The 42,247-nt window shown below is 37.4% G+C and carries 41 protein-coding genes; all 41 read left to right on the top strand.

The window, feature by feature from the left end:
- A partial coding sequence (locus Q7P05_RS09245) for an AIR synthase-related protein (protein WP_303931797.1) occupies nucleotides 1-599 on the top strand: 599 nt, incomplete at its 5' end.
- Between the two features lie 254 nt (nucleotides 600-853).
- Nucleotides 854-1,300 (top strand): hypothetical protein, encoded by a 447-nt coding sequence (locus tag Q7P05_RS09240; protein ID WP_005387067.1) that lies wholly within the window; start codon nucleotides 854-856, stop codon nucleotides 1,298-1,300.
- Nucleotides 1,301-1,408: 108 nt separating this feature from the next.
- Nucleotides 1,409-2,527: a hypothetical protein gene (locus Q7P05_RS09235; protein ID WP_303931795.1), complete on the top strand. Its 1,119-nt coding sequence runs from the start codon at nucleotides 1,409-1,411 to the stop codon at nucleotides 2,525-2,527.
- A 37-nt stretch (nucleotides 2,528-2,564) separates the two neighbouring features.
- Nucleotides 2,565-4,118: an LptA/OstA family protein gene (locus Q7P05_RS09230; protein ID WP_005387063.1), complete on the top strand. Its 1,554-nt coding sequence runs from the start codon at nucleotides 2,565-2,567 to the stop codon at nucleotides 4,116-4,118.
- 13 nt (nucleotides 4,119-4,131) lie between these two features.
- The gene (gene galU, locus Q7P05_RS09225; RefSeq protein ID WP_005387062.1) at nucleotides 4,132-4,995 is read left to right on the top strand and encodes a UTP--glucose-1-phosphate uridylyltransferase GalU; all 864 of its coding nucleotides are present in this window, start codon (nucleotides 4,132-4,134) and stop codon (nucleotides 4,993-4,995) included.
- Between the two features lie 237 nt (nucleotides 4,996-5,232).
- Nucleotides 5,233-5,730, top strand: a complete 498-nt coding sequence (locus tag Q7P05_RS09220) for a hypothetical protein (RefSeq protein ID WP_295824512.1) — start codon at nucleotides 5,233-5,235, stop codon at nucleotides 5,728-5,730.
- 8 nt (nucleotides 5,731-5,738) lie between these two features.
- Nucleotides 5,739-6,251 (top strand): biotin transporter BioY, encoded by a 513-nt coding sequence (locus Q7P05_RS09215; RefSeq protein WP_005387058.1) that lies wholly within the window; start codon nucleotides 5,739-5,741, stop codon nucleotides 6,249-6,251.
- Nucleotides 6,252-6,317: 66 nt separating this feature from the next.
- Nucleotides 6,318-7,424, top strand: a complete 1,107-nt coding sequence (locus Q7P05_RS09210; RefSeq protein ID WP_119206289.1) for a thiolase family protein — start codon at nucleotides 6,318-6,320, stop codon at nucleotides 7,422-7,424.
- A gap of 1 nt (nucleotide 7,425) precedes the next feature.
- Nucleotides 7,426-8,721 (top strand): AMP-binding protein, encoded by a 1,296-nt coding sequence (locus tag Q7P05_RS09205; RefSeq protein ID WP_303931793.1) that lies wholly within the window; start codon nucleotides 7,426-7,428, stop codon nucleotides 8,719-8,721.
- Between the two features lie 27 nt (nucleotides 8,722-8,748).
- Nucleotides 8,749-9,747 carry a nucleoid-associated protein gene (locus Q7P05_RS09200; RefSeq protein WP_303931792.1) on the top strand — a complete coding sequence of 333 codons (999 nt, stop codon included), beginning with the start codon at nucleotides 8,749-8,751 and terminating at the stop codon, nucleotides 9,745-9,747.
- 80 nt (nucleotides 9,748-9,827) lie between these two features.
- Entirely contained in the window at nucleotides 9,828-10,319 is a 492-nt protein-coding gene (gene ybaK, locus Q7P05_RS09195; protein ID WP_303931790.1) for a Cys-tRNA(Pro) deacylase, read from the top strand.
- A 9-nt stretch (nucleotides 10,320-10,328) separates the two neighbouring features.
- Nucleotides 10,329-11,054: a viroplasmin family protein gene (locus Q7P05_RS09190; protein ID WP_105088995.1), complete on the top strand. Its 726-nt coding sequence runs from the start codon at nucleotides 10,329-10,331 to the stop codon at nucleotides 11,052-11,054.
- A 22-nt stretch (nucleotides 11,055-11,076) separates the two neighbouring features.
- Nucleotides 11,077-12,000 carry an NAD-dependent epimerase/dehydratase family protein gene (locus tag Q7P05_RS09185; RefSeq protein ID WP_105088996.1) on the top strand — a complete coding sequence of 308 codons (924 nt, stop codon included), beginning with the start codon at nucleotides 11,077-11,079 and terminating at the stop codon, nucleotides 11,998-12,000.
- A 20-nt stretch (nucleotides 12,001-12,020) separates the two neighbouring features.
- Nucleotides 12,021-12,299 (top strand): DUF1294 domain-containing protein, encoded by a 279-nt coding sequence (locus Q7P05_RS09180; RefSeq protein WP_105088997.1) that lies wholly within the window; start codon nucleotides 12,021-12,023, stop codon nucleotides 12,297-12,299.
- A gap of 84 nt (nucleotides 12,300-12,383) precedes the next feature.
- Nucleotides 12,384-13,820, top strand: coding sequence for a glucose-6-phosphate isomerase (locus tag Q7P05_RS09175; RefSeq protein ID WP_295824499.1), 1,437 nt, complete (start codon nucleotides 12,384-12,386; stop codon nucleotides 13,818-13,820).
- A 9-nt stretch (nucleotides 13,821-13,829) separates the two neighbouring features.
- The gene (gene galE, locus Q7P05_RS09170) at nucleotides 13,830-14,819 is read left to right on the top strand and encodes a UDP-glucose 4-epimerase GalE (RefSeq protein ID WP_303931787.1); all 990 of its coding nucleotides are present in this window, start codon (nucleotides 13,830-13,832) and stop codon (nucleotides 14,817-14,819) included.
- 129 nt (nucleotides 14,820-14,948) lie between these two features.
- The gene (locus tag Q7P05_RS09165; protein ID WP_303931785.1) at nucleotides 14,949-15,764 is read left to right on the top strand and encodes a hypothetical protein; all 816 of its coding nucleotides are present in this window, start codon (nucleotides 14,949-14,951) and stop codon (nucleotides 15,762-15,764) included.
- A gap of 89 nt (nucleotides 15,765-15,853) precedes the next feature.
- Nucleotides 15,854-17,134: a type II secretion system protein GspD gene (locus tag Q7P05_RS09160; protein ID WP_303931783.1), complete on the top strand. Its 1,281-nt coding sequence runs from the start codon at nucleotides 15,854-15,856 to the stop codon at nucleotides 17,132-17,134.
- A gap of 27 nt (nucleotides 17,135-17,161) precedes the next feature.
- The gene (locus Q7P05_RS09155; protein ID WP_303931781.1) at nucleotides 17,162-19,081 is read left to right on the top strand and encodes an ABC-F family ATP-binding cassette domain-containing protein; all 1,920 of its coding nucleotides are present in this window, start codon (nucleotides 17,162-17,164) and stop codon (nucleotides 19,079-19,081) included.
- 109 nt (nucleotides 19,082-19,190) lie between these two features.
- The gene (locus Q7P05_RS09150; RefSeq protein ID WP_005387036.1) at nucleotides 19,191-20,339 is read left to right on the top strand and encodes an ABC transporter substrate-binding protein; all 1,149 of its coding nucleotides are present in this window, start codon (nucleotides 19,191-19,193) and stop codon (nucleotides 20,337-20,339) included.
- Nucleotides 20,340-20,355: 16 nt separating this feature from the next.
- Nucleotides 20,356-21,237 carry a branched-chain amino acid ABC transporter permease gene (locus Q7P05_RS09145; protein WP_005387034.1) on the top strand — a complete coding sequence of 294 codons (882 nt, stop codon included), beginning with the start codon at nucleotides 20,356-20,358 and terminating at the stop codon, nucleotides 21,235-21,237.
- Nucleotides 21,237-22,250, top strand: a complete 1,014-nt coding sequence (locus Q7P05_RS09140; protein ID WP_005387032.1) for a branched-chain amino acid ABC transporter permease — start codon at nucleotides 21,237-21,239, stop codon at nucleotides 22,248-22,250. The genes Q7P05_RS09145 and Q7P05_RS09140 overlap by 1 nt, the downstream gene beginning before the upstream one ends.
- Before the next feature lie 11 nt (nucleotides 22,251-22,261).
- Nucleotides 22,262-23,023, top strand: coding sequence for an ABC transporter ATP-binding protein (locus Q7P05_RS09135; RefSeq protein WP_105089003.1), 762 nt, complete (start codon nucleotides 22,262-22,264; stop codon nucleotides 23,021-23,023).
- A 1-nt stretch (nucleotide 23,024) separates the two neighbouring features.
- Nucleotides 23,025-23,735, top strand: a complete 711-nt coding sequence (locus Q7P05_RS09130; protein WP_119206281.1) for an ABC transporter ATP-binding protein — start codon at nucleotides 23,025-23,027, stop codon at nucleotides 23,733-23,735.
- A 418-nt stretch (nucleotides 23,736-24,153) separates the two neighbouring features.
- Nucleotides 24,154-24,897 (top strand): polysaccharide biosynthesis/export family protein, encoded by a 744-nt coding sequence (locus tag Q7P05_RS09125; RefSeq protein WP_303931778.1) that lies wholly within the window; start codon nucleotides 24,154-24,156, stop codon nucleotides 24,895-24,897.
- Nucleotides 24,898-24,933: 36 nt separating this feature from the next.
- Nucleotides 24,934-26,760, top strand: a complete 1,827-nt coding sequence (locus Q7P05_RS09120) for a nucleoside-diphosphate sugar epimerase/dehydratase (protein ID WP_303931777.1) — start codon at nucleotides 24,934-24,936, stop codon at nucleotides 26,758-26,760.
- 120 nt (nucleotides 26,761-26,880) lie between these two features.
- Nucleotides 26,881-28,326 (top strand): GumC family protein, encoded by a 1,446-nt coding sequence (locus Q7P05_RS09115; RefSeq protein ID WP_303931775.1) that lies wholly within the window; start codon nucleotides 26,881-26,883, stop codon nucleotides 28,324-28,326.
- Nucleotide 28,327: 1 nt separating this feature from the next.
- A complete protein-coding gene (locus Q7P05_RS09110) occupies nucleotides 28,328-28,939 on the top strand; it encodes a CpsD/CapB family tyrosine-protein kinase (RefSeq protein WP_303931773.1) in 612 nt (203 codons plus the stop codon).
- Between the two features lie 77 nt (nucleotides 28,940-29,016).
- Complete coding sequence (locus tag Q7P05_RS09105; protein WP_303931771.1) at nucleotides 29,017-30,216, top strand: DegT/DnrJ/EryC1/StrS aminotransferase family protein; 1,200 nt, start codon at nucleotides 29,017-29,019, stop codon at nucleotides 30,214-30,216.
- Nucleotides 30,210-30,896, top strand: a complete 687-nt coding sequence (locus Q7P05_RS09100) for a sugar transferase (protein WP_303931769.1) — start codon at nucleotides 30,210-30,212, stop codon at nucleotides 30,894-30,896. The genes Q7P05_RS09105 and Q7P05_RS09100 overlap by 7 nt, the downstream gene beginning before the upstream one ends.
- Nucleotides 30,897-30,907: 11 nt before the next feature.
- Nucleotides 30,908-31,768, top strand: coding sequence for a phosphorylcholine transferase LicD (locus Q7P05_RS09095; protein ID WP_105089011.1), 861 nt, complete (start codon nucleotides 30,908-30,910; stop codon nucleotides 31,766-31,768).
- Nucleotides 31,769-31,783: 15 nt separating this feature from the next.
- The gene (locus Q7P05_RS09090) at nucleotides 31,784-32,506 is read left to right on the top strand and encodes a 2-C-methyl-D-erythritol 4-phosphate cytidylyltransferase (protein ID WP_295220291.1); all 723 of its coding nucleotides are present in this window, start codon (nucleotides 31,784-31,786) and stop codon (nucleotides 32,504-32,506) included.
- The gene (locus tag Q7P05_RS09085; protein WP_105089013.1) at nucleotides 32,499-33,548 is read left to right on the top strand and encodes an NAD(P)-dependent oxidoreductase; all 1,050 of its coding nucleotides are present in this window, start codon (nucleotides 32,499-32,501) and stop codon (nucleotides 33,546-33,548) included. The genes Q7P05_RS09090 and Q7P05_RS09085 overlap by 8 nt, the downstream gene beginning before the upstream one ends.
- Complete coding sequence (locus tag Q7P05_RS09080) at nucleotides 33,545-34,612, top strand: glycosyltransferase (RefSeq protein ID WP_105089014.1); 1,068 nt, start codon at nucleotides 33,545-33,547, stop codon at nucleotides 34,610-34,612. The genes Q7P05_RS09085 and Q7P05_RS09080 overlap by 4 nt, the downstream gene beginning before the upstream one ends.
- 19 nt (nucleotides 34,613-34,631) lie before the next feature.
- Nucleotides 34,632-35,873, top strand: coding sequence for an O-antigen ligase (locus Q7P05_RS09075; RefSeq protein ID WP_105089015.1), 1,242 nt, complete (start codon nucleotides 34,632-34,634; stop codon nucleotides 35,871-35,873).
- Entirely contained in the window at nucleotides 35,851-36,783 is a 933-nt protein-coding gene (locus tag Q7P05_RS09070) for an ATP-grasp fold amidoligase family protein (protein ID WP_303931764.1), read from the top strand. The genes Q7P05_RS09075 and Q7P05_RS09070 overlap by 23 nt, the downstream gene beginning before the upstream one ends.
- Nucleotides 36,761-37,900 carry a CapA family protein gene (locus Q7P05_RS09065; protein WP_303931762.1) on the top strand — a complete coding sequence of 380 codons (1,140 nt, stop codon included), beginning with the start codon at nucleotides 36,761-36,763 and terminating at the stop codon, nucleotides 37,898-37,900. The genes Q7P05_RS09070 and Q7P05_RS09065 overlap by 23 nt, the downstream gene beginning before the upstream one ends.
- On the top strand, nucleotides 37,900-39,351 hold the full coding sequence (locus Q7P05_RS09060) for a lipopolysaccharide biosynthesis protein (RefSeq protein WP_303931760.1): 1,452 nt from the start codon (nucleotides 37,900-37,902) through the stop codon (nucleotides 39,349-39,351). The genes Q7P05_RS09065 and Q7P05_RS09060 overlap by 1 nt, the downstream gene beginning before the upstream one ends.
- Before the next feature lie 26 nt (nucleotides 39,352-39,377).
- Nucleotides 39,378-40,475, top strand: a complete 1,098-nt coding sequence (locus tag Q7P05_RS09055) for an NAD-dependent epimerase/dehydratase family protein (RefSeq protein WP_303931758.1) — start codon at nucleotides 39,378-39,380, stop codon at nucleotides 40,473-40,475.
- Complete coding sequence (locus Q7P05_RS09050) at nucleotides 40,476-41,642, top strand: nucleotide sugar dehydrogenase (RefSeq protein WP_303931757.1); 1,167 nt, start codon at nucleotides 40,476-40,478, stop codon at nucleotides 41,640-41,642.
- Nucleotides 41,643-41,676: 34 nt separating this feature from the next.
- Complete coding sequence (locus Q7P05_RS09045; RefSeq protein ID WP_298633046.1) at nucleotides 41,677-42,123, top strand: VanZ family protein; 447 nt, start codon at nucleotides 41,677-41,679, stop codon at nucleotides 42,121-42,123.
- Nucleotides 42,124-42,247: the final 124 nt, after the last annotated feature.

Genomic DNA, 42,247 nt, shown 5'->3' with positions numbered 1-42,247 from the left:
AAATCTACATAAATACTGCGGGGATTGGTATGATTCCAACAGGGATAGATATTGGTCCACATCGCGTAAAGCCGGGAATGGATGTTATCTTATCTGGTGCTATAGGGGATCACTCTATTGCTGTTATGGGACAACGATTTGGATTGGATCTATCTGATGCGTTAAAAACTGACTGTGCTCCTTTAAATAACATGGTTCATGCTGTACTTGATAAAGTGGGACCTCAAGTGGCTCTATTGCGAGATCCTACACGGGGTGGCTTAGGGACTGTTTTAAAAGAAATTGCAGATCAAAGCCAAGTGGGTATTAAGGTAGAAGAAGCGGCTATACCAATTCACGCCGAAGTACAATCTGTTTGTGATATTTTGGGATATGATCCGTTATATTTAGCAAATGAAGGAAAGGTTGTACTCGTAGTAGATCCATCCGTTACAGATGAAGTTCTATCTATTCTTCACAGCTTTGAAGAAGGTAAAGAATCGGTGCTAATTGGCAAAACATTAGATAAGAATATTGGTAAGGTTGGTTTGCAAACTGCTATTGGTGGTGTTCGCTTAATCGATTTGTTAGGTGAAGATCAAGTTCCTCGTATCTGCTAATTATATAATTGAGTTTCTCTAAGTCGTAAAGATATGTAAAGATAAGAACTATTTTAGGCCTATAGAGTATGAGTTAGACTTGATATTGACACTAATTCTTTATGATGGTAGCATTAAATTAAGTTGTGTAAAATTCATTGATTGTTCATCGGACTTTTATACAATGCTAGTATCTTTATGTGTAAGTTCTTATACTTTCACTAGAATCTATGTATAGAATTTGTTAAAATATAAGTATCTATAGGAGGCTTATTATGAAAAAGAAGATTATTACAGCTGTTCTAGGGATTTGTTTAACTACAACTGCATTTGGCGGTATCTTGACTACTCAAGCTGGCGGCCTTAGCAGTATTCTTGGCGGTGCAGCTAAAATTGGTGGTATCGGTATTGTTATCAACAAATTCGGTCCACAAATTGACTCTTTCTTGAATAAATTATTGAAACAAAATAACTTAAGCACAGAATATACAACTAAAGTTGTACCTATCATCAGTATTGGTACAAAAGGTTATATCGGTGCTGCTCAAGTTACTGGTCCTGCATCTAGCATTGAACAAGTTAAAGCCGTTGCCCAAGTAGAAGGTAGCTTTAACGGTATGGTTCGTGTTAAAGGTTTAGTACCTGTTGATAGCACAAACCCAGTTGGTGCATCTCGTGTTCAAGGCGTAGGTGTATCTGCGATTATCGATTTGAAAATTTAATGGCCACTGAGCATATAAAATAGTAGACTCAGGGAATAAGCACGGTCTTAGGCCCGTGCTTATTCTGTTGTATAACAGTTATACATTAGATACGTTGTGGAGGAATTTATGAAGAAGCAAGTACTTACACTTTTAATGGCATCCTTGATTTCAGGCACTGCATTTGCTGCTCCTGGCACAGTTACAGAGAAAACAAATGTTTTGGAAACTACTGTATATGGTGCAGTACAAGATGGTGCTGTAGTGGACCGCATTAATCAACTTGATGAAACCGTGTATGGTACTGGTTTCAATGGCAATTCTGCTACATTGAGCAAACGTGTTGATTCCCTCTATAACTCCGTAGAAGGTAGTGGCACAAACATTTCTTTGCGCGAAGAAATGGATGCGCTTGAATATACATATCAAAATAGCATTAACGCAGGTTCTCTTGTAGATCGCGTAGAAAAGATGGAACGTAGCGTTAATGGTCGTATTGGTAGCGGCTCTTTACAAAAACGTATCATTTCTTTGAAAACAAAAGTATATGGTAGCAATGTAACGCTTACTAACCAAGTTGGTACATTAGCTGGTAACCAAGTCTTCAAAGTTACCTTGAATGACGCTGTTTCTTCTAAAACTAGCCATGAAGGCGACACTGTTGCTTTCACAGTAGCTGAAAATGTAATGGATGGCAATGTGTTATTGGTACCTGCAGGTACAGTAGGATCTGGTACAATTACATCCTTGAAAAAGGCTCGTTCCTTTGGTCGTAATGGTGCATTAGATATTACATTCGATACTATTCCTGCTATCGATGGTACAGAGTTTACTGCCGTACAAGGCAAAGAAGCTAAAGACAAAACTCGTAATGAAGTAAAAGCGGCAGGTGCATCCGTAGCTGGTGCTGTTTTACTTGGACCAGTAGGCCTAGTAGGTGGTGCCTTTGTTAAGGGTAAAAATATTGAATACCCTGCTGGTGCAACTATTTATGTACAACCTCAAGATTCTGTTACAATTCAAGGTCTTGTAATTGGTGGTGATGGTTTGGCTCACAGTGATGATGAATTGGCTGAAGCAGTAACTGTACCTAATACGGCCGATGAATCTGAAGAGACTGTAGACACTAATGAAGCGGCTGTTGATGAAAATGAAACAACAACAGAGGAACCAGCAGCAGTAGAAGAACAAGAAGAACCGGTAGAAAATGTTTCTCAACCTATCGTAGTTGTAAAGCGTAATCAATAATTAACAAATTCTTAAAGCAAGAGGAGTTCTAGTAACCATGAGGAAACGTAAAGTACAATGGCTGGCAGCGGCTTGTGTTTTTTGTTTAGCACAACCAGTATGGGCCGCTACGGAGTCAACCACGGTATATCAAGATCAATTGGATAGCGTTGATCAATCCTATCTTGGAGAAATCTCTAAAGCATCTACACCTGAAAATAGTAATATCCGTGTTGTACGTCGTGGTGAAAAGGCAAAGTCTGATCAACCTACAGAACAATTGCCGACTCGTATTGATGCAGATAAAATGTCCTATACTGGGTCCACTGGTGATGTATATGCACAAGGTGATGTAGTAGTGACTCAAGGTAATCAAACCTTGATGGCACCACGTATAGAAGGTAATACAAAAACTACAGAATACCGTACTGTTGGTGGGTATCGCTTTTTGGAAAATGGCGGTAAAACAAAGGATATTACAGGTCAAAATATGACATATCGGACTAGTGACCGTCATTTTACAGCTGACCAAGCGTTTGGTTGGAATGATCCTTACTATGTGAAGGGGCAAAATGCTACATTTGATGGTGAAACTGGTCATATGGATAAAGGCATGGTTACCACAAAACATGCGATGGCCTTTAAACATACACCAGATTATCGTGTAGAAGGTCAAGATATCAAGGTGTATCCTGGCGATAAAGTCATTATTAAAAAACCGTCTTTCTACATTAAAAACTTTAAGGTTTTATCTTTACCTTCTTATACAGCATCCTTGCGCCATGATAAAGAAGGAAAATTCAGTATATTCTCATTAGTTCCAAAGCCTACATATAGTAGTGATGATGGACTTGGCTTGCATGGTAGTACTGATTATCCAATTGGTAAGCATGGTGAAGCTTATATCGATTATCGCTGGTATTCAAAATCAGGCTTTAAACCAAAAGTTGGTTATAGACACTACTTGCCTTGGGCTACTGCGTCAATTGGGTACAGTAAAGAATCTAATGAATATAATGATGAAACGGTATGGGTTGAAAAGATTGGTGAGGCACGTTTAGATACTCATACGTATCATGTGGGTAAATCACCAGTAACTGTACGCGGTGGCGTTAATGCCGGTTATTGGAAAGAAGGTTCTGTAAAAGGTTCCCATAAGGAATACTATACAGAAATATCTCATGATCCAATTAAGCTTGGTAAAAATGCTGATTTACGCTTCTTGGGCGGTTACCAACGCGACTACTATGGTTACGATGGCACGATTCGTAGCATGCCTTACTGGGGCGCTAGATTCCGCTCTAAAGTGGGAAATCGTGCTAATGTATGGGTTAGTTATAATCAACGTAATATTTCTTATAATAACTCTCCATATCGATTTGATACTACAGAGCTTCCTAAAGAGCTCATCTATGGCGGTAACTATAAATTGACTCGCTTAGATGATGTGTCTGTAAGTGTTAAAACAAATATGATGAGTGGTCAGATAGACTCTGTATATTATACATGGCATCGTGATTTACATTCCTTTGACTTGTACTTAACTTATAAGGATGCACATAGAAGCAATAATGATCAATGGAAAATCAAATTTGTTGGCAAAGACTTTTAATTAGGAGATAACTATGCAACGTATTAGAAAAGCCGTTATTCCAGCAGCTGGCTTTGGTACACGCTTCTTACCAGCTACTAAAGCACAACCAAAGGAAATGCTTCCTATCGTGGATACACCTGCTATCCAATATATTGTAAAAGAAGCATTAGATTCTGGTATTGAAGAGATCCTAATCATTACAGGCCGTAATAAACGCGCTATTGAAGATCATTTTGATAGCAGTGTGGAACTAGAATTGCTTTTACAAAGCCAAGGTAAAAATAAACAATTGGCTATGATTAAAGACTTAGCAGATATTAAAGTTCACTTTATTCGTCAAAAAGCTCCTCGTGGTCTTGGCGATGCTGTACTATGTGCAAAAGCCTTTATTGGTGATGAACCATTTGCTGTATTACTTGGTGATGATATTGTATATAATCCTGAAAATCCATGCCTTAAACAGTTAATTGAGTGTTACGATGAACATCCTGGTATTATCTTAGGGGCTCAATTTGTACCTGAAGATAAAGTTAGCTCTTATGGCATTGTATCTGGTGAAGCATTAGCGGATAATTTATATCGCGTTCATAATTTGGTGGAAAAACCAAAAAAAGAGGATGCACCATCTAGACTTGCAGTATTAGGTCGTTACATTTTAACGCCAGATATTTTCAATATTTTAGAAAATACAAAACCAGGCGTAGGTAATGAAGTTCAATTAACTGATGCTCTAGCAGCATCTAAAACCGATACGTATGCATTAGCTTATGAAGGTATTCGTTACGATACAGGCGATAAATTAGGTTACTTGAAAGCTACTGTTGAGTATGCCCTTCGTAATGAAGAGTTAGGTGAGAACTTCAAAGCATATTTGAAAGAACTAGACCTTAAATAGTGAAGCTATATATGTATATAAGAAAGAACCTGTGGATGTTACCATGGGTTCTTTTATTTAATGGCGATATTTTTGTATTATTGTCAACAAAACTAAGGTGATTTTGTTGACTAATAAAATAATGTTGATTATAATCAATTTATTGAATAAATAAAGGACTGTGATTATATGAGATCGCTCTTTACAACATTGTGTAATAATGATTTTGGATTACCAGGGCATAGTGTTATTAAGCATATGCATTATGATGCTTCGGGTAGTGATCAATCTATCTGTGGCATTTTATATCAAGTTGCTAAAACTACTACAATTGGTATTCTAGACAAATCAGGTTTTTTAATAGTTGATTTACGACCGGTACCGAGAAAATTTCGTATTCGTTCAATAATTCATGAAGAAGAGAATGATCGGACGATATCTTTCTCTAAGGAGGATATCATACGATTTGTAAATGATATTAACGATACCAATGAAATTCATCGTGAATCGCCCTATGTAGTGCCTGGTTGTATGATTTTAGAAAATTTATGGAATTATTGGAATATTAGTAAATCTGCACAGCAGATGGCTATTTATTTTCATGCACCCGTTATTGCAGATGATCAGGTAACTTTGGTGGAAAACTCTGAAGATGCTCATGTAGAAGGTTATGTAGGTGACACATTGGCATTTTCTGCTACGTTTTTTGGTGAAAATGAAGATTTAACATCTTTAAAACAAAGATGTATTAGTTAGAGGTAATTATGGAAGCAAGACGTTTAACAAAAATGGCTTTATTAACAGCCTTATTATGTATTTCAGCATATATTTCGTTCCCATTGCCATTTAGTCCGGCTATGGTAACTGCATTGACTTTGGTGGCTACATTAACAGGTCTATTATTGCAACCAAAGGATGCATTTATTGTATTTATCATTTACGTTTTACTTGGTGCTGTAGGTTTACCAGTATTCGTTGGTGGCACAGCAGGTCTTGGCAAATTATTAGGACCAACAGGGGGCTTTATCTTCTCTTGGCCAATAGCTTATACATTATTAAGCGTATTCAAAGGTTCTAAGAAGAGCTTTTTCTCTTATGCATGGCGTTCTCTTGTAATTACTATTCCTGTAGTATATCTATTTGGCGTTGCAGGCTTTATGATTGTAACAAAAACTGAACTTTGGGCGGCATTGCCTGTAGTAATGTTCCCATTCATTCCTGGGGATATTGTAAAATGTCTCGTTGCTTCTTGGTTAGCAACTAAAATTAAAATTTAGAATGTAATAATGAAAAGAGGCATTCCTTGGGATGCCTCTTTTCTGCATTTTCTTATAGGAGCTAATATGTCAGTATATATTCATGGTGGGCTTAGAATCCCTATAGGCGTATTACATGGACAATATAGAAATATGAGACCTGAAATGTTAGGAGCTCAACTCATTAATGAATTAATCAATCGTTATGATATTTCACAAGTGGATGGGATCTTTTGTGGTAATGCAGTTGGTACAGGTGGGAATATTGGTCGCCTTATGGGGCTCATGACTAATTTACCGAATTCTGTTCCTGGGATTACCGTAGATATGCAATGTGCATCAGCCTTGATGAGTATTGAGATGGCCTATACACATATTGCATCAGGTGTTATGGATTCGGCTATTGCTGGTGGTATTGAAAGTTCTTCATTACAGCCCGATAGGATGTATGCAGCTGGTGATAATCGTGAAGGCCTATATAAGGTTGCTCAGTTTAGCCCTAACGATTGTTCTCCTCTAGCTATGTTAGAAGGGGCAGAGAGGACGATTCAAAAGCATAATGTACTCAAGGAAGATTTATATCCATACATTATTGGCAGTCACCAACGGGCCATTGAGGCCTTAGATAATCCATATTTGCAATCTTATATTATGCCTATTACCATCGATGGAAAAGCATGTGTAGATGAATGTATTCGCCCTAAGATGAATGAGAAACTATTATCACGTATGAAGCCTTTATTAGGACCTAATTCCATTACAAATGCAGGCAATGCTTGTTTAACTCATGATGGCGCGGCTTTTGTATACGTATCTAATGAAAAAGGGCCCTTTAGAATTCATAGTATTATGCCTTGGGCGGGAAATCCTCAGTTTAGTCCAGAAGGAGCTTTAGAAAGCACAGAAGCGATTTTAAAACGCACTGGTCTAACGATGGATGATATTGATGTAGTAGAGTGGAACGAAGCCTTTGCTATCATTGATGTTCTCTTCAATAAGGCCTATCCTAAGCATTTAGAAAAATATAATAAATTGGGTGGTGCCTTAGCGTATGGACATCCTTATGGCTGTTCTGGTGCTATATTAGCTCTTCATTGTATGGCTGCTTTAGAATCTTGTAATGGTCGCTATGGTTTGTGTGCTATTGCCGGTGCAGGCGGTACAGGAACTGCTTTGATTATGGAACGAATGTAAAATGACAATTATTGAACGGTTACGACAATATAAAGACTTAAAGCCTCATAAGGTTGCTCTTATTGTAGATGATACACAGTATACATATGGTGAATTGTATGATGCTATTCTTTCAATAGATCTTGATGATACTAGTGGTATCGTACATCTTACTCAAGTTAAAGAAACATTAAAAAATAAAGTTCTTTTAATTCAGAGTCAATCCTTTTTAGAACAACTTGTACAATGGTTAGGTGCATTGTATAGATGTTACATTCCTATGGTATGCCATAATGAAATGGATACTGAGTATATAGACGAATTAGCTCATATTATAGCTGATGAAGGCGTGTTACCATTAACTGATTTTGGTGTACTTACATCAGGTACTACGGGGCGTCCTAAACCGTTGTGGAGAAAAGAGGAATCGTGGCGAGAGTTTTTTGATATTCAAAATAATATCTTTCATATAAATGAAGATACAAAAATCTTTTTGCAAGGCAGCTTTAGTTTTACTGGTGTTAGTAATATGGTTGTTGCTGTCTTATGGGCAGGGGGGACTATTGTTACTACCAGTTCCTTGCGTCCTACTCGATGGATTGAGCTGCTTGAAAGATATGAAGTAGATCATATCTATGCTCTTCCTACAAAACTTAGATTGCTCATAAGGCATTGTAAATGTAAATTATCTGCGATTAACTATATTATTGCTGGCTCACAAGTGCTTGATCGTCATTTGATGGAGCAGTTGCAACAGCTATGTCCTAATATGGAGTTTATTCTGTATTATGGTGCTTCTGAGCTTAACTATATAACCTATTGCACAGGTAAAGAGTGGCTAGACCGAGAAGGCACTGTGGGCAGGCCATTCCCAACGGTCCGAATTAAAGCAGATGATGGGGTTATATATGTAACTACAAAATATCATATTGAAGGTATTTCCGATACATATACCGTTAATGATTGTGGTTATATAGATACACAGGGGTATCTTATGTTTACTGGGCGACAAGGCGATGTGGTAAACAAGGGGGGCTATAAAATATCTATTCCCTCCATGGAAACTTATTTGCAATCTATAGATGGTGTCTCAGAAGTAGCTATTATCGATATCATAGATGATGTAAAAGGGGAAGATTTTGTAGCGTATATGGTGTTGGAGGATAATGTTCTAGTAGCCGATGTTATGGAAACAATTCGGCATCATAGACCTTCCATAGAATGGCCAAAATCTATCTACTCTATTCCTATGTTACCTCTTACAGAATGCTCAAAAGTTGATAAAAGAAAGCTAAAAGAGTGGTATAATAAAGGGTAATCGTTTTTACTGTTATAAGGAGGCATCATGCAGATTAATAAGGCGGCGCTAGAGATTTTCGATTTTACGTCTTCTTTAGCTGTATACTCTGAACATGAATTAAAGGTTGGCGATCAAGCTATTCATGATTATATTGCAAATCATGTAGTTAAGTCGTTCAAAGACCCCGGTGCTAGAACAGGTACCTTGCATGATGCAAGTCCATTTGGTAAACAATTAGTCGATTATAAAAATGGAGACCTCAAGTTTATAGAGTTATCTAAGAATTTAGGTGAAAGCTTGTTTACCTATATGAAACAAGCGACGGACTCCGTTGTTATCGATACGATTATTTGTGAAGCTGTTACGGATGCATCTTATATCTGCATTCTTCTGTGCCAAGCTCATGATGCTTTTACTCATCAACTATTTAGTGAAGATGATGGCAGTTTAGCTACAGAACTTGTTTCTCATAAGGCTGTGTTGCCTATGCCTTCACAAAAGTTACGCGCCTTTGCATCGATTAATTTGCATGATTTTAGCGTTCGAATTTTTGAACCAAAAGGTGAATTTGATGGTGAAGTATCCTATATCTTAGCAGATAAGGTATTGCAATTAGGCACTAACCAATCTTCTAGAGATACGGTGAAAAAGGTGAAAGCTATCGTAGATAAGGTGGCTCAAGCCCATGAGTCAGATGGTGTCGTTGAATTGACGATTGCAAAGTCTATGATTGCGAAAAATGCAGAAGTATCTGATACAGTAGATCCTGTTCGCATTGTGGAAGAGGTATTTAAAGCCAATCCTGTTCAACAAGAGGCGGCTAAGAAAGAATTAGCTGATGCGGATATGATGAGGCCTCTACCTGTTAATCGAGAGTTTGCTACGAAGGTTGGCGAACATCATAAGATTAAAACCGATACGGGCATTGAAATTTCTTTTCCTGTAGAGTATATGAAAAATCGCGAGTTCATTGAAATCAAAACTAATGATGATGGAACCTTGCGTATTGAACTAAAAAATATTAATAAAATCGTAAATAAATAGTAATGAAAAATATATTTATCGATAGAAATATATTATGGTATGATTAAATTTATTTGTTATGCTAGTATATGGAGGTTATAGTGGGTAAAGAGAAACATAAAAAAACAAATGCATTACGTATTTTAGATACTCATAAGATACCTTATAGTATTAGCGAATATGAGTGGTCTGAAGAGCGTGCTGCAGGCCTTCATGTAGTAGAAGCTTTAGGACTCGATGAAAAACAAGTCTTTAAAACACTAGTTGGTAAGGGCGATAAAACAGGGTTTGTAGTATTCTGTATTCCAGTGGCTGAAGAGCTAGATATGAAACAAGCGGCTCGTGTCAGTCATAATAAGTCTGTAGAACTGGTTCATGTTAAGGACTTACTAGGTATTACCGGATACTTACGGGGCGGATGTTCTCCAGTGGGGATGAAAAAATCGTTTCCTACCTATTTTGATGCCACAATGAAACCTCAAGAGTTTGTATATGTAAGCGCTGGTCTACGAGGCATGCAGATGAAGGTAAATCCAAAGGATTTGGCCTCTGTTGTAAGTGCTGAATTTGTAGTACTTACAATGGATCATTAAGAGGTACGTATGGCAAAGAAGTTTTATGCAGTTCGTCAAGGCCGTGTACCAGGAGTTTATACTACCTGGGCTGACTGTGAGAAACAGGTAAAGGGTTTTGGCGGTGCTATCTACAAATCTTTCTCTACAGAAGCAGAAGCACGTGCCTTTGTAGATGATTCAGGATTATCCTTGAGTGATTTTATGAGTGCTAAACGGAGCGAACCTAAATCGCCACAAGCAGTTAAGTCTAAATCTATGAATTCTAGACCTATAGGATTTAGTTCTAAAGTTCAAAATAAGGTATCTCCAAATGTGGTGAAACCAGATTTTACTAAGGCCGACCATATTATTGCTTATATTGATGGTAGTTATAATAAAGGTACCAATACAGTTGGTGCTGGTGGCGTTATCTTCTTGAATGGGTCTAAGAAGACTTTTTCATTTCCTTCTAATGATGAACGATATACATCATTTTGGAATGTAGCTGGTGAGCTACTAGCTGCTATGTATGTTATGAAATATGCCGTTGATCATGGTATTCCAGAATGTTCCCTATATTATGATTATATGGGGATTGAAATGTGGGCTACTAAACGATGGAAACGCAATAATGCACTGACTCAATATTATGCTGCGTTTTATGACTCTATAAAAGACCGTGTGCGCGTACACTTTCACAAGGTGGCTGCTCATACGGGCGATACATATAATGAAATGGCTGATGTACTAGCCAAACAAGGTGCGGGAATTTAACTTTCTCAGAAAGGAGGGTGTTATGAATATATGTGTTACAGGCGGAGCCGGTTTCATTGGTTCCCATCTAGTTGATCGATTAATTGAATTGGGGCACAATGTGCTCGTTATAGATAATTTATCTACAGGTATGCGTTCTTTTGTACATGATTCTGCTCAATTTATTGAGATGGATGTACGAGATCCAAAATTATTATCTGTTTTTGAAGAGTTTAAGCCTTCTATTGTATTTCATGAGGCTGCTCAGACTATGGTTCAATCCTCTATGGAGAATCCAAGTTATGACTGTGATGTTAATTTGTTAGGGCTTATTAATGTACTTGATGCCTGTCGTAAGGTGAAAGTTGAACAATTCTTAATGCCTTCTTCGGCTGCTGTGTATGGGGACTTAGCAGTATTACCATTGACAGAAGAACTAAGTGGTATGCCATCATCCTTCTATGGTTTGACTAAGCTTACTGCAGAAGGGTATTTACGTATCTATCGTGAAGCTTTCGGGTTAAATACAGTATGCTTTAGATATGCCAATGTATATGGTCCACGTCAAGGTGATGGTGGTGAAGGTGGCGTTATTAGTATTTTCAATCGTTTAATCGTTGAAGGTAAGCCTTTAACCGTATATGGTGATGGGGAACAAACAAGAGACTTCATTTATGTAGAAGATGTGGTAGAAGCCAATATTAAGGCTATGGGCAATACTAGCTGTACAGGTATTTATAACGTGTCTACCAATACGGGAACATCTGTTAATGAGTTGATTACGCGATTCAGATCTATTAGTGGTGCTGATTTTATGGTTCATTATGAAGACGAACGCATAGGGGATATCAAACATTCACGTTTAAGTAATGCAAAGGCAGAACGTGATTTTGGATTTGTAGCTTCCACAACATTAGATGAGGGCTTACAAAAAACATTAGAATATTTTAAAGCTCATCATAAGTAAGGGATATAAGGTTTGGGGACATGAGTGATACACAATTTTGGGTTACTGTAGGGGTATGGAATCTAATTGTATTTAGCATGTATGGATATGATAAGCTATGTGCTATTAAGGGGTATAATCGGATTTCAGAGTTCACATTATTATTTTTAGCATTTGCCTTTGGCGGCCTTGGTGCGCTATTGGGCATGGTTATTTGGCGTCATAAGACTTTAAAGCTTAAGTTTAAACTAGCTATTCCTATTGCATTGTTATGGTCTGTTTATGCAGTGGGGTTTGGTTATGGTTTGTGGGTGAATTGATTGCATAAACTAATATTTTATTCATTGTTTTATGGTATAATGAGTAGAATATTGTACATAAAATGTCAGTGAAGGAGATATTTGATGTTGCGATTACAATCTGGGTTCGAGTTAGATTACGCTAACATATATAATGAAAGTTGCATACAAGAACGAGACGTAAAAAACTTTGAGCGTGCTATACAAAATGTTTGGCGCCACACCAATATTTTACGCTCTACAGGCTTTGAAGAAGGCCATGTTTCCAAGGACGGCTTGCCTGAACCGGTATTGTTTTACCAACTTCCTTATATTTCTGAAGATGGTATTAATACACCTGCAATGCTAAAACGTCTTTATGAATTGAGGGACTATGCTCGCCATAATATTGATACAGTTGTATCTGTAGGTATTGGTGGTTCTTATTTGGGTAGTAAGGTTATTTTTGATGTTCAATGTGGTGCATTTTGGAATAATCTTAGTACGGAAGAACGCAACGGATATCCACGGATGTATTTTGCTGGATTTAACGTAGATGGTGATTATTTATCAGGCCTTATTCGTACCTTAGAGTATCAAGCTCAGAAAAAAGGACCCGACTATAAGGTGATGCTCGTTATCACCTCTAAGTCTGGCTCTACTATCGAACCAATGGCTAATTTCATGATTTTGGAAAAAGCATTACAAGATCTGAATATAAATTATGAAGTAGTAGCTGTTACCGATACGTCTGATGATGAACATCCTACAGTTCTACGTTCTATGGCACTAGAAAATCATTGGAAAACCTATAGTATTCCTTATGGTGTAGGTGGCCGTTTCTCTGTGTTTACAGAGGTTGGTTTTGTAACAGCGGCTCTTGTGGGCTTTGATATTGAGGGGTTCTTAGCTGGTGCAGCTTCAATGGATGCTGCTTGCCAAGAAGAGGATATTTTCAAAAATCCTGCTTTATTAAGTGCATTGCTAAAATATATTGCGTCCGAACGTTATGGTCGTATTATTGAGGTGTTTATGCCTTATGGGGAAGCTCTTCATTCCTTATCTGATTGGTATGTACAGCTATTGTCCGAATCGTTAGGTAAGATGAGTAATACATGCTTACCTTATGGTCGTACACCAGTTGCGGCAGTAGGAACTATGGATATGCATGCTCAAGTACAAGAGCATCAAGAAGGTCGCCTTAATAAGGTCGTTCAATTTATTAAGGTTAAAGAGTGGCAACATAATCTCGTAGTGCCTAATACACATAGTCAATATGAACGATTGCAAGCACTTGGTAATGTAGGCATTTGTGATATTCTCAATATTGCATTAGATGCTAATAGAGAGGCTTTATCTAGTGACAATCGCTTTAATATGACGATAACTGTACCAACATTAAATGCATTCCATTTAGGGGAAATCATGTTTATGCATTGTTGGGCTGTTTACTTTGAATCTATTTTTGCTGGTGTAGACGCTTTCGATCAACCAGGTGTTGAAGTTTATAAACGTCTCATCGGTCCAAAATTGGCTCATGTAAAGGATGGAGAGAATTCATAAGGGGGAACTATGAATATTTTAGTAACAGGTGGGGCTGGTTATATTGGGAGCCACACAGTACGTGCCTTACAACAATCGGGTTATACACCTATTATTGTAGATAATTTATCGCGCGGTCATGTAGAATCAATTCCTGAAGGGGTACAGTTCTACAATATGGATATAGCAGATCCTAAGTTGATAGATATTATGAAAGACCATAATATCATTGGTGTTATGCATTTTGCAGCCCATTCTCAAGTTGGGGAATCCATGGTAAATCCAGCCATTTATTATGAAAATAATGTAGTTGGTTCTTATCACCTCATTGAGTCTGCTCGTACTGCAGGTGTGAAACATTTTGTATTTTCCAGTACGGCTGCTGTTTATGGGGAACCAGAGATAGTGCCAATTCGTGAAGATGCGCCATTGCATCCAACTAATGTATATGGTCGTACTAAACTGATGATTGAAGAAATGCTATCTGATTATAGTGCTATTTATGGTTCTACGTATGTTGCATTGCGTTATTTTAATGCGGCTGGCGCAGATCCGTCTGGTACAATTGGGGAAGATCATCATCCAGAAACTCATTTGATTCCGCTTGTGCTAGATGCAGCTCGTGGTAAAAGAGAGCACATAACTGTTTTTGGGACTGATTATAATACAGCTGATGGTACATGTGTACGCGATTATATTCATGTTAATGATTTAGCTACAGCTCATGTGTTAGCAATGGATTATTTGCGTAATGGTGGTGAATCTCAAGTGTTTAATCTTGGCAGTGGCAATGGCTTCTCCGTTAAGGAAATTATTGAAACTGCTAAAGAAGTTACTGGTATCGATATTCCTGTTCAATATGGTGACCGTCGTGCTGGTGACCCAGGCACATTGATTGCGTCCTCTGAAAAAATTAAAGAATTACTTGGTTGGGATCCTAAATTCAGTAATGTAGCTGATGTTATCAAAGATGCTTGGAAATGGCATACATCTCATCCTGATGGTTTTAAAAGCAAATAAAACAAGAACAAATCCTTTTGATTTGTCAATATAATGAATGACTCTATTAGTCACCTAGGTGACTGGTAGAGTCATTTTTTTGTAGGAATTTAAAAGGACCTCCTAGAATATGTCAGCAGGAGGTGGAATATGAACTTACAAGATTATATACAACGCATTAAATTATGGATTGATAAACAGTATTTTATTATTCGTCACTATAAAATTATTATTTCTATTTTTCTTGTAATTATAGTTGGTGTATTAATCGTTGGTGTTTTATATCCTCACGAAGAAGAACGTGTTCATGTACAACCTGAGTATGTTAATAGTGAGGAAAATAATCAGACCCGATTAAGTTCAAAAGAATCATTAGAAGGGGTATCACATAATAGACAGAAACATCATAACAGTGATGCTAAAGAAACGAGAAAAGATGACAATCTAAAAACTAAAAGTGAAGGCCGTTTGTTATATGATGTGAGCAGCGTGGAACGCGGGCATCCTTGGAGAGAGGTTTTTAAAGATTTACCAGATTATGATCTACATGGTAGACATGAAGATACTAAGGATGTAGATGAAGTGGCTGATAGCATTAATGATATGCAAGGGTTTAATAATAGTAAGTACTCAGGCAGGGATACATATAGGTATAAAACCAGGAGAACACAGAATAAGAATAAACACATAGGGGATAACACCATTAGTGATAGTAGTGATGATTTTACTAATAATCAAATTAATTCAAAGTCTCATAGTAGGTTAAATTCTTCGAGTATGGAACAGCCTGTTGAACTTGTTGGTATTGTTGAGGGAAATGAGATTATTGCTATTTTACGAAAAGGTACAGAGGAACAAATGGTTACTGTTGGGACGGTTTGGCATGGCGTTACTGTCTCTAATATAAGTGCAAGTGGTGTAGAAATCGTTGAAGGAGGTTCATCACGGTGGTTAAAAATCAATTAGGTAAGGATTGCTTACGTAGTAGAGTGACCATAGTAAGAGAAAAACTATTCAAAGCTAGCATACTACTAAAAATAATTATAATAGTGGTTATGTTTCTATATGCATCATTAGGGGAATCTTCTATAGTATTAGCGAGTAATACAGGGCAAGCAGTAACTACCAATCTAGAAAGCGATAGGGACTCACTAGATAGAGAAATTAGTAATGGTAAATCAAATAATAATAATGACATAGAAAAGGATAACGTAATTAATGAAAAAGGCGAGCTGAGAAAATCAAAAGAATCAATTACGATATCCGTTCGTAATGCTTCTCTAAAGGAAACAGTATTAGGGATTTGTCGGAGTTATCGTATATCTGTTATGGGTGTAGAATCTTTAACAGGTAACATTACGGCTACTGTGCAAGGTGAAACACCAGAGGATCTTATAAAAGAATTAGGAAGGCTATATCATTTTTCCGTTTCAAAACAATATAATACAATTCTTATTGAGCCAGATGACAAAGCACTTGAAAATAGAGAATTATATGTTATATCACCGGAGCATTTGCCAGCAGAGTCTTTAAAAAATATAATGGGCACTGTTGTGAAACATGATAAAATGGCGGTACTTTCAGAACAAAACGAAGTGGTCATGCATTTGACCAGTGGAGAGAAACGGCGTGTAGAAACACTGGTTAAAGCTATAGATAAGGAGCCTAAGCAAGTACAATTAGAAGCGACAGTCATTGCTATGGAACAATCCTATGCAAAGGAGCAAGGCATTCGGTGGTCGTGGCTTAGCTTGACAGGACATGGTGAAGATAAAACTAATTCTTACGGGGCCGTTACCTTTGGTAAAACACCCGGTGGTGAAGCATATAAATTTTTTGTGAAACCCGAGTTGAGTCTTATGGAAAGTTCTGGTAAAGCCGCGCTAATTGCTAAGCCATCTATTATGGCCTTAAATGGTGAAACAGCACATATCTTGATCGGTGAACGTATCCCTGTTATAGAAGAGTCCGAAGTGAATGGCGAACGTAAGCGTTCTACACGTTATGAAGAGGTGGGGATTAAGTTAAACTACACGCCTATTATTACTGGGGATGGCGGTGTAGATGCAAAAATTCACGCTGAAGTAAGTACACCTATCATGGTATCCGAAATGAAAGCTTATAAAATTAGTACGCGACAAGCACATACACGGGTGCGGTTACAACCTGGAGAGGTACTCGTTATAGGTGGACTTATGGATAATCGCGATCAACATCAAATTCAAAAAGTACCTATTTTAGGAGATATTCCTTTACTAGGTAAATTATTCCGACATAGTAGAAAAACAAAAGATTCTATAGAGATGCTAATATTAGTTCGGGCAATTGTGGTATAATAAAGGGTAATGATTAGGAGGTTATGAATGGAACGCATTCGAATGATAGGCCTTGGAAAATCATTTGGGGTGCGCCAAGTATTTTCCAATGTGTCTTTTGAGATAAAAGAAGGTGATCGACTAGCCTTGGTAGGACCTAATGGGGCTGGGAAATCCACCTTGTTAAAATGCATATTAGGCTATGAAGAATTAGATGAAGGCAATGTAGTTAAGTCTCCTGTAGCCAGTATTGGTTACTTACAACAAGATGTAAATCTAGGAGATGATAGTTTAGCTACAGAAATTGAAAAAGCTTGGGCCGATGTTCATGTATTAGAGGAGCAACTAAAAGAACTTACCACACGTTTGGAGTCTGAAGAAGCTAGTGAATCGGATTTACAGCGATTGGATTATTTGCAAAATCGTTTAGAATGGCTAGGCGGCTATGATTATGAGCAAAAGACTAAGCGTATCATTTATGGACTTGGTTTTACCGATGAGGATTTAGATAAGCCAGCCAGTGCTTTTTCTGGTGGTCAAAAGACTCGCATTAATTTAGCTAAAGCCTTGGTACGTCGTCCAGACTTTTTGTTCTTAGATGAACCAACTAACCATTTAGATATGGACATGTTAGAGTGGCTAGAGGGATATTTATCTGCCTATCCTGGCGGTATTCTCATCGTCAGCCATGACCGCTATTTTTTAGATCGTATTGTCACTGGTGTTGTAGAACTAGATAACCATAAGGCGACAACCTATCGTGGTAATTACAGCCGCTATATTCAACAACGGGATGAACGTTTGAAAGCAGATATGGTCGCCTATGAGAAACAACAGGAGTACATCAAGAAGACAGAGGCCTATATAGATAAATACCGTGCAGGTATAAAATCTAAAATGGCTCGTGGCCGGCAGTCTCAACTTAACCGTTTAGAACGACTTGATGCACCGGTAACTTCACATCATTTACAATTTTCTTTCCCTCCTGCAGCGATGAGTGCAGATAAGGTTCTTGTCCTAGATCATTTATCAGTAGGGTATGGTGAAAGTCCTATCATTGATGATATATCACTCGTAGTTCGACGAGGTGAATCAGTAGCTCTTATTGGTCCTAATGGGGCAGGTAAATCGACACTCGTAAAAACTATTGTAGGTGAATTATTTCCTGAGAATGGTCACGTAGATATCGGTAATCGCGTACAAGTGGGATATTTCTCGCAAGAGCATGAAGAACTACATGATTCTTGGCAGGTAGTAGAAGAGGTTATGAATCACTTTAACTACACTGAAGAGAAGGCCCGTAATGTATTGGGTTCATTCCTATTTAAAGGGGATGATGTATTTAAGCTTGTAGGTGACTTATCTGGTGGTGAGAGAGCTCGTTTAGCATTATTAAAATTATTCCTTCAAGGTGATAATTTTCTTATCTTAGACGAACCGACGAACCATTTAGATATTCCAACGCGCGAAATTGTGGAACAAGCCTTGCAACAATTTGAAGGTACATGTTTTATTATTTCCCATGACAGATATTTCTTAGATCAAGTTTCTACAAAATCCATTGTTTTAGATGATGGAAAAATTACTGAATATCTTGGTAATTACTCGTACTATAAAGAAAAGCTGAAAGAACAAGAAGATTTATTAGCATTAGCTAATGAACAGAACTCAGAGAGTGATAAAGTTGAAAATAAAGTTGTTTCAGTTATTGAACCAGTACTTTCAACATCAGAACCGACAGAGGAACCTCAGAAGAAACCGAATGCATATATGGTGGAAAAACAATTAGCTGAGGTAGAATCTGAAATTGCTCGTTTAGAAGCAACGATGAAGATGTATGAAGTGCAATTGGCTAATCCTGTAGTACAGCAAGATTTAGATGAAATGTCCAAAATTTCCATACAAATTGAATCTACACAAAGTGAGTTAGATGCATTGTATGAGAAATGGGAACGATTATCTGAATAACTTATAATAGTATATATTATTATAGAGTTATTTTAATTGACAAAAAATTGAAAACTCTAATAATATAGATATAGATTTAAAGTTTTATGTTTCAAAGGAAGGGTGTAGCATGAATAAATCCATGTTAAAAAAAGCAGCCATTTTTGGCCTTGCTGGTGTAATGGCAGTTGCTGCTGGTTGTGGCAGTAATAAAGATGCAGGTAATGCAAATAGCAATGAGGCTAAAATTGCATTGTTAACAACAACAACTGGTGGTGCAGCAGCATATGGTGAGTCCATTAAAGCTGGTGCAGAATTGGCAGTAAGCGAAATTAACGCTGATGCAAATGCTGTAAAAATCAACTTATTAGTAGAAGATACTAAAGGTGATAAAAACGAAGCAATTAATGCAATGAATAAAGTAATTTCTAAGGATAAAGTTGTAGCTGTTATCGGCCCAATGTTATCTGGTGAAATGATGGCAGCTGGTCCTGTAGCAAACAAAAGCAAAATCGTAGCTCTTGGTACATCTACAACAGCTGAAGGTATTACAGATATCGGCGATTACATTTTCCGTAATGCTGTACCTGAATCCTTGGCAGTAGATACTGCAATTAAAGAAGCACATAAAACTTTAGGCTTCAAAACTGCAGCTATTATGTACTCCAACAACAATGACCAAATGGTATCTGTAAATAATACAGCTCGTAAAGCATTGGAATCTGAAGGCGTACAAATCGTTGATACTGAAACATTTGCAGATAAAGATACTGATTTCTCTGCACAATTAACTAAGATTCAACAAGCAAAACCTGATGTTATCGTAGTTGCTTCTCTTTACCAAGAAGGCGCATTAATCATGAAAAAAATGCGTGAAATGGGTATGAATCAACCTGTAATTGGTTCCAATGGCTTTAACAGCCCTGAATTCATTAAAATTGCAGGTGCTGCAGCTGATGGTGTTATCGTAGGTACACCTTGGTTCCCTAACAAAGACGATCAAAAGGTAAAAGACTTCCGTAAAGCTTACAAAGATAAATATGGTAAAGAACCAGACCAATTCGCAGCTCAAGCTTATGATGCAGTATACCTCTATGAAGCAGCTTTGAAAAAAGCAGGTTCTACTACAGATCGTGAAAAATTCCGTGAAGCTTTGAAAAATATTGCTGACTTCGTTGGTGTAACTGGTCAATTCAAGTTCAACGAAAAACGTGACCCTTCCATGGAAGTTCAAGTTTTACAAATTAAAAACGGTCAATTTGACGCATTAAAAAAATAAAAGTTGAGGTAATATAGTGTTTTTACAACAATTAGTTAACGGGTTAACCCTCGGTAGCTTATATGCTGTACTCGCTATTGGCTTAACACTTGTGTTTGGCGTTTTAAATATCATCAACATGGCACACGGAGGCATCTTTATGATAGGTGCCTTCGTTGGTCTTTTTATGGTAACTGTTTTTGACGTTAACATTTTTGTAGCCCTTATCGTAGCTATGGCTGTCGGTGCTATCCTCGGTTATCTTCTAGAATTTGTGGCGCTTCGTCCACTACGTAAGAAAAAGGTGTCTCACTTGGCACCACTTATCAGTACCATTGGTGTTTCTATTTTCCTTGAAAGTTTGGCATTATTGCTTTGGGGCCCTCAAACAAGATCTTTCCCACCAGATTATATTGGTGGCCTAATCGACTTTGGAGCTTTCAAAATTTCCATGGTACAAATTATTGGCTTAGGCGTTTCTGTTGTGTTAATGTTAATTCTTAATGTAGTTATTAAGAAAACTAAAATTGGTAAGGCTATCCGCGCTGTATCCATGAGCACTGAAACGGCAGCTCTGTTGGGTATTAATCCAACCATGATTATATCTGTTACTGTTATGATTGCATCTGCCTTAGGTGCTGCTGCAGGCGTATTAGTAGGTTTGTCCTTTAATGCTATTGAGCCTACAATGGGCGTTATCATCGGCTTTAAAGGCCTTGCAGTGCTTATCTTAGGTGGCCTTGGTAATATTACAGGCGCTATGGTTGGCGGCTTCATTTTAGGCGTAGCAGAAATCTTCTCTGTTGCCTATGGCGCATCTACATTCCGTGATGCTGTGGCCTTTGGCCTCATCATCCTATTATTATTCTGGCGCCCACAAGGCTTGTTTGGTTCTAAAGATAAAGGGGGGAGACCATAATGGATTTATTGAACCCGTATTATCTACAGATCGTGATGTTCTTCATCATCAATGCCATCATGGGTATCTCTATTTACTTTACACTTGCAAGTGGTCAGCTTTCTTTAGGGGCTGCTGGCTTTATGAGCGTTGGTGCATACGTAGGCGCTATCCTTTCTTTGAAAGCTGATTTGCCTATCGTTGTAGGCATTATCATTGGTGGTCTAGTTGCCAGTCTTGTAGCCGTTATTATCGGTTTACCAACAACACGTCTTCGCGGTTTATATCTTGCCATTGCTACTCTTGGTTTTGGCGAGGTGGTGCGTGTTATTTTCTTGAATTTGGATATTACTAATGGTGCATTAGGCCTTTCTGGTATTCCATCCATTCCTCAAGAATTAACAAACTTAGCCTATGAACTTGATATCGATGGTTTAATGGGCATTGATGCTGTTGCATGGGGTAACTTAATGGCTATTATTATTTTGCTAGCCATTTTAGTATTGATTATTGCCTTCTGTGTACGCATTAATAATAGCCGTGTTGGTCGTGCCTTTGCAGCGATTAAGGCTGATGATCATGCAGCAGAATTAATGGGGATTAACGTTGTATACTACAAGATGATGGCCTTTATTATTGGTGCTTTCATCGCCGGTATTGGCGGTGGTTTGTATGCTCATATTACAAACTTTATCAATCCTACAGACTTTAGCTACCATAAGGTAGTACAAATCTTATTATTCCCTGTATTTGGTGGTTCTAATGTTGTATGGGGTTCCGTATTAGGCTCCTTTATTCTTACATTATTGCCAGAAGTATTGCGCTTCTTATCCGATTATCGGGACATCATCTACGGTGCATTGCTTGTTATCTTGATGGCAGTTCGCCCAGATGGTATTTTAACAGAATCTATGGTAGATAAAATTAGTCGTAAATTAGGCTTTAAAAAAGCTCCATATATTCCTGAATCACAAGTATTAACAGAACGTTTTGAAGCGTATAAACGTAAACAACAAGAAGAAAAACAAGGATAGGAGGGAACTGAATGCTATTAGAATTAAATGACGTAAGTAAAAGCTTTGGTGGCGTTGCAGCTCTCACCGGTATATCCTTTGGCGTAAAACAAGGCGAAGTATTTGGTGTTATTGGTCCAAACGGTGCTGGTAAGACTACACTCTTTAACTTGATTACAGGTGTATTCCCTGTAAGTTCTGGTGAAATCGTATTTGATGGTATGTCTGTTGTAGGCATTAAACCACATAGAACAGTTGAAATGGGTATAGCTCGTACATTCCAAAATATTCGTCTCTTTGGCAATATGACAGCTTTGGAAACCGTTTTAACAGGTATGCATTGCCGAACAGGTTCTGGTTTCATTGCTAGTTTCTTAAGAACTAAACGCCAACGCATTGAAGAAGAACGTTGTCGTGGCATTGCTTATGAGTTCTTAAAGCTAGTAGGTCTTGAAGAAGATGCTGAAGAGGTAGCTACATCTTTGCCATATGGTAAACAACGTCGCCTTGAAATTGCACGTGCTTTGGCAACGCATCCTCAATTAATTTTGCTCGATGAGCCAGCAGCAGGTATGAACGATAGTGAAACAGAAGCATTGCGCCAATTAATTGGTAAGATTCGCGATCTTGGTATTACTGTTGTCGTAATTGAACATGCTATGGAATTGATGATGAATATTTGTGACCGTTTGGTAGTATTCAACTTTGGTAAAAAGATTGCTGAAGGTACACCTCAAGAAATTCAAAACAATGAGGCTGTAATTGAAGCTTACTTAGGTAAAGAGGAGGCGTAATATGTTAAAGCTAGAAAACATCGTGGCTGGTTATGGACATATTACAGCCTTAAAAGATATTAGTTTAGAAGTGCCTCAAGGCTCTATTGTATCCTTGATTGGTGCCAATGGTGCCGGTAAATCTACAACTATGAAAACCATCATGGGGCTTGTAAAACCAACATCTGGTAAAGTATTATTTGAAGGCCAAGATATTACTGGCCATAAAACACATCAAATTGTACATGGTGGTATTTCCTTAGTTCCTGAAGGTCGTCAAATTCTTCAAGATATGAGCGTTTATGAAAACCTAGAAATGGGTGCTTATATCCGTAACGATAATGAGATTGAAGCAGATATTAAAAAAGTATTTAAACGCTTCCCAATCCTTGACGAACGTAGTTACCAATTAGGTGGTACTCTATCTGGTGGTCAACAGCAAATGTTAGCTATTGGTCGTGCACTTATGGCACGTCCAAAGCTCTTACTATTGGATGAACCATCAATGGGTCTTGCACCATTAGTAGTAAATGAAATCTTTGAAACTATCAAAGAAATTAGTGCTGAAGGAACTACTGTTCTTTTGGTAGAACAAAATGTACGACAAGCATTGAAAATTGCTGATTACGCGTATGTATTGGAAACAGGTAAAATGGTATTATCTGGTCCAGCTGATGAAGTACGTCATGATCCTCGCGTTATGGAAGCATATTTAGGCGGTCGTGTTGAATAATTAATACCTTAAGTCAGTAGTACTTATCTAAAATTTTAAATAAGGTGTATATACTAGAAAGCTAGTATATACACCTTATTTTTTTGTTTCATCAATAAATTTGATGAGATTTTGATGATTTTGTGAAGCGATGGTGAATTGAGTTTATATATATTTAATTTATTTATCGAAAATAAATGAAAAAATCGGGTGAAATGTGAGTGAAGTGAGTAAAAAAATACCCATGAATAGATGGTGAAATCCTTATATTTACGGGATTCCTTCTTAAAGTTTTGATGAAGTTAGCTCAGAATGGTCTGCGTTTATGGAAGAAAATTTAAAATAATGATAAAATGACTTAACCGATTTTTTAGGATTAATAATCTTAGAAAATAAGTGATGTATTGAGTGGGTTGTATGTAAATCAAAGAGGTAAAGTATGAATAAAAAACAGTATATGATGATGGCAGCATTCTTATGTGCCACAACAACATCTATGGCTGCACCTGTTAATGTAACAACAGAACAGTCCTACAATGCTAAAGCATTACAAACAGAAGGTCATGTACCACTAGAAACGAGTGCATCTGTTGTGAGCTCAGATAAAGAGTATCGTCTACGTCAAGGGGATGAACTAACCATTCAAGTTGTACAACAAGCGGATCTTGGTACACGTAATGGGAACGACATTATGTACACTGTCCGTCCTGATGGATATGTATCATTCCCTATGGTGGGACCAGTAAAAGCAGATGGATTAACCGTCGATGAGTTTACGGCTCAATTACAGCAAGGTCTATCTCGTTACATTATTAATCCAGATATTACTGTAAATGTTACGAAACTTGGTGGTGTTCGTGTGTATGTATTCGGTGAGATTAATAAACCTGGTGCCTATACATTGACTAAGTCTAGTACCGTTATCGATGCTATTGGTGCTGCTGGTAGCTTTAACTGGGATACAGCTAAAAAGAAAATTTACTTGATTCATCAAGATAATCCTGAAAAATCAATTCCTATAAATTTAAATCGTATGTTACAAACTGGAGATATGTCCGAAAACTATATTATGCGTGAAGGGGATGTTCTTTACTTGACTAAAAATAGCCGCATCAACTTTGCTCGTGATATTGCTCCAATCTTGACCGGCGCATACATGGTATCTCGAATCGGCAAAAATTAAGGATAGGGTTTATCTCACATATAAGGGGGCGTTCTTTTGCGTTCATATTTATTACCAGCCATACTGTTTATTGCCGATATTGCGACGATTGTTATTGTTGCTTTCATTAGTTTATTTATAAGATTTGATGGCTATATAGAACCTCGATATATTGATCAAATGGTAGACGCATTGCCACTATTGCTGATTTCGTATATGTTGATGTTCTTGGTTATGCATCTATATACGCGTATATGGCGCTATGCAGGGATGAGAGAGGTTTTAGCTGTTTTTGTAGCTACCACTATCGGTACAGGAATTTTCTATTCTTCTATGTTTGTTTTTGGTAAATCTTTACCACGTTCCATTTATTTTATTACATGGTTCCTCACTACGGGGACAGTTGGTATGGGGCGCATGTTACTTCATTATGTGGCACTTCACTATAGTAATGGGGATGATGGTGAAAGTGGCCAAGTGAATACACTCATTATAGGTGCTGGTGATGCTGGTGCAATTATAGCTCGTGAAATTGAACGGTATCATAAGCGTTCAAGACGTATTATTGGCTTTGTTGATGATGATATGTATAAACATAACCGGTTGATGAATGGTTTTAGAATCTTAGGGAATCGTGAAGATATTCCAATGCTTGTAGCAAGATATAAGGTTGAAGAAATTATCATTGCTATGCCATCGGTAAAGCGTGATGTTATTCGAGAAATTATGGAAATCTGCTCACCTCTAAAATGTAAGATCAACACATTACCTGGGATGTACCAATTATTAGATGATGAGGTTTTAGTATCTCATTTGCATCCTATTTCTATTGAAGATTTATTGGAACGTGATGAGATTCATCTAGACACATCAAAAGTAGAACCATATTTAAAAGATAAAGTCGTTCTTGTTACGGGCGCAGGTGGTTCTATTGGCTCTGAAATTTGTCGTCAAGTATTACGAGTAAGACCTAAAAAACTTTTGTTATTAGGTCATGGTGAAAATAGTATTTATCTTATTCATCAAGAGTTGCGTTCCATTGTGCCTGAAGGTACATTGGTTCCCATTATTGCTGATATTCGAGATAAAAATCAGTTAGACCAAATCTTTACCGATTATGAACCCGATGTAGTGTTCCACGCAGCAGCTCATAAACATGTACCGCTTATGGAAATCCAACCGATTGCAGCGGTGTTAAATAATATTTATGGCACTCGTAATGTGGCAGATGTAGCGGGCGCACATGGTGTTGAGCGCTTCGTTATGATTTCCACAGATAAAGCGGTAAATCCAACAAGTGTTATGGGTGCTACGAAACGGGTGGCAGAAAAGGTTGTACTTGGTATGAATCACAAGTACGATACAAAGTTTATTACCGTTCGCTTTGGTAATGTTCTTGGTAGTCGCGGTTCTGTTATTCCATTATTCCGCAAACAAATTGAAGCTGGAGGACCTGTAACAGTTACAGATCCTGAAATGACTCGTTACTTTATGACTATTCCAGAAGCAAGCCAACTTGTATTACAAGCTGGTGCAATGGGGAATGGTGGTGAAGTGTTCTTATTAGATATGGGTGAACCAGTAAAAATTGTTGATTTAGCGAAAAATATGATTCGCCTTTCTGGATTTGAGCCTGATAAAGATATTCGTATTGAATTTACTGGCTTGCGTCCAGGTGAAAAGCTATATGAAGAATTATTAACTGCTGAAGAAGGTACTAATACAACTACACATAAGAAAATCTTTGAAGCTGCCTTAGAAGATGTAGATCAAGATTGGTTAAGCCGTGAAATCGATCGCTTTGAAACATGCAAATCTGATTTGGATGTAATCAATGTATTACAAGATATTGTTCCTACATATCATCCAAATCATAATGTATAACAATTTAGTTACAATCATTTATTTAAAACTGTAATCTACGTGAGAGGGAGATATACAGTACATATTCCTAAAAGGGAGAGACCCTGTTGTTTGTATACTTTCACAGAAAGGGGTATATGGGTGGAACAAATTATTGATTTAAAAGAGGTCGGTAGAGTCCTCGTTAAACGGCGCCGTAAAATTATCAATGTAACGGTTGCTTGTATTGTATTAGGTGGTGCATATAGCCTGTTAGCACCATCTACCTATCAATCTACATCTATGTTGCGCATTAAACAATCTCAAGGTTTAAGTAATTCTGTATTATCAAGTGCTAATGGTTATTCTGATTCTATGGCACGCCAATTGATGAATACAGATGCAGAAATCTTAAAGAGTCGTAATGTTGTAGAACCTGTTATTTCAGCGATTGAGGATCCAGAGGGAACAGGTAAAGCACCTACATACGAAGAGTTTGTTAAAACGCGTATCGAAACAAAACCATATAAAGAAACTGAATTATTACAAGTGAGTGTCACAGGTAAAAGTCCAGAGCAAGCACAAGAGGCAAATCAATTATTAATTGATACATTCTTGAATCGCTTAGCAGACATTTCACATGTTGAGCAACGGACGACACGGGAGTTCTTGCAAAAACGCGTAGTAACTGCAAAAGAAGAATTGGAGCAAGCAGAAAAGAAATTGCAACAATTCCAAGTGGATAATAAGGTATATTCCACGGCAGATCAGATGAAGGGATTAACGGATAAGATTACCCTTATCGATCGTGAGAAGGCTCAAAATCAACTCGATTTAGAAACAGCGCAAGCAGCGTTAGGCAGTATTAATGAACAATTGGGTTCTGCTGGTAAAAGTATTGCTGATAGTGCTACAGTACAAGCTTACAAAGGTCAACTAGCTGATTTAGAAGCGCGTAAAGCGTCTTATGTTGGTAAATATACTGATGAGCATCCAGCGATGAAAGAAATCAATCAACAAATAGAAGAAGCTAAGAGTGGTTTAAATGCTGAAATTAACGCTATTGCAAGTCAACAAGCACCATCTAGCAACTCTGCTCAACAAGGTTTACTGGCCGATAAGTTTAGAAATGAAGCTGCTTTAGCTGTTGCACAAGGTAAAGAATCTACCTTAGCTAATCTTGATAAAGAGAACGAAGAGGCTATGAAAAACCTACCTGAAAAAGAACGTGGTTATATTCAAGCCAAACGTGATGTAGATGTAGCACAAGATATTTACGAAATGCTATCCAAACGCTTAGAAGAGGCTAAGGTTGCGGAAGTGATGGTGCCAAATGAGGTTCAAATCGTAGATGCTCCTACATTACCAGAAAAAGCTATTGCTCCTCGTAAAGTTCTTATTTTATTAGGCTCTGCAATTTTGGGGCTAATCCTTGGATGCCTTTATACATTGGGTCAGTTCTTCTATAATCGCAAAGTTCAGTCTGTACAAGAAATCAATGAAATTCTTGGGATTGAAAACTTAGGTGTCATTCCAAATTATGAAGAAAAGGAATATGAAGAACCTAGTAATCGTATCGTAGCATTATGGCGCAAAGTGAGAGGTTAATATGATTAGACTAATTTCTAATGAACGTGGTGATACACAGCTTGTGGAAGCATATCGTACATTGCGAAGCAATTTGCAATACGTATGCAATCAACATAATTGTAAGATAATCTGTATTACTGCTGCTACTAGTGGAGAAGGTACTTCAGAGGTGGCAGCTAATACAGCAATAGCCCTATCGAAGAATAATAATAAAGTTCTTTTGGTAGATGGTAATTTACGTAACCCAGTACAGCACATAGCATTTAATGTACAAAATAAAGGTCTCACCAATGCAGTTATTATGGATGAAGATTTGACGATTCATCGTAATATTGTGCCTCATTTGGATGTGCTTACTGCTGGCGAAATAGTTGGTCATCCTTCTGATGTAGTTGATTCTAGTAAGTTATCAACAATTTGGGATTATATTCGCGATGAATATGATGTGGTTATCATTGATACGCCACCTGTATTAGATGTTACGGATGCTATTGTATTAGCGGAAAAATCCGACGGTGTTATGCTTGTTGTTAAAAATGAAGTAGCTAGTCCTAAAGATTTAATAGAAGCTAAAAAGCGTCTTACTCAAGTTGGTATTCCTTTATTAGGATCCATCGTAATTGATGCATAGTAGCAATTAATTCATATAAATTTGATTTGATAAATCAAGCGTATCCATAAGGTACAGAAAGTCATGAGGTGATGTATATGAAAATTAATTTTTCCCCTCCCGATATTACAGAGTTAGAAATTAATGAAGTTGTTGAAGCCTTAAAAAGTGGTTGGATTACAACTGGTCCGCGCACTAAAGAATTAGAAAAAAAGATTGCGGCACAGTTAGGTACACCTAAAGCCGTTTGTTTAAACTCTGCTACCGCGGCGCTTGAGATGTCCCTTCGAGTATTAGGTATTGGCCCTGGCGATGAAGTAATTACAAGTGCCTATTCTTATACAGCTAGTGCAAGTCCTGTTGTTCATGTAGGGGCTACACTAGTTCTTGTAGATACCCAAAAAGATTCATTTGAGATGGATTATGATGCTGTCGCTCGTGCTATTACACCAAAAACAAAAGCTATAATTCCAGTAGATATTGCAGGGGTACCTTGTGATTATGATCGCCTACGCGCCATTGTAGATGAAAAGAAATCTGTATTTACTCCAGATAATGATATTCAAAAAGCTTTAGGTCATATTCCTATTGTAGCGGACTGTGCACACTCCTTTGGTGCATCCTATAAAGGGATACCAACTGGTAATGTGGCTGATTTTAGCAGTTTTTCCTTCCATGCAGTAAAGAACTTTACAACTGCAGAAGGTGGCTGTGCTACATGGCGACATATTGATGGTATTGATGATGAAGTTATTTACAAGCAATTTCAATTATTATCTTTGCATGGTCAAGATAAGGATGCTCTTGCTAAAACAAAAGCAGGCGCTTGGGAATATGATATTAAAGGTACCTATTATAAATGTAATATGACCGATATTATGGCGGCTATTGGATTAGCTCAATTTGAGCGGTACCCAAAATTGTTAGCACGTCGTAAAGAAATCATCGCAGCTTATGATGCAGGTTTTAAAGATTTACCTGTTACATTGTTACATCATTATACTGATGAGCATCAAAGTAGTGGCCACTTATATTTAGTACGATTAGATGGTCAAGATGCTGAATACCGTAATAAGGTAATTGAGGCTATGGCTGAAGCTGGTATTGCAACCAATGTTCACTATAAGCCGATTCCTATGCATACGGCTTATAAGAACTTAGGATTTACCATTGATGATTATCCAAATGCTTATAATCAATTTAAAAATGAAATCACATTGCCTCTTCATACATTGCTAACGAATGAAGAAGTGCAATATATCATTGAAACATTTAAAAGGATTATTACGGAATGCTAGTAAAAAACTTTCACGATCTCCCAAAAGAGCTGCAGTGTGAAGCTGTGCGTCCTTATTTTGAATTGTTAAATCAAAAGCGTGGGAGCCTTTTATGTAAAAGTATTTTTGACCGCCTTATGGCCGCAGGGATGCTCATTATATTGAGCCCTGTATTTCTTGTGTTAGCTATTATGATTAAACGGGATAGCGAAGGAGAGGTTTTCTTTCGTCAAACACGGGTTACACAGTATGGCCGTACCTTTGGCATCTATAAATTTCGCACAATGGTAAAAAATGCAGAATCATTAGGTGCTCAAGTGACATCACAAAATGATATGCGTGTTACTAAGGTTGGAAATATGCTTCGTAGTTGTCGTCTTGATGAATTGCCTCAGCTGATTAATATCCTTTTAGGAGATATGAGCTTTGTCGGCACAAGACCAGAAGTGCCTCGCTATGTGGAGGCTTATACCGATGAAATGAAGGCAACCCTATTATTGCCAGCTGGTGTAACTAGTGTGGCAAGCATTGCTTATAAAGATGAAGATCAACTTTTACAAAATGCTCAAAATGTAGATGAAGTCTATATTAATGAGGTATTACCAGGCAAGATGGCTTGGAATTTAAAGAGTATTAAAGAATTTTCTTTTCTACAAGATATTAAAACGATGGTTGATACAGTATTAGCTGTATTACGTTGAAAGAGGTCCCTATGAGTACATCTATGACAAAGGAAATACAAGAAAAAGAGCTTACTATGTTGCTGTACTTTAAAGAGTTTTGTGACAAACATAATTTGCGCTTTTATCTCTGTGGCGGTGGCCTCATTGGGGCGATACGTCATAATGGCTTTATCCCTTGGGATGACGATTTAGATTTATTTATGCCCCGTCCAGATTACGAAAAATTAGCTGAATTATGGCCTAAGTATGCAGATACAGAACGGTATACATATTGTCGAACTGATCGAAATCATATTTATCATGATGCAGGTGCTTCTATTCGAGATAACAACACGACATTTATTAATCGTCATAGTATGCACGAAGATATTTGTCACGGTTTAGCTCTTGAAATCATGCCTATTGATGGATGTGCACCAGGAAAAATTAGTCGTACACTGCAATTGATGTGGGCCATGACCTTTGCACTTTTTAATGCTCAACGATTGCCTGATAATAAAGGACCGATGTATCGTGCATTAGCAGGATGTATTTACAAGGTATTTTCTAGTCAGTCGTTACGTTATCATATTTGGCGTTTTGCGGAAAAGCAAATGACTAAATACGATTTCAATACGAGTAAGGAGTGTACTGAATTAATTGGTAGTTTGAAGGGTATGAAGCTGCGTCATCCTCGAGAAGACTTCGAATCTGTTGTATATAAGGATTTTGAAGGTCATCAAATACCAGTTATGAAAGGGTATGAAAGATATTTACGTCTCATTTGGGGCGATTATATGCAACTACCACCAGTAGAACAGCGCGTAGCTAAACATGATGCTGTATTTGCTGATTTGCATACACCTTACAAGGAGTATAGAGGCATACATTATGCCAAAAACGAAGCTTAACCTTAAGGAGGGCCTATGAAACGAATAGCAGTAATCTTTGCGGGTGGCGTAGGTGCTCGTATGAATAACAGCAAGACGCCAAAACAGTTTCTTGAATGGAACGGTAGACCTATTTTGATTCAAACTTTAGATGTATTTGAACAAACGGACTTAATTGATGGCATTGTTCTAGCCTGCAAAGCAGAGTGGATTGATCACACCAAGAACCTCATCAAAGAGGCTGGGTTACAAAAGGTTCTATCCATTGTTCCAGGTGGAGAAAGTGCTTTAGATTCTCAATATAATGGATTGGCAGAAGCGAAGTGTTTATTTCCTAATGAAGATGTTACTGTATTGATTCACGATGGTGTTAGACCGCTTGTAGATAAGGAAACAATAGAGAGAAATATCGAATCTGTAGAAACAAAGGGGTCTGCTATCACTGTTACACCTGCTATTGAAACCGTTATGGTTACGGATAATGGTTCTATCAATCGTATTTTAAATCGCAGTGAATGTCTTATGGCAAAAGCACCTCAAAGCTTTAAACTAGACGATATTCTATCGGTTCATGATCGAGCAAAAGTAGAAGGTATCCATGATTTTATCGATTCTGCGTCCATGATGATGCATTATGGTTACACATTGTATCCAGTATTAGGGGAGACAGAAAATATAAAAATTACGACACCATCTGATTATTATATGTTCACAGGTATTATAAAGAACCGTGAATTAGGAGGATTACAAGATGAGTAATTCCGTTATTAAACGCGAGTTAGCAGCTTTACTACAAGATAAAGAGCACTTTGATTTCCTCCGCCATCAGCGTATTCTCGTGACAGGCGCGACGGGACTCATTGGCTCTATGTTTATAAAACTGCTTATACTTGCCAATGAGACATATAATCTGGATATAAAGGTAATAGGCCATGTTCGTAGTCATGACAAAGCACAGGCTATTCTAGGTGATTATTTAGATAATGATTCTATTACACTTATCGATGGTTCTTTAGAATCTATTGATGTGCCTTGTGACTATATTTTACATGGTGCAGCACCAACACAATCTAAGTTCTTTATGGAGCATCCTGTAGAAACGATTCGTACTTCGATTCATGGTACGGAAGCTATGCTTGAACTAGGCCGTCATAAAACGGTAAAGAAACTTGTATACCTATCGAGCATGGAACAGTATGGTGTTCCTTATGAATCGGGACAGGTGATGACTGAAGAGCGATTAGGATATTTAGATCACTTAAATGTGCGTAGCTCTTATTCTGAAAGTAAAAGATTATGTGAGTGTTATTGTAAATCGTATGCCGTAGAATTTGGCGTTCCAGCTGTTATAGCTAGATTGGCTCAAACTTTTGGACCTGGTGTTCCTGTTTCAGATAATCGCGTATTTATGCAATTCACTAAGAGTGCTCTAAAAAATGAAAATATTGTACTTCATACAAAGGGTGATTCTATGTCTAATTATTGCTATATTACTGATGCATTAACGGGCATTTTAACCCTTATGAAGGATGGAGAAGCTGGTGAAGCATACAATGTCTGTCATGATGAGGAAACTCGCTCCATAGCTAGCATTGCTCATTTAGTAGCGACCCATGTAAGTCATGATAAGAGTGAAGTCATTTTTGATATTCCAGAAGATGTACAAGGCTTAGGCTATGCGCCGACAGTGCACATGTTCTTAAGTTCAAAAAAATTAAAGTCCTTAGGATGGCAGCCTAAGGTAACAATGGCGCAGGCTTATGTAAGACTTGCAGAATATATCCAAGAGGAAAGCCTATGAAAAAGGAAATAATCATTGTTACTATCTCCCTTGGTAATGATGGAGCTGAACGAATTTTAACAGAGTTAGCTCGTCAATGGGTGCATGATGGTCATCATATTACGGTCATCCAAACTAGTCCCAATTGTTATGGTAATGAATATGCCTTAGAAAATGGGATAGAGCAAATTGAAATTCATACCACAAGTTCTAATAAAGTGATTCGCTTTATGCAGGAAATAAAAGAGCTAATTAAGATTTTAAAGACTAGACCGAATGCTACATGTTTATCATTCTTGTCTGCATCTAGCTTTATATTGGCTATTAGTTCCTGGTTTGTAAAGAATCGCATTGTCTTTTCAGAACGAAATAATCCGCGTAAGGTACCTATCGGTTGGCATCAACAAGCGCTGCGTAATTTTGCTTTTCGCTTTGCTGATGCCTTAGTATTCCAAACGGAAGATGCACGTTCATATTTTCCTGAATCTGTACAAAAGCGTGGTGTTATCATTCCGAATCCTATTAATGGTAAATTGCCACCACCAATTGAGGGAGAACGGGAAAAGACGATCGTTACAGCATGTCGCTTGCATCCGCAAAAGAATTTGCCTATGATGATCAATGCATTTAGTATGCTATCAGATGAGTTTCCAGAGTATAAACTCGTTATTTATGGGCAAGGCGTTTTAGAGGATGAACTACGAGCTCAAATAAAATCTCTTAATTTAGAGGATAGAATTTTATTGCCTGGCTTTGCTAGTAATATTTTAGAGAAGGTCGCACCTTGTTCTATGTATGTTTCATCATCTGATTTTGAAGGTATTTCAAACTCTATGCTTGAAGCGCTAGGCATGGGCTTGCCTACAGTTGTTACAGACTGTCCAGTAGGTGGGGCTCGTATGGTCATAACAAGTGGAGAGAATGGTATCTTGGTGCCTGTAGGAGATATACAGGCTATGTATGAAGCCATGCGTAGCGTTCTAAAAGATCCTGCACTAGCAGCTAAACTTTCACAAGAAGCCATTAAGGTGCGTGACAAATTCCCACTATGCAAAATTGCTAAACGTTGGTTAGATGTTTTATGAGTTGTAAGGAGGAGAACCATTGAAGTTAAATATTACGGCTATTGCTGACCGCATGATATGGTTCATAACTCTAATTTTTTTAGTGTTGTCGTTGACCATTTCCTTTGCCCTTGGCGATGCGAATTATGGTGCCTATGTATTATTTGTATGCCTATTTGGACTTATTATTTGTTATCTCATTCGAGAGCGGGGAGTTATTAAATTTAGGCTTACCTGGATGCATGGTTATATGCTCCTCTTCATTGGAGCCTGTTATCTGAGTACTATTAATGCTATAGAGCCATCTGTAGCACTCAGTCGAAGCTTTGATATCGTCAAAATATTCTTTATGCTTATCATTTTATACATGTGTTATCAAGATAAAACATCAGTGGACACATTATTAAAAATTGGTATGTGGACTGGTTATATAGTTTGTTTTTACACGGTATATTTCTATGGCTTAGATTACTTTATTATGGTTTTGTCATCTTCTGCACGAATTGCAAATGATGCATTAAATGCGAATACTGTAGGTTTATTAGGTGCCAATGCTATCGTTATGACATTGTATTACATGTTATACGATCGACCTCGTTGGTGGAATATTATAGCCTTACCTACATTGGGGATTCTAGCAGCTACTGGTAGTCGTAAAGCGTTAGTATTTGTTGTTGTTGGTACAGTATTACTATTTGTATTTAAAAGTTTACGTAGTGCCAATGTAGTAAATTCTATTGCTAAGATTATTGGCTCATTGTTAGCTCTTACTATCATTGGTATTGCAGTTCTACAATTACCTATGTTTTCAGAGGTTCTGGATCGTATGTCGAGTATGGTGGATGCTTTCTCCGGTACTGGTGGTGATTCATCTACCATTATTCGTTTAGCCTTGGTTGATATAGGGTGGGATTTATTTTATCAATCGCCCATCACTGGGGTGGGGGTAAATAATCCATCTGTACTTACCTATTTTTTATATGGTAAAGAGAATTATTATTTACATAATAATTATATTGAACTATTAGCAGGTACAGGGGTAATCGGCTTATTGGCGTATTACTCAATGTATATATACATTGCCTATAACTTAATTCGTTATCGGAACTTTCATAGTAATGAATATGTAATGGTACTGATTTTGTTCCTTTCTCAAATCGTTATGGATATGGGCATGGTTTCTTATGAAAGTAAGAGTACATATTTTTATATGATGATGTTTTATTTAGAGGTGCAATTGCTCCGGAAAGGACGTAAAAATGAAGCTCAGCAAGTTGTGTAAAGTTGGCATGTCCTTTTTAACAAAACCTTACTATCGCACGAGAGTATTGATCAAATTAGGTTATTATGACTCTTTATCTGATGAAGAGTTTTTAAAGAAGGTATTTCCTAAATACATGGGCTATCCTTTAGATTTAGAGAATCCAAAAACTTTCAGCGAAAAGTTACAATGGCTAAAGGTTAATTATAGAGAGCCTATACAAACGGTCATGGTAGATAAGCATGAGGCTAAAAATTTTATTGCTCACCGTGTAGGTGATCAATATATAATTCCCACACTTGCTGTTTGGGATTCCGTAGAGGATATTGACTTTGATGCGTTACCTAATCAATTTGTTTTGAAGTGTACACATGATAGTGGGGGCATCGTTATTTGTAAAGATAAGTCATCCCTTGATCGAGAGGCAGCTAAAGCAAAGTTAAGAGCATCTCTAAAACGTGATTATTCTAAAATTGCCAGAGAATGGGCTTATCAGAATGTACCGCGTCGTATTATAGCAGAAGAATATATTTCTGAATTGGGCAATGACGATTTATTAGACTATAAGATGTATTCCTTCCATGGAGAACCAAAGCTAACTGTAGTGTGTTCAGAGCGCTTTTCAAAGACTGGAACGCGTATGAACTTCTATGATATTGATTGGGAGCCTATGGGGATTCATTTTGGTCATTATCCTCCATTACCTACGGAATTTCCGAAGCCAGCTACGTATGAGGAGATGAAACGTCTCACAGCTGAGCTAAGTAAGGATTGTCCGTTCTTACGTGTTGATTTTTACGAAATAAAAGGGCGCCTATTTATTGGAGAGTTAACGTTCTTCCCTGGTGCTGGATTTGAGAAGTTTCGTCCTATGTCAAAAGATTATGAATTAGGGGAGTGGTTACATCTTGAAACTGTACATCGGGGCTGATTTTGTCCCTACGGATATAAATAGAGAATTATTTGAATCTGGTAATGGAGAGGCTTTGGTTGGTAAGGAGTTACTGAGACTTCTAAAAAAATCTGATTTAAATGTATTTAATTTAGAGGTGCCCTTAACAGATGCAGCTACTCCGATTAATAAATTTGGTGATAATTTAAAATCTCCTACAAAAACAATCTATGGTTATAAGGCTTTAGAGCCTATATTTTTAACATTGGCTAATAATCATTCCTTAGATCATGGTATAGAAGGGTTAACAACTACATTAGAGCTATTAAAAAAGCATGATATTAAAAATGCAGGTGCTGGTGCTAATGTAAAAGTAGCTAAAAAGCCATTTATCTTTGAAAAAGAAGGTATACGTATAGGATTTTACTTATGTGCAGAACATGAGTTTACCGTTGCTTCTTGTCATACAATGGGGGCTAATCCATTTGATGTATTAGAGAGCTTTGATGATGTAGAAGCTTTAAAGAAAACTTGTGATTATGTTATCGTCCTATATCATGGTGGGAAGGAGTTTTATCGCTATCCATCGCCAATGTTACAAAGATATTGCAGAAAATTTGTTGATAAAGGGGCAGACCTTGTAATTTGCCAACATAGTCATTGTATAGGTTCTCGTGAGGACTATGGTAAGGGGACTATTATTTATGGCCAAGGTAACTTTATCTTTAACTCTGAATCCTATATACATCATAAGGAGTTTGTAAAAGATTCTTTACTAATCGATGTAGAGGTAACGAAGGATAGTTTTATTGTCTCTGAAGTGCCAATTCGTAGTACTGAAAGGGGTACCCGTTTGGCTACTGAGTCAGAAGCAGATGAAACTTTGACAGCCTATAAACAACGAAGTGAACACATTAGAGATGCTCATTTTGTTGCTCAAGCATATAAGGATTTTGCTGATACTCATGTAAAGCGATATTTACGTGAATTTTTAGGCAGATCTTTTATCATCCGTGCAATAAATGGATTATTTGGACGAAAATTAATACAACTCATTTTAGGAAAAACAAGTTATTTAGCAATTCAAAATTACTTGGAATGTGAAGCTCACCATGAATTATTCTTGCGGGGCATTAAGAATATCAATAAAAAATAATGGATACAAAAATAGTAGCTGCTGCTAAATGGTCTGTCATAACAGAGGTTTTAGCAAAGCTTATTACACCACTAACAAATATAATATTGGCCCATATGCTAGCGCCTACGGCGTTTGGTATATTGGCAACGATTATGATGGTTATATCCTTTGCAGAGATGCTTGCTGATGCAGGATTCCAAAAGTTTCTTGTACAGCATGAGTTTGAAAGTGATAAAGAAAAACAGGAGGCTACAGATGTAGCTTTTATTGCCAACTTAGTGCTTTCTTTACTCTTATGGGGGGCTATTATAATCGGTCGTGATGAGTTGGCTATATTGGTCGGTAATGATGGTTTAGGTATACCGTTAGCTGTAATGGGGGCCATGATTCCGCTATCTGCTTTTAGCAGTGTACAGATGGCACTATATCGACGGGATTTTAATTTCAAGTTTCTTCTTAATATTCGGCTCATTACAATTCTAACGCCTATATTGATATCCATACCTATGGCACTCATGGGCTATGACTATTGGTCGTTAATCGCCGGTATGTTAGGGGCTCAGTTGTTCACGGCTTTAGCCTTATTAAAGAGCAGGAAGAATCAAATCCATTTATTCTTTAGTGGGCAGGTCTTTATGAAGATGTTCAGCTATAGTGCATGGTCACTAGCAGAGGCGTTTTCAATATGGCTTACCGCTTGGGTGGATACCTTCATTATTAGTCGCTTCTTAGACGCCTATTATTTGGGGATATACAAAATGCCTATGGCTATTGTAACGACTGTTATGGCCATGGCTACTTCATCATTGGCACCGGTTTTATTTGCAGCCTTAAGTCGAGTTCAGAATGATCAACAAGCATTTTCAAATACATTCTTTACCTTCCAACGCTATATGGCTCTATTCTTAGTGCCTATAGGGGTGGGATTGTTTGTATTCCAAGATTTTGTTGTGAATCTATTGCTGGGACCACAATGGAAATTGGCAGGTATCGTATTAGGTTCTTGGGCATTAAGCTCAGCTATTATGACTGTTACGGCTAATCTCATTTCCGAAATATTTCGTGCAAAAGGAGTTCCTAATTTATCATTCTGGACTCAAATATTACATTTAGTTGTATTAATACCAGTCATTTATATTTGTATTCAGTATGACTTTAGTACATTTGTCTATGCTCGCTCAATAGTACGCATGGAAATGTTAATGGTTGCTATGATTTTCTTAGCATTATTTATACATATGAGTGCTCTCCGGGTGATTACTAATATAGGTGTATATCTAATTACCGCATCTATTGTTGGCGCTATTGCATATAGTATTTTACATGTATATGATGCGGTGTGGTGGACTATAGCTTGTATGATGTTATGCGTAGTACTATATGTGGTTATTTTATGTATCATTCCATCTGAGCGTGCCATTATTACTTCTGGCGTTAATAAAGTGTTACGTAAAGTAAGACGCTCATAATTAACAGAACTATGAAAGGAGTACATATGCTTTCAAAAAATGTAGATTTAAACAATACGGTGATCCTAGTAACGGGAGCCGCTGGATTTGTAGGGGCTAATCTTGTTATGTCCCTTTTATCTGAAGCAGAAGGAACTCAAATTATCGGCATAGATTCTGTTAATGATTACTATGACGTGGCTTTAAAGGATTATCGTTTGCAACAAATTGACGAGATGAGCAAAGATAATAAAAATACGTGGATCTTAAAAAAAGGTAATATTGCAGATAAAGCTTTTATTGAAGAAATCTTTTCTACTTATAAACCACGTGTTGTTGTTAACTTAGCAGCACAGGCTGGTGTTCGTTACTCTATTACAAATCCAGATGCTTATATCGAGTCTAATATTATTGGTTTCTACAATATATTAGAGGCTTGTCGTCATTCTTATGATAATGGTGAAAGTGGAGTAGAGCATTTGGTTTATGCATCATCTTCTTCTGTGTATGGTGCGAATAAACAAATTCCATACTCTACAGATCATAAAGTAGATAACCCAGTTTCTCTGTATGCGGCTACTAAAAAATCAAATGAATTATTGGCTTATTCTTATGCCAAGTTATATAACATTCCTAGTACAGGGCTTCGTTTCTTCACTGTGTACGGTCCAGCGGGGCGTCCGGATATGGCGTACTTTGGCTTTACTAACACGTTGCGGAGCGGTGGCACTATAAAAATCTTTAACTATGGTAACTGTAAACGTGACTTTACCTATATCGATGATATAGTAGAGGGCGTATCTAAGGTTATGTGTGCGGCTCCAGAACGTCGCAACGGTGCCGATGGATTGCCAGTACCACCATATGCTATCTATAACATTGGTAATAGCCATCCTGAAAACCTCCTCGATTTTGTACGTATTCTTTCAGAGGAATTGGTTTCTGCTGGTGTATTACCAGAAGATTACAATTTTGAAAACCATAAAGAATTAGTGGCAATGCAACCCGGTGATGTACCTGTCACGTATGCAGATACAAGTGCTCTAGAAGAAGATTTTGGATTCAAGCCGAATACATCTTTACGCGAAGGGTTACGGAAATTTGCTATATGGTATAAAGAGTTTTATATGACGGAGGGCAAATAAATGAAGATTGCAATTGCTGGGACCGGCTATGTAGGCCTTTCAAATGGAGTTTTATTAGCACAACATAATGAAGTAGTAGCCCTCGATATTATCCCTGAAAAGGTTGAAATGCTAAATCGCAAAGAGTCGCCTATTGTAGATGCGGAATTGCAGGAGTATTTAGCTACTAAGAAGTTAAACTTTAAAGCTACATTAGATCCTGTAGAAGCTTTTAAAGGTGCTGAGTATGTTATTATTTCAACGCCTACTAACTACGATCCTCAAAAGAACTTTTTTGATACCTCTTCTGTAGAACAAGTTATTAAAACAGTATTAGATATTAATCCAGATGCTGTTATGATTATTAAGTCCACTGTGCCAGTTGGGTACACCGTTCAAATGCGTAAGGAATTTAATACAGAGAACTTGATATTCTCTCCAGAGTTCTTACGCGAAGGTAAAGCTTTATATGATAATTTACATCCTTCCCGTATTGTAGTAGGGGAAGACTCTGAACGGGCCCGCCGTTTTGGACAACTATTAGCTGATGGTGCTATTAAGGAACATGTACCTCAATTATATACAGACTCTACGGAAGCAGAAGCGATTAAATTATTTGCTAATACGTATTTGGCATTGCGCGTTGCATACTTTAATGAGTTAGATTCTTATGCTGAGGTTCGTGGCCTTAATACAAGCCAAATCATCAATGGCGTTTGTTTAGATCCTCGTATTGGAGACTTCTATAATAATCCATCCTTTGGTTATGGTGGGTATTGTTTGCCAAAAGATACTAAGCAATTATTAGCTAACTATAATGATGTTCCACAAAATTTAATCTCTGCTATTGTGGATGCTAATAGAACTCGCAAGGATCACATAGCAGATGTTATTATAGGAAAGAACCCAAAAATTGTTGGCATTTATCGCTTGACGATGAAAATGAACTCTGATAACTTTAGAGCATCTGCAATTCAAGGTGTAATGAAGCGTATCAAGGCAAAGGGTATTGCCGTAGTTGTTTATGAACCGACTCTTGATGCAGAAGATTTCTTTAATTCACCTGTTATTCGCAACTTTGAAGATTTTAAACGTGTTAGTGACGTTATAGTCGCTAATCGTTGGGATAAGAGCTTAGAAGATGTGAAGGATAAAGTTTATACAAGAGATATTTTTGACCGCGATTAAGATAGATATGTATTATGGCGTTTAGGAGAGTAATATGAAACGTTGGATACTATATATTCTATTAGGTCTAATTGTATTTTTTATATGGGATAATTCGATGCAAAATGGCGGATCTTCAGATGGATTTAGCTTGCTCTTTGCAGAGACCTTTGCTCCTATAGTAAATAAGTTAGGCTTTCATGGAAATATATGGACCTTGAATAGGATTGTTCGAAAGTTAGCCCATCTTACAGAGTTTACAATCCTTGGTGGTGTTTTATATACGATTCTACGTCGATATATTACATACGGTACCGTAATAAAGACCATAGGTTTAGGCATGTTGATAGCTAGTCTTGATGAATTTATACAATTGTTTTCACCAGGGCGTAGCTCTCAGATTTCTGATATTTTGATTGATACTGTTGGTGTTGTTATTGGTATTCTAGTAGTGAAGCTAGTTCATTACATCAGGTATAAACGAAGTACATTTAAAAATTAAATTGTTAATAATATACAAATATGTAAAAATACCTCATAATCTTAGCGATTATGAGGTATTTTTAATGAAGAGGCAGTGGCTGCATGGAGCGAGGCTTTCTGAGCATGTGAAGCTTGCAATAGAG

Source organism: Veillonella dispar (assembly GCF_937975875.1).
GTDB lineage: Bacteria > Bacillota > Negativicutes > Veillonellales > Veillonellaceae > Veillonella > Veillonella dispar_B.
The sequence above is the reverse complement of the archived record's forward strand: the minus strand, read 5'-3'. Positions and strand labels throughout refer to the sequence as shown.

Coding starts and splice junctions, on each gene's coding strand:
- Q7P05_RS09240 (WP_005387067.1), top strand. CDS start 854: ATGAAAAAGAAGATTATTACAGCTGTTCTAGGGATTTGTTTAACTACA.
- Q7P05_RS09235 (WP_303931795.1), top strand. CDS start 1,409: ATGAAGAAGCAAGTACTTACACTTTTAATGGCATCCTTGATTTCAGGC.
- Q7P05_RS09230 (WP_005387063.1), top strand. CDS start 2,565: ATGAGGAAACGTAAAGTACAATGGCTGGCAGCGGCTTGTGTTTTTTGT.
- galU (WP_005387062.1), top strand. CDS start 4,132: ATGCAACGTATTAGAAAAGCCGTTATTCCAGCAGCTGGCTTTGGTACA.
- Q7P05_RS09220 (WP_295824512.1), top strand. CDS start 5,233: ATGCATTATGATGCTTCGGGTAGTGATCAATCTATCTGTGGCATTTTA.
- Q7P05_RS09215 (WP_005387058.1), top strand. CDS start 5,739: ATGGAAGCAAGACGTTTAACAAAAATGGCTTTATTAACAGCCTTATTA.
- Q7P05_RS09210 (WP_119206289.1), top strand. CDS start 6,318: ATGTCAGTATATATTCATGGTGGGCTTAGAATCCCTATAGGCGTATTA.
- Q7P05_RS09205 (WP_303931793.1), top strand. CDS start 7,426: ATGACAATTATTGAACGGTTACGACAATATAAAGACTTAAAGCCTCAT.
- Q7P05_RS09200 (WP_303931792.1), top strand. CDS start 8,749: ATGCAGATTAATAAGGCGGCGCTAGAGATTTTCGATTTTACGTCTTCT.
- Q7P05_RS09190 (WP_105088995.1), top strand. CDS start 10,329: ATGGCAAAGAAGTTTTATGCAGTTCGTCAAGGCCGTGTACCAGGAGTT.
- Q7P05_RS09185 (WP_105088996.1), top strand. CDS start 11,077: ATGAATATATGTGTTACAGGCGGAGCCGGTTTCATTGGTTCCCATCTA.
- Q7P05_RS09180 (WP_105088997.1), top strand. CDS start 12,021: ATGAGTGATACACAATTTTGGGTTACTGTAGGGGTATGGAATCTAATT.
- Q7P05_RS09175 (WP_295824499.1), top strand. CDS start 12,384: ATGTTGCGATTACAATCTGGGTTCGAGTTAGATTACGCTAACATATAT.
- galE (WP_303931787.1), top strand. CDS start 13,830: ATGAATATTTTAGTAACAGGTGGGGCTGGTTATATTGGGAGCCACACA.
- Q7P05_RS09165 (WP_303931785.1), top strand. CDS start 14,949: ATGAACTTACAAGATTATATACAACGCATTAAATTATGGATTGATAAA.
- Q7P05_RS09160 (WP_303931783.1), top strand. CDS start 15,854: ATGTTTCTATATGCATCATTAGGGGAATCTTCTATAGTATTAGCGAGT.
- Q7P05_RS09155 (WP_303931781.1), top strand. CDS start 17,162: ATGGAACGCATTCGAATGATAGGCCTTGGAAAATCATTTGGGGTGCGC.
- Q7P05_RS09150 (WP_005387036.1), top strand. CDS start 19,191: ATGAATAAATCCATGTTAAAAAAAGCAGCCATTTTTGGCCTTGCTGGT.
- Q7P05_RS09140 (WP_005387032.1), top strand. CDS start 21,237: ATGGATTTATTGAACCCGTATTATCTACAGATCGTGATGTTCTTCATC.
- Q7P05_RS09135 (WP_105089003.1), top strand. CDS start 22,262: ATGCTATTAGAATTAAATGACGTAAGTAAAAGCTTTGGTGGCGTTGCA.
- Q7P05_RS09130 (WP_119206281.1), top strand. CDS start 23,025: ATGTTAAAGCTAGAAAACATCGTGGCTGGTTATGGACATATTACAGCC.
- Q7P05_RS09125 (WP_303931778.1), top strand. CDS start 24,154: ATGAATAAAAAACAGTATATGATGATGGCAGCATTCTTATGTGCCACA.
- Q7P05_RS09110 (WP_303931773.1), top strand. CDS start 28,328: ATGATTAGACTAATTTCTAATGAACGTGGTGATACACAGCTTGTGGAA.
- Q7P05_RS09105 (WP_303931771.1), top strand. CDS start 29,017: ATGAAAATTAATTTTTCCCCTCCCGATATTACAGAGTTAGAAATTAAT.
- Q7P05_RS09100 (WP_303931769.1), top strand. CDS start 30,210: ATGCTAGTAAAAAACTTTCACGATCTCCCAAAAGAGCTGCAGTGTGAA.
- Q7P05_RS09095 (WP_105089011.1), top strand. CDS start 30,908: ATGAGTACATCTATGACAAAGGAAATACAAGAAAAAGAGCTTACTATG.
- Q7P05_RS09090 (WP_295220291.1), top strand. CDS start 31,784: ATGAAACGAATAGCAGTAATCTTTGCGGGTGGCGTAGGTGCTCGTATG.
- Q7P05_RS09085 (WP_105089013.1), top strand. CDS start 32,499: ATGAGTAATTCCGTTATTAAACGCGAGTTAGCAGCTTTACTACAAGAT.
- Q7P05_RS09080 (WP_105089014.1), top strand. CDS start 33,545: ATGAAAAAGGAAATAATCATTGTTACTATCTCCCTTGGTAATGATGGA.
- Q7P05_RS09070 (WP_303931764.1), top strand. CDS start 35,851: ATGAAGCTCAGCAAGTTGTGTAAAGTTGGCATGTCCTTTTTAACAAAA.
- Q7P05_RS09060 (WP_303931760.1), top strand. CDS start 37,900: ATGGATACAAAAATAGTAGCTGCTGCTAAATGGTCTGTCATAACAGAG.
- Q7P05_RS09055 (WP_303931758.1), top strand. CDS start 39,378: ATGCTTTCAAAAAATGTAGATTTAAACAATACGGTGATCCTAGTAACG.
- Q7P05_RS09050 (WP_303931757.1), top strand. CDS start 40,476: ATGAAGATTGCAATTGCTGGGACCGGCTATGTAGGCCTTTCAAATGGA.
- Q7P05_RS09045 (WP_298633046.1), top strand. CDS start 41,677: ATGAAACGTTGGATACTATATATTCTATTAGGTCTAATTGTATTTTTT.